At 73.9% G+C, this 57,127-nt stretch carries 41 protein-coding genes and 6 pseudogenes (1 of these 47 only partly in view); 33 read left to right on the top strand and 14 right to left on the bottom strand.

The annotated features are described in order from the left end of the window. The first annotated feature begins 160 nt into the window (after positions 1-160). Together ACOBQU_RS38180 and ACOBQU_RS38175 are read left to right on the top strand one after the other, a co-directional pair. Complete coding sequence (locus tag ACOBQU_RS38180) at positions 161-1,168, top strand: metallophosphoesterase family protein (RefSeq protein ID WP_423633940.1); 1,008 nt, start codon at positions 161-163, stop codon at positions 1,166-1,168. A gap of 245 nt (positions 1,169-1,413) precedes the next feature. Further along, positions 1,414-3,762 (top strand): Orn/Lys/Arg decarboxylase N-terminal domain-containing protein, encoded by a 2,349-nt coding sequence (locus ACOBQU_RS38175; protein ID WP_423633938.1) that lies wholly within the window; start codon positions 1,414-1,416, stop codon positions 3,760-3,762. Positions 3,763-3,789: 27 nt separating this feature from the next. Here the strand turns inward: ACOBQU_RS38175 and ACOBQU_RS38170 are convergent, their stop codons facing one another. From ACOBQU_RS38170 to ACOBQU_RS38160, 3 genes are all read right to left on the bottom strand, one after another. Next, the gene (locus tag ACOBQU_RS38170; RefSeq protein WP_423633936.1) at positions 3,790-5,322 is read right to left on the bottom strand and encodes an alpha/beta fold hydrolase; all 1,533 of its coding nucleotides are present in this window, start codon (positions 5,320-5,322) and stop codon (positions 3,790-3,792) included. A 224-nt stretch (positions 5,323-5,546) separates the two neighbouring features. Beyond that, entirely contained in the window at positions 5,547-5,879 is a 333-nt protein-coding gene (locus tag ACOBQU_RS38165) for a hypothetical protein (RefSeq protein WP_423633934.1), read from the bottom strand. A 98-nt stretch (positions 5,880-5,977) separates the two neighbouring features. Further along, the gene (locus ACOBQU_RS38160; protein ID WP_423633932.1) at positions 5,978-6,361 is read right to left on the bottom strand and encodes a winged helix-turn-helix transcriptional regulator; all 384 of its coding nucleotides are present in this window, start codon (positions 6,359-6,361) and stop codon (positions 5,978-5,980) included. 94 nt (positions 6,362-6,455) lie between these two features. Between ACOBQU_RS38160 and ACOBQU_RS38155 the strand changes: the two genes are divergently transcribed. Further along, a complete protein-coding gene (locus ACOBQU_RS38155) occupies positions 6,456-7,382 on the top strand; it encodes an NADP-dependent oxidoreductase (protein WP_423633930.1) in 927 nt (308 codons plus the stop codon). A 91-nt stretch (positions 7,383-7,473) separates the two neighbouring features. Here ACOBQU_RS38155 and ACOBQU_RS38150 read toward each other — a convergent pair whose 3' ends face one another. Next, a complete protein-coding gene (locus ACOBQU_RS38150) occupies positions 7,474-8,373 on the bottom strand; it encodes an MBL fold metallo-hydrolase (RefSeq protein ID WP_423633929.1) in 900 nt (299 codons plus the stop codon). Between the two features lie 303 nt (positions 8,374-8,676). On the opposite strand from ACOBQU_RS38150, the gene ACOBQU_RS38145 reads away from it, so the two are divergent. The 3 genes and pseudogenes from ACOBQU_RS38145 to ACOBQU_RS38135 all read left to right on the top strand — a co-directional run bounded on the left by ACOBQU_RS38145 (position 8,677) and on the right by ACOBQU_RS38135 (position 10,952). After that, positions 8,677-8,886, top strand: coding sequence for a hypothetical protein (locus ACOBQU_RS38145; protein WP_423633927.1), 210 nt, complete (start codon positions 8,677-8,679; stop codon positions 8,884-8,886). Then, positions 8,873-10,263, top strand: a pseudogene (locus ACOBQU_RS38140) (amidase). The gene ACOBQU_RS38145 and the pseudogene ACOBQU_RS38140 overlap by 14 nt, the downstream one beginning before the upstream one ends. Positions 10,264-10,376: 113 nt before the next feature. After that, the gene (locus ACOBQU_RS38135) at positions 10,377-10,952 is read left to right on the top strand and encodes a TetR/AcrR family transcriptional regulator (protein WP_423633926.1); all 576 of its coding nucleotides are present in this window, start codon (positions 10,377-10,379) and stop codon (positions 10,950-10,952) included. A gap of 21 nt (positions 10,953-10,973) precedes the next feature. Here the strand turns inward: ACOBQU_RS38135 and ACOBQU_RS38130 are convergent, their stop codons facing one another. Continuing rightward, on the bottom strand, positions 10,974-12,152 hold the full coding sequence (locus ACOBQU_RS38130) for an acyl-CoA dehydrogenase family protein (RefSeq protein WP_423633924.1): 1,179 nt from the start codon (positions 12,150-12,152) through the stop codon (positions 10,974-10,976). 168 nt (positions 12,153-12,320) lie between these two features. Between ACOBQU_RS38130 and ACOBQU_RS38125 the strand changes: the two genes are divergently transcribed. The 5 genes from ACOBQU_RS38125 (at position 12,321) to ACOBQU_RS38105 (ending at position 17,547) form a co-directional block, all read left to right on the top strand. After that, positions 12,321-12,740 (top strand): hypothetical protein, encoded by a 420-nt coding sequence (locus ACOBQU_RS38125; protein ID WP_423633922.1) that lies wholly within the window; start codon positions 12,321-12,323, stop codon positions 12,738-12,740. Between the two features lie 219 nt (positions 12,741-12,959). Beyond that, the gene (locus ACOBQU_RS38120; RefSeq protein WP_423633920.1) at positions 12,960-14,132 is read left to right on the top strand and encodes an MFS transporter; all 1,173 of its coding nucleotides are present in this window, start codon (positions 12,960-12,962) and stop codon (positions 14,130-14,132) included. 181 nt (positions 14,133-14,313) lie between these two features. Continuing rightward, entirely contained in the window at positions 14,314-15,567 is a 1,254-nt protein-coding gene (locus ACOBQU_RS38115) for an MFS transporter (protein WP_423633918.1), read from the top strand. Positions 15,568-15,764: 197 nt separating this feature from the next. Further along, complete coding sequence (locus ACOBQU_RS38110) at positions 15,765-16,589, top strand: aldo/keto reductase (RefSeq protein ID WP_423633916.1); 825 nt, start codon at positions 15,765-15,767, stop codon at positions 16,587-16,589. Positions 16,590-16,752: 163 nt separating this feature from the next. Then, positions 16,753-17,547: an SDR family NAD(P)-dependent oxidoreductase gene (locus ACOBQU_RS38105; protein ID WP_423633915.1), complete on the top strand. Its 795-nt coding sequence runs from the start codon at positions 16,753-16,755 to the stop codon at positions 17,545-17,547. Here the strand turns inward: ACOBQU_RS38105 and ACOBQU_RS38100 are convergent. Further along, positions 17,523-19,049 (bottom strand): annotated as a pseudogene (locus ACOBQU_RS38100) (amidase). The gene ACOBQU_RS38105 and the pseudogene ACOBQU_RS38100 overlap by 25 nt on opposite strands. A gap of 138 nt (positions 19,050-19,187) precedes the next feature. Between ACOBQU_RS38100 and ACOBQU_RS38095 the strand changes: the two are divergent. After that, a complete protein-coding gene (locus ACOBQU_RS38095) occupies positions 19,188-19,793 on the top strand; it encodes a TetR/AcrR family transcriptional regulator (RefSeq protein ID WP_423633913.1) in 606 nt (201 codons plus the stop codon). Positions 19,794-19,884: 91 nt separating this feature from the next. Here the strand turns inward: ACOBQU_RS38095 and ACOBQU_RS38090 are convergent. Then, positions 19,885-20,819: pseudogene (locus tag ACOBQU_RS38090) on the bottom strand (NADP-dependent oxidoreductase). Between the two features lie 168 nt (positions 20,820-20,987). On the opposite strand from ACOBQU_RS38090, the gene ACOBQU_RS38085 reads away from it, so the two are divergent. Both ACOBQU_RS38085 and ACOBQU_RS38080 read left to right on the top strand, forming a co-directional pair. Further along, on the top strand, positions 20,988-21,374 hold the full coding sequence (locus ACOBQU_RS38085) for a winged helix-turn-helix transcriptional regulator (protein ID WP_423633911.1): 387 nt from the start codon (positions 20,988-20,990) through the stop codon (positions 21,372-21,374). A gap of 75 nt (positions 21,375-21,449) precedes the next feature. Then, positions 21,450-22,262, top strand: a complete 813-nt coding sequence (locus ACOBQU_RS38080; protein ID WP_423633909.1) for an alpha/beta fold hydrolase — start codon at positions 21,450-21,452, stop codon at positions 22,260-22,262. A gap of 63 nt (positions 22,263-22,325) precedes the next feature. On the opposite strand, the gene ACOBQU_RS38075 is transcribed toward ACOBQU_RS38080, so the two are convergent. Beyond that, complete coding sequence (locus tag ACOBQU_RS38075) at positions 22,326-25,265, bottom strand: NACHT domain-containing protein (RefSeq protein WP_423633907.1); 2,940 nt, start codon at positions 25,263-25,265, stop codon at positions 22,326-22,328. 94 nt (positions 25,266-25,359) lie between these two features. After that, complete coding sequence (locus tag ACOBQU_RS38070) at positions 25,360-26,436, bottom strand: ArsR/SmtB family transcription factor (protein ID WP_423633905.1); 1,077 nt, start codon at positions 26,434-26,436, stop codon at positions 25,360-25,362. Between the two features lie 310 nt (positions 26,437-26,746). On the opposite strand from ACOBQU_RS38070, the gene ACOBQU_RS38065 reads away from it, so the two are divergent. The 4 genes from ACOBQU_RS38065 (at position 26,747) to ACOBQU_RS38050 (ending at position 29,197) form a co-directional block, all read left to right on the top strand. Beyond that, positions 26,747-27,082, top strand: a complete 336-nt coding sequence (locus ACOBQU_RS38065) for a hypothetical protein (RefSeq protein WP_423633903.1) — start codon at positions 26,747-26,749, stop codon at positions 27,080-27,082. 170 nt (positions 27,083-27,252) lie between these two features. Beyond that, positions 27,253-27,561 (top strand): hypothetical protein, encoded by a 309-nt coding sequence (locus ACOBQU_RS38060; protein WP_423633901.1) that lies wholly within the window; start codon positions 27,253-27,255, stop codon positions 27,559-27,561. Positions 27,562-27,728: 167 nt separating this feature from the next. Beyond that, entirely contained in the window at positions 27,729-28,529 is an 801-nt protein-coding gene (locus ACOBQU_RS38055) for a hypothetical protein (RefSeq protein ID WP_423633900.1), read from the top strand. Next, entirely contained in the window at positions 28,415-29,197 is a 783-nt protein-coding gene (locus ACOBQU_RS38050) for an FG-GAP repeat protein (RefSeq protein ID WP_423633898.1), read from the top strand. Before ACOBQU_RS38055 ends, ACOBQU_RS38050 begins: the two co-directional genes overlap by 115 nt. A 39-nt stretch (positions 29,198-29,236) precedes the next feature. Here the strand turns inward: ACOBQU_RS38050 and ACOBQU_RS38045 are convergent, their stop codons facing one another. After that, complete coding sequence (locus tag ACOBQU_RS38045) at positions 29,237-30,202, bottom strand: alpha/beta hydrolase (protein WP_423633896.1); 966 nt, start codon at positions 30,200-30,202, stop codon at positions 29,237-29,239. 189 nt (positions 30,203-30,391) lie between these two features. Here ACOBQU_RS38045 and ACOBQU_RS38040 point away from each other — a divergent pair, with 189 nt between their 5' ends. After that, on the top strand, positions 30,392-31,045 hold the full coding sequence (locus ACOBQU_RS38040) for a TetR/AcrR family transcriptional regulator (RefSeq protein ID WP_423633894.1): 654 nt from the start codon (positions 30,392-30,394) through the stop codon (positions 31,043-31,045). Positions 31,046-31,102: 57 nt separating this feature from the next. On the opposite strand, the gene ACOBQU_RS38035 is transcribed toward ACOBQU_RS38040, so the two are convergent. The 3 genes and pseudogenes from ACOBQU_RS38035 to ACOBQU_RS38025 all read right to left on the bottom strand — a co-directional run bounded on the left by ACOBQU_RS38035 (position 31,103) and on the right by ACOBQU_RS38025 (position 35,171). Beyond that, positions 31,103-32,200 carry a class II histone deacetylase gene (locus tag ACOBQU_RS38035; protein ID WP_423633892.1) on the bottom strand — a complete coding sequence of 366 codons (1,098 nt, stop codon included), beginning with the start codon at positions 32,198-32,200 and terminating at the stop codon, positions 31,103-31,105. A gap of 51 nt (positions 32,201-32,251) precedes the next feature. Beyond that, entirely contained in the window at positions 32,252-33,688 is a 1,437-nt protein-coding gene (locus ACOBQU_RS38030) for a carboxylesterase/lipase family protein (RefSeq protein ID WP_423633890.1), read from the bottom strand. Further along, positions 33,685-35,171, bottom strand: a pseudogene (locus tag ACOBQU_RS38025) (long-chain-fatty-acid--CoA ligase). The gene ACOBQU_RS38030 and the pseudogene ACOBQU_RS38025 overlap by 4 nt, the downstream one beginning before the upstream one ends. A 151-nt stretch (positions 35,172-35,322) precedes the next feature. On the opposite strand from ACOBQU_RS38025, the gene ACOBQU_RS38020 reads away from it, so the two are divergent. Further along, positions 35,323-36,501, top strand: coding sequence for a PucR family transcriptional regulator (locus tag ACOBQU_RS38020; RefSeq protein WP_423633888.1), 1,179 nt, complete (start codon positions 35,323-35,325; stop codon positions 36,499-36,501). Positions 36,502-36,666: 165 nt separating this feature from the next. On the opposite strand, the gene ACOBQU_RS38015 is transcribed toward ACOBQU_RS38020, so the two are convergent. Continuing rightward, positions 36,667-37,326, bottom strand: a complete 660-nt coding sequence (locus ACOBQU_RS38015) for a TetR/AcrR family transcriptional regulator (protein WP_423633886.1) — start codon at positions 37,324-37,326, stop codon at positions 36,667-36,669. Between the two features lie 102 nt (positions 37,327-37,428). Here ACOBQU_RS38015 and ACOBQU_RS38010 point away from each other — a divergent pair, with 102 nt between their 5' ends. The 13 genes and pseudogenes from ACOBQU_RS38010 to ACOBQU_RS37950 all read left to right on the top strand — a co-directional run. Continuing rightward, entirely contained in the window at positions 37,429-38,985 is a 1,557-nt protein-coding gene (locus ACOBQU_RS38010) for a carboxylesterase family protein (protein WP_423633884.1), read from the top strand. A 171-nt stretch (positions 38,986-39,156) separates the two neighbouring features. After that, a complete protein-coding gene (locus ACOBQU_RS38005) occupies positions 39,157-40,425 on the top strand; it encodes an FAD-dependent oxidoreductase (RefSeq protein ID WP_423633882.1) in 1,269 nt (422 codons plus the stop codon). Continuing rightward, positions 40,422-41,228 (top strand): alpha/beta fold hydrolase, encoded by an 807-nt coding sequence (locus ACOBQU_RS38000; protein WP_423633881.1) that lies wholly within the window; start codon positions 40,422-40,424, stop codon positions 41,226-41,228. Before ACOBQU_RS38005 ends, ACOBQU_RS38000 begins: the two co-directional genes overlap by 4 nt. Before the next feature lie 1,077 nt (positions 41,229-42,305). Beyond that, positions 42,306-43,724, top strand: coding sequence for a sugar transferase (locus ACOBQU_RS37995; protein ID WP_423633879.1), 1,419 nt, complete (start codon positions 42,306-42,308; stop codon positions 43,722-43,724). Positions 43,725-43,802: 78 nt separating this feature from the next. Next, positions 43,803-45,119: a nucleotide sugar dehydrogenase gene (locus ACOBQU_RS37990; RefSeq protein WP_423633877.1), complete on the top strand. Its 1,317-nt coding sequence runs from the start codon at positions 43,803-43,805 to the stop codon at positions 45,117-45,119. Continuing rightward, positions 45,076-46,415 (top strand): annotated as a pseudogene (locus ACOBQU_RS37985) (glycosyltransferase family 4 protein). Before ACOBQU_RS37990 ends, ACOBQU_RS37985 begins: the two are co-directional and overlap by 44 nt. Continuing rightward, a complete protein-coding gene (locus ACOBQU_RS37980) occupies positions 46,412-47,779 on the top strand; it encodes a Wzz/FepE/Etk N-terminal domain-containing protein (protein ID WP_423633875.1) in 1,368 nt (455 codons plus the stop codon). The pseudogene ACOBQU_RS37985 and the gene ACOBQU_RS37980 overlap by 4 nt, the downstream one beginning before the upstream one ends. Beyond that, entirely contained in the window at positions 47,776-49,341 is a 1,566-nt protein-coding gene (locus ACOBQU_RS37975; protein ID WP_423633873.1) for a Wzz/FepE/Etk N-terminal domain-containing protein, read from the top strand. The genes ACOBQU_RS37980 and ACOBQU_RS37975 overlap by 4 nt, the downstream gene beginning before the upstream one ends. 3 nt (positions 49,342-49,344) lie before the next feature. Further along, positions 49,345-51,273: an asparagine synthase (glutamine-hydrolyzing) gene (gene asnB, locus ACOBQU_RS37970; protein ID WP_423633871.1), complete on the top strand. Its 1,929-nt coding sequence runs from the start codon at positions 49,345-49,347 to the stop codon at positions 51,271-51,273. Between the two features lie 92 nt (positions 51,274-51,365). Continuing rightward, positions 51,366-53,537, top strand: coding sequence for a bi-domain-containing oxidoreductase (locus ACOBQU_RS37965; RefSeq protein WP_423633869.1), 2,172 nt, complete (start codon positions 51,366-51,368; stop codon positions 53,535-53,537). A gap of 47 nt (positions 53,538-53,584) precedes the next feature. Further along, a complete protein-coding gene (locus ACOBQU_RS37960; RefSeq protein WP_423634987.1) occupies positions 53,585-55,537 on the top strand; it encodes an alginate lyase family protein in 1,953 nt (650 codons plus the stop codon). 7 nt (positions 55,538-55,544) lie between these two features. Further along, positions 55,545-57,076: pseudogene (locus ACOBQU_RS37955) on the top strand (right-handed parallel beta-helix repeat-containing protein). Position 57,077: 1 nt separating this feature from the next. Further along, positions 57,078-57,127, top strand: the 5' end (the start) of a protein-coding gene (locus tag ACOBQU_RS37950) for an O-antigen ligase domain-containing protein (protein ID WP_423633867.1). Its footprint extends 1,264 nt past the window's final position; 50 of the gene's 1,314 nt are visible here — the first part of the coding sequence; it begins with the start codon at positions 57,078-57,080; the stop codon falls past the right edge of the window.

Raw genomic sequence — 57,127 nt, 5'->3', positions numbered from 1 at the left:
CATCGGCTGGTTTCGCACCGTCGGTGGCCGATATGGCTCGCCAGATGTTCATGCCCGATACATGTACGTGCCCACCACATGTGACAGGAAGGGCACCGGTAGCCGTGAGGTTCACCGACGACACACCCCGCACATCCGCACCTTCACCGTGGAGCCACACATGGACCGCAGAACCCTCCTCGCCGCGAGCGGCGGCGCCCTGGCCAGTACCGCCGTCGCGACGCAGGCCCACGCCGCCCCCAGCGACCGGTGGCACGGCCGGGACGTCGTACGGTTCAACGTCATCAGCGACATCCAGGGCGACCTGCGGGACTTCGGCCGGGCCCTGGACGACATGGCGGCCGTCAACCCGCGCAGCGCGGGCCTCGCCGTGGCGGGAGACATCACGCCGCGCGGCTACGACTTCGAGTACGCGCAGGTCAGCACCGAACTCCGGCGGCACTCCCACCCGCGCGACGTGGCCTGGGCGATCGGCAACCACGAGTTCTACGTACCGAAGTGGCGCGACCCCGACACGCTGGCGCAGGACACCTGGCCCAACGGCACCACCGAGGACTCGCTCTTCCGCAGCTTCTACCGGTTCGCCGGGCGCAACGCCGTGCACGCGGAGACGTCCTTCGGCGGCGTCCCGGTGCTCTGCCTGGGCACCGAGCGGTACATGCACTTCCACGACCCGAAGCTGTGGGACGAGGTGTGGCTGAGCGACGCGCAGTTCGCGTGGCTGGAGGACCGGCTGTGGCACTGGTCGCGCCGCGGCAAGCCCGTCATGGTCATCACCCACCACCCCCTGCCGAACACCGTCTCCGGCACCCGCAACAAGCTGTACTCCAGCGACTACCTCCAGGCTGACCGCCTCCTTAGCCTGCTCGGCCGCCACCCCGACGTGTTCCTCTTCTCCGGGCACACCCACTGGGACCTCGACCTGTCCGACTGGATCGTCCGCCGGGTCGTGCCCGGCACCGCCAACCTCAACGGGTTCACCGTGGTGAACACCGGAGCCATCCAGACCGGGTTCCGCGACGACGGCAAGGGCGGCGAGACCACCGTCGAAGGCACCTTCAACCAGGGCCTCCAGGTCGAGGTGCACCGCGACTCCGTCGTCATCAAGGCCCGCGACTTCGCCCGCCGCACCTGGCTGAAGCAGATCACGGTGCCGCTGAGCCGCTGAGGCCCGGGGCCCGGGGGTGCGGGTGTGGGCCCCGTCGCCGTGCGGCGGAGCGAATGAACGAGGGCGGCCTGAAGGCGGACCCCGCACGGCGACGCTCCGGTGATTCACCCGCAAGGAGTACTGCCCACAGCGCGGCGCCAGGGAGAAATGGCATATGACCCAGCCCTGGTGCTGGCGGTGCCTGCTCCCACACGCCCGCTGCTCCGCGCCGACACGGGCACGCTCCACGAGGCGGAGGAGCCACCATGACGAACGGCACCGTGCTGCTGGCGCTGCGCGACAACCCCCTGGCCAGCGGCGTGAGCGCCGAGCAGATGCGCCGGATCGGCAAGGAGCTGGAGGGCCGCGGTCTGGAGCTGCGCTGGGCCGGTGACAGCCGGGACGCCACGGCGACGCTCCAGATCGAGGCCGGTCTCGCCGCGGCGGTCGTGGCGTGGGGCCTGCCGCGTCCGCCCGGACGCGGCGGCGGCGCCCGCGAGCCGGTGGACGGCGTGGACCTGCCCACCGGCGGGGCCGAGGTGCTGGACCGCATCCGGCGCCGCTTCAAGGACCTGCCGGTGTTCCTGCTCATGGCGGACGGCTCCGACCACGACCTGGAGCACCTGCCGCTGTGGGTCGCCGAGGCCGTCGTCGGGTACATCTGGCCGCTGGAGGACACCGCCGCGTTCATCGCCGGACGGGTGGCGACCGCTGCCGCCGCCTACCGGTGCGACGTCCTGCCGCCGTTCTTCAGCGCCCTCACGCGGTTCGACGACGCCCACGAGTACTCCTGGCACACCCCCGCGCACTCCGGCGGCGTCGCCTTCCTGAAGTCGGCCGCCGGACGCGCCTTCTTCGACTACTACGGGGAGCGGCTGTTCCGCACCGACCTGTCCATCTCCGTCGGGGAGCTGGGGTCGCTGTACGAGCACTCCGGCCCGATCGGCGAGGCCGAGCGCAACGCGGCCCGGGTGTTCGGCGCGGAGCGCACCTACTTCGTGCTGCACGGCGACTCCACGTGCAACCGCATGGTCGGCCACTACAGCGTCACCACCGACGAGATCGCCCTCGTCGACCGCAACTGCCACAAGTCCGTCCTGCACGGCCTGGTCCTGTCCGGGGCCCGTCCGGTCTACCTCGTGCCGACCCGCAACGGGTACGGGCTCGCCGGACCCCTGCCCCCGGCCACCATCGACGCGGCGGCCGTCGCGGCCCGGATCGCCGCCAACCTGCTGGCCGACGCCGCCGCCTCACCGCAGCCGCAGTACGCCGTCATCACCAACTCCACCTATGACGGCCTGTGCTACGACACCCTCGCCGCGGCGCGGGCCCTCGCCCCGAGTACGCCGCGCCTGCACTTCGACGAGGCGTGGATCGCCTACGCCCGGTTCCACCCGCTGTACCGGGGCCGGTACGGCATGGCCGTGGGCCCGGACACCTTCCCGGAGCCGGACCGGCCGACGGTGTTCGCCACCCACTCCACGCACAAGCTGCTCGCCGCCCTCTCGCAGTGCGCCATGGTGCACGTGCGCCCCGCGTCCCGGGCGCCCGTGGAACACGACCGCTTCAACGAGGCGTTCATGATGCACGGCACCACCTCGGCGTTCTACCCCGGAATCGCCTCCCTCGACGTGGCGACCGCCATGATGGACGGCCCCCAGGGGCGCTGGCTGATCGACGAGGCCATCACCGAGGCCGTCCGGTTCCGGCAGGCCGTCGTCCGCACGGGCCGCCGGATCGCCACCGCCGGAGACCGGCCCGGATGGTTCTTCGGCGTCTGGCAGCCCGAGACGGTCACCGACCCGGCCACCGGAAAGGCCATGGCCTTTGCCGACGCGCCGCTCTCCCTGCTCGCCTCCGAGCCGTCGTGCTGGCAGCTCGAACCAGGCGCCGCCTGGCACGGCTTCGACGGCCTGACCGACGGCTACAGCCTCCTCGACCCGATCAAGGTCACCCTCACCTGCCCCGGCGTCACCGCCACCGGCGGGGCACAGCCGTGGGGAATCCCGGCGCGGATCCTGACCGAGTACCTGGCCGGACGCGGCATCGTCGTGGAGAAGACCGACAGCTACAGCACGCTCGTCCTGTTCTCCATGGGCATCACCAAGGGCAAGTGGGGCACCCTCATGGACGGCCTGATCGACTTCAAGGCCCTCTACGACGAGGACGCGCCCCTGCACCGGGTGCTGCCCGCCCTCACCCAGCGCCACCCCCGCACGTACGGGGACATGGGCCTGCGTGAGCTGTGCGCGCGGATGCACCAGCACCTCACGGATGGCGCGTTCGTCCAGTCCCTCGACGAGGCCTTCCGGCACCCGCCGACCCCGGTCCACCCGCCCCGGCACTGCTACCAGCGGCTCGTCCGCGAGGGCACCGAACGCGTCCGTCTCGCGGACGCCGACGGCCGGATCGCCGCCGCCATGGTCACCGTCACCCCGCCCGGCATCCCCGTCCTCATGCCCGGCGAGTCCCTCGGAGCGCCCGAAGGCCCCCTGCTGCGGTACCTCACCTCGCTCGAAGCCTTCGACCGCGCCTTCCCCGGCTTCGGCAGCGAGGCCCACGGCGTCACCGTGGACCCCGACACCGGCGACTACCTCATCGAGTGCCTCCGTTGACGTACGGGGATCTGGCGTACGGGGATGTCAGTCGGCCGCGCTGCGGCAGGTGCCCTCGGCCTTGCGCCCCGTGCGGAAGAACGTGACGGCCTTCTCGGCGCAGGGCGATGAGGGCAACGAGGCGTGTCCGTCGTCCAGCACGGTGAGCAGAGCACCCCCGGTGGCAACCTTGGCCTGTTCAGCCCATGCGTACGGGGTGACCCCTTCATAGAGGTGGCCCGACAGCTGGAGCGCGCTGTCGCCCCGCGAGGGTGTGACGGCTGGCGAGTCGAGCGGCCAGTCGGCACACCAGACGCTGAACTGTGTGCCACCGGTCAGGGGGTCGGCCCGACGGCGGGCCTCACGGGCCGCCCACAGCGCCTCGAAGTCGCGGCTCGACGCGTCGGCGTTGCAGAACACGGCGTTGTACTGGAGGTAGTTGGGGCCGCTGCGGGGGCCGCCCAGCCCGAACACGGGACGTCTCCGAGCTGTTGGCGCCTCGGCGGTGGGTTCGGTCGGCGGGGCGCCGCCCTTGAGGACCGCGACCAGGCTCCTGGCCGCGTCGCTCCATTCGTCCCGGGGGCGGGCCACCTGTCCGGCCACCCAGTTTCCGTCCAAGCGGGTGTCACCGCTGACGCGCGGCTCCTTGTCCAGGTCGTTGCGCAACGTGCCGAGACGCCGCCGGACACCGGTCTCGTCGGCGCCCAGACGGTACGTGGCGTCGTGCCGCGCCAGCCAGGCCACGAACGACGCGACGGCCTCTTCGCCGACCGCCTCCGTGGCGCCGTCCATGGTGGGCCAGTGGCGGGTCGGCGGCATCACCGAGTCCAGCCACATGCGTTCCGTGCGGGCGTCGAACAGGGAGCGGTAGGCCATCCCGACGGCGGTGCCGAAGGAGGCCCCGTAGAAGTTCACCTTCCTCGATCCGAGGGCGGACCGGAGCCGGTCGATGTCGCGGGCGACGTTCTCCGGGGTGAGCTGCCGCACGAAGTCCGGGTCGGCGGCCGCGCAGCGGGTGTTGAACTCCGCCTGGGATGCGAAGGCGGCCTTCAGGACGTCCTTCTCCGGCGTGGTCGGCGCTGGTTCGGGCAGCTGCGGGGAGTCGCAGGAGACGTGGTCGCTGTATCCGGTGCCGCGCAGATCCAGCCCGACGAAGTCGTGTCGGGTGTTGAGCGAGCCGAGTCCGCGTCGCGTCGCCGACGCCGGGTCGCTGATGTTGGAGAACGACGGTCCGCCGAGAACGAACGCGAGGGGCGTGGCACGTGCCGTGGGGTCAGAGGCCCGGACGCGGCTCACCGCGAGTGTGATCTTCCGTCCCTCGGGCTTGCCGTAGTCCAGCGGCACCGTCAGCTCGGCGCACTCGGTGCGGGTGTCGTCCTTGATCGGCCACTCCTTCGCGGCGCTCGCGCAGAGGTGCCAGTCGAGCTTCGCTCCGGCGGGCTGTCGGTCTGCCCGCGCGGCGGACAGGCCCGTACTCGCCTGGAGTCCGGCCATGACCACGGCGGAGACGGCCATGGCGCGGCGACGCGGGAGTCTCCTCCGGCCCGGTCGCTCGCTGCGGTCACGGGTGATCGTTGACATGGGAAGGCGCCTCCGTGCGGGGAAGGTCGGGCATTCACGGCGGGTGCGGACCCGCTCAGCGTCTTCCGGCTGTGTACCTGCCGCTTGTGGGGATGGCGGCGGCTTCCCATCTGTTCTGTATCACTCCTGTCTCCGCCCGCCCCCGTGCGTCCGGGCACGGCCACGGTCGTGGAAGCGGGGCCCTTCAGGAGGGGTCCTGGAGGTCGGGCGGGAAGCCGAGCTGCTCAGGACAGGATGGACGGGCACTCGATGACCTCGATCGAGTTCCCCGGCATCAGAGCGATATGAGGGTGGCCGCTGAAGAGGCGTGCCGCGTCGTCGTGTGTCTCGGCCTTCACGATCGCGTACGCGGTCTTCGAGTCGGTGAAGTCCTCGACGCCCCCGGCCGTCACCCGCTTCTTGCGGAAGAGCGGCGCACCGGGATCGACCAGGGCGTGCTCGTTCCTCTGGGCCCACGCGGCCCACGCGTTCATGAACTCGCGCTGCTGCTGTTCGGTGAGCCGCACCTTGTCAGCGGCGTCGGCCACGCCGTGGAGGACGGCCAGGAAGGGACCCATGGCCCGAGCCTAGTCCACGGCGAGGAGACGGGTTCCAGACCCGTTCCAGACCCGCGGGACCCCCGCACGGGGCGTGTCCTCGGTGTCCTGGCCGGGTCTCAGCCGCCGTGCGCGGCCCGCCCGGCACCGGTGGCGTCGAGGGCGTCGAGCACGGCCTCGCCGTGCGCCCGCGCCCACTCGGTCAGGACGCGGATCGGCTCGGTCAACGTGGCGCCGAGCGGGGTGAGTTCGTACTCGACGCGGGGTGGTGCCTCGGCGTGGGCCTGGCGGTGGACGAGTCCGTGCGCCATGAGGCGTCGGAGCGTCTGGGTGAGCACCTTGCGGGAGATCCCGCCGATTAGCTCGACCAACTGGCCGTGGCGCACCGGGCCTTGGCTGAGGCCGGCGAGCACGACCACCGTCCACTTGTCGGCGATCAGCTCGACCGCGAGGCGCGCCGGGCAGTCGGCGAGGAAGGGGGCGCCGGGACCACTACCGCTCATGGCGCCCAAGGTACCCGCGGCTTAGGTACCCGCCGGTTCCTGTCGGGTTCCTAGCCTCGGAGCTCCTGTCCCTTCCACCCGTGCCAGGAGAGTCATGCGAGTCATCACCCAGCAGACGGTCGGCGGTCCCGAGGTGCTCACCGTCGTGGACGCGCCCGAGCCCAGGCCCCTCCCGACGGAGGTCCTCGTCCGCGTCAGGGCGATCGGGCTCAACCCGCTGGAGGCGCGCCTGCGCGCGGGTGAGTTCCCGCTGCTCGGACAGCCGCCGTTCGTCCTCGGGTGGGACATCAGCGGCGTGGTGGAGGAGGCCCGGACGTGGCGGTTCCGGCCCGGTGACGAGGTGTTCGGGATGCCGCTGTTCCCGCGGGCGGCGAGCGCGTACGCCGAGGTCGTGTCGGCCCCGGCGCTGCACCTGGCGCGCAAGCCAGCGGCGCTCTCGCACGTCGAGGCGGCGGCGCTGCCGGTCGTCGGGCTGACGGCGTGGCAGGGCCTCGTCGCCCTGGCGGGCGTCGGCGAGGGCGACCGCGTCCTGGTCCACGGCGGCGGTGGCGGGGTCGGCCATGTCGCGGTCCAGATCGCGAAGGCGCTCGGCGCGCACGTGATCGCGACGGCCAGCGGGAGCAAGCGGGAGTTCGTGCGGGGGTTCGGCGCCGACGAGGTGATCGACCACACGGCGGTCGACTTCACCGACGCGGTCCGCGACATCGACGTCGTACTCGACACGATCGGCGGCGACACCGCCGGGCGCTCGCTCGACGTGCTCCGCCCGGGCGGTCACCTGGTGACGGCCGTGGCTGAGGAGGACGCGGGGCTCGCCGCCCGGTACGAGGCGGCGGGCCTGCGCTTCAGCGGCATCGCGGTCGACCCGGATCCGGTCGCCCTGCGGGGGCTCGTCGGGCTCGTCGAGCGGGGCGCGCTCCGGGTTCACGTGCGGGAGACGTTCCCGTTCGAGCGGGTCGCCGACGCGCACCGGCTGCTCGACGCCGGGCACCTTCAGGGCAAGCTCGTCCTCACGGTCTGATGCCGCCGTGGGGCCCCGCGTGAACGAGGCCCCACGACGCGGCGGCCGGGAGCGCGGCCGGGGTCCGCGAAGCGGACCGGCACGCCGCCGGTCAGGCCGCGGGGACGGGCAGCAGCCGGTACGCGGCGCCGTGGGTGGTGACCCGGCCCGCGGTGGGCGGGGCGAAGTGGGTGCCGAGGAGCAGGGTTCCGGTGTCGGCGAGGGAGGCGAGCAGCGCGCGGCGGGTGGCCTCGGAGCGCCCGGGGTCGATGTCGACGCAGGCGCCGATGGCGGGGTGGGCGAGTTGGACGGGGTGGTGGACGCAGTCGCCGGTGATCAGCGCCGTCTCGCCCCGGCTGGTCAGTTCGACGGCGACATGGCCGGGGGTGTGGCCGGGGGTGGGGAGCAGGCGCAGGCCGGGGGCGATCCGGGCGCCTTCGGCCGGGACGTCGACCAGGTCGAGGAGACCGGCCCGCTCCACGGGTGTCACCGAGTCGCGGAACATCTGGCGGCGCGCCTCCTCCATGGCGTACCCGGCCCAGAAGTCCCATTCGGCGCGGGCGGTGAGGTAGCGGGCGGCGGGGAAGGTGGGCACCCATACGCCGTTCGCCTGGCGGGTGTTCCAGCCGACGTGGTCGGCGTGCAGGTGGGTGAGGATGACCAGGTCGACGGAGTCCGGCGGGAACCCGGCCGCGGTGAGGCGGTCCAGGTAGTCGGTGTTCAGGTCGTGCCAGGCGGGGTTGGCCCGTTCCTTGCCGTTGCCGATGCCGGTGTCGACGAGCACGCGCAGCCCATCCACGACGAACGCGAAGCTGTGGCTGTCGATATGGAGGACGCCGTCGCGGTCGGCGAAGTCGGGGCGCAGCCAGTCGTGGCCCGCGACCACGTCGGGGGTGGCGTCGGGCAGCAGCCACGGCCCGGTCGCGGGCGGCAGCGGGGTCTCGTCGACGCGGTGGACGGTGACGTCGCCCACGGTCCAGGAGGGAGTGGCGGCGGCGGAGGGGGTCTGCATGGTCTGGTGGTTCCTTCGCTCTTCGGCGGGGTGGTGGGTCGCGGCTGTCTGAGCCGTGCGGGCCGCTGAGGGTCGGGGCCGCGGCGGGCGGGACGGCCAGGCGTCCGCCGTTCCGGAGGGGGCGGTGCGCGGGGGTGCCGGGCATGGCGCCGGGCGCGAGACTCCTCCCGTAAAAGCAATCTGTTTGCGTTAAGCGACGATAGAACCTACAGTCGCCCTAACGCAAACCATTAGCTTTTACGGGGGTGGGGCCTCGCCACCCAAGCGCCAGCCCCAGCCCCACCCCGACCAGGAGAGGGATCCATGCCTTCCGCCGACCTCACGCCGTCCGAGGCCGCCCGCTGGGCCGCCCGGGCCGGGCTCGTACTGCCCGAGGACCGCCACGCCGCGGTCGCGGCCACCGCCAACCACATCCACTCCGTCGTCGCGGTCCTGCGCGAGCTGGACTTCGGCGACACCCCGCCCGGCAGCGCCTACCGCGCGCGAGAGGAGCGGCCCGATGCGACCGCATGAGCTGACCCTCGCCGCCGCGGCGGCCGAGATCCGCGAACGACGCCTGTCCCCGTCGAGTTGGTCGACTCCGTCCTCGCACGCCTCGACCGGGTGGAGCCGCACGTCGCGGCCTACGTCACCGTCGCCGCCGAGCAGGCCCGCGACGCGGCGCGCGAGGCCGAGCGGGAGATCGCCCGCGGCGGGTACCGGGGGCCACTGCACGGCGTCCCGACCGGCCTCAAGGACCTGATCGACGTCGCCGGAACGCCCACCACGGCCAGCTCCCGGGTCCGGGCCGACCACCGCGCGGCCGCCGACAGCACGGTCGCCGCCCGGCTGCGGGCCGCCGGGGCCGTGCTGGTCGGCAAGACCCACACCCACGAGTTCGCCTACGGCCTCACCACCCCGCAGACCGGCAACGCCTGGGACCGCGACCGGGTCGCCGGAGGCTCCAGCGGCGGGTCCGCCGTCGCGGTGGCCGCGGGGGCGGCGACCTTCGCCCTCGGCACCGACACCGGCGGGTCGATCCGGGTGCCCGCCGCGCTGAACGGCGTGGTCGGCCTCAAGCCCACCTACGGCCTGGTGCCGCGCCACGGCGTCATCTCGCTGTCCTGGTCCCTGGACCACGTCGGGCCGATCACCCGCACCGTCGAGGACGCGGCCCTGGTCCTCGCCGCCCTCGCCGGGCACGACCCGCGCGACCCCGCCTCGCTGGACGCCCCCGCCCCCGACCCCCGGCCAGAGCGGGACCCGGACCTGACGGGCGTGCGCGTCGGCGTGCCGAGCGCCTACTACTTCGACCACGTCGACCCGGAGGTGGCCGCCGCCGTCCACCGCGCCGTCGCCCAGCTGGAGGCGCTCGGCGCCCGGCTCGTCGAGGTCGACATCCCGATGACCCGCTACATCCAGGCCACCCAGTGGGGCCTGATGGTGCCGGAGGCCACCGCCTACCACGAGCGCACCCTGCGCGCCGCGCCCGAGCTGTACCAGGCCGACGTACGGATCCTCCTGGAGGCCGGTGAGCTGATGCCCGCGGGCGACTACCTGCGGGCCCAGCGCGCCCGCACGCTGATGCGGGGCGCGTGGGCCCGCCTCCTGGAGCAGGTCGACGTGATCGCCGCCCCGACGGTCCCGATGGCCGCGGTCCGGGCGGGCCAGGAGACCGTCACCTGGTCCGACGGCACGGTCGAGGGCGTCTCCGACGCCTACGTACGCCTCTCCTCGCCGGCCAACATCACAGGGGTGCCCGCCCTGTCCGTCCCCGTCGGGCACGACACGGCGGGCCTGCCCCTCGGTATGCAGCTGCTCGGCCGACCCTTCGGCGAGCGGACACTGCTGCGGGTGGGCCACGCCTACGAACGGACGCAGCCCGCCCGCGCGCTCGCACCGGTCGGCTGAGCGTGGCCTGCGGGGGGCGCGGCGAAGGCGCTGCGTTCCGGCGGCCACCACGTGCCGTAGCACCCCTCCCCTCGCGCCCGCTTAACGCAACGACTGTGCTTTAAAGTGGTGCCATGAGTCGCAAGCAGATGGTGCGCCCCGGCGGTCGCAGCGCCCGGGTCCAGGCCGCGGTGCACTCCGCCGTGCGGGAGCTCCTGGCGGAGGTGGGGCGCGACGCGCTGACCGTGCCGCTGGTCGCCCAGCGCGCCGCCGTCACCCCGTCGACGATCTACCGGCGCTGGGGCGATCTGCAGGAACTACTGTCGGACGTCGCGGTGGAACGGCTGCGCCCCGACGGCGCGCCGGAGGACCACGGCGACCTGCGGACCGACCTCACCGCCTGGGCCGAGCAGTTCCTCGACGAGATGGCGTCCCCCTCGGGCCGCGCCTACATCCGCGACACCCTGCTCGGCGACCCGGACGGCGGCAACGCCGGGCAGTGCTCGGCCTACGCGGCCGAGCAGATCGACGCCATCCTCGCCCGCGCGGCCGAGCGCGACGAGGACACTCCCGGGACCGAGACGGTCATGGACCACGTCGTCGCCCCCATGATGTACCGCGTCCTCTTCCGCCCGACCGGCCTCGACGCCGCGTACGCCCGCCGCCTGGTGTCCGGGCTGCTCGGCGCAGGCGAAGAGGACGGCCGGTAGCGCCGCGCGGCCCGCGGGCGGTCAGACCAGGTCGAGGAAGAACCACCGGGCGTCCGGCCGGGCGCCGCTCAGCCACTTGCCGCAGTTCTGGAGCACGAGCGGGCTCGACGTGATGTGCTGCGTGCCCGTCCCGAGGTCACGCAGGAACCGGTCGACGGGGCCGCGGCGGATCGCCGCCGAACCGGCCCACCGGTGCACGGTGCGGCCCACCTCGTACGCGGTCGAGGTCGTGTGGTTCAGGACGAGACGGATCAGCGTCTCCTGCTCCGTGCTCGGCGGCTCGCCCTGGTCCAGGGTCTGCTCGACGTCCCGCCAGACCTCGTTCACCCAGGCGCGGGCCGCCCGGAGCCCGGCCTCCGCCGTCGCGTACTCGGCGTGGAACTGGGAGGTGTCGACGGCGGCGCCCCGCGCACCCGTCCGCGCCGCGGCGACCCGCTTCAGCTCGTCCAGGAGCCGTCGGCCGACGCCGAGGGCCCAGCCGGTGTGTCCGATCGCCGCCATGTTGACCAGGCCGACGCGGTAGACGGCGCCGCCGTTGACGGGGGTGTCCGTGGTCGCGACGTAGGTGTACGCGTGCGGCACGTACACGTCGGCGCAGTGGTAGTCGACGCTGTGGGTCGCCCGCAGGCCGAGCACGTCCCAGTTGCCGTCCAGGGTCACCCGCGGCTTCGGCATCGCGAGGACCCGCAGCTCGCCGGCGCCCTCGACCTGGATCGCGCTGTGAATGTGGGTGGCGTGCGCCATGCCGGAGGCGAACTGCCACTGCCCGCTGACGCGGTAGCCGCCGTCCACGGGGACGGCCCGGCCCGGGCGTGTGCCGTGCCCGGCGAGCAGCGCGTGCTTCCCGTTCGGCACGTCGGGGAACAGGTCGGCCGCCGCGTCCTCGGCGAGGTACGCCGCCGTGGTCCCCGTCACCATCTGCAACGCGAACATGGTCCACCCCGCCGCGGCGTCGTGGTAGCTGAGCCGCTCCGCCGTCTCGATCAGCTGCCGCGGCGCGAACTCGTATCCGCCCAGGCTCAGCGGGAGTTCGGCCCGTACGATCCCGGTGTCGAGCAGGGCCCGCGCCGTGTCCTCCGGAAGCCGCCCCAACTCCTCGGCGGCGTCGGCCCGTTCGTCGACCATCCCGCCGAGCGCGTCGATCCGCTCCAGCACGCCCGCCAGTTCCGCGCTGACATGCAGCTGCCCCTCGCCTGCCATGGAATCCCCCTCCCTGCGGCCCGTTCCCCGATCGTCTCACGCACCCGCCCGGGGGTCCGGCCCGAAGGCCCCAACCAGGTTGCCCTGTACGGCCGTTGAGGTCGCCGTGGCTCTTGCTCCGGAGGCCGAGTCGTGCATGACTGGCAGCCCGGACCAAGGGGGGAGCACATGGGTCACTGGGTGGTGATCGCGCAGTACACCAGCGACGTGTACCGGACCGACTTCATCCGCCGGGGGCTGGAGACGAAGGCCGAGGCGCTGACGGCACTCCGCGCGGCCCTGTCCACGTACGTACCGAGCAAGAACATCATCGAGAAGCGGCGTCATGTGTACCGCTTCGCCGACCAGGAGACGTACCTGGTGGTGATCAAGGGCAAGCTGACGCAGTGGGAGTGCACGCTGCGCGTCGCGCGCATGGTCGTGGACTCGACCGACCCGATCGTGGCCGAGCGGGCACAGAGGGACGACGGCGCGGCAGAGGTGCCCGACGGGCCGAAGGACACGATGCCGCCGGGCCCCGACGGGCCTCGGGATCAGATCCCGCCGGGCGTCGCCGGGCCGCGGGACCGGATGCCGCCCGGCTTCTGAGCGGCTGGGTGAACGCCGTTCGGGGTGGGGCGTCGACGAGCGGGCGCGCGGCCTCGGCGGGACCGCCCATCCCGGCAACGGAGAGGCCCGGCACCGCGGTTAGGGTGCGTGGGTATGCCATCGTCCTTCCCCGCGGGCCCCGCGGGCCCCGCGCCCGGGGAGCCGCGTCCGGGCCCGGTGGTCCGCCGTCACCGCCGGGCCCTGCGACTCTGCTTCGCGATGCCCGGGGTGTCGCTCGCCACGTGGGTGACCCGCACGCCTGACGTACGGGACCGGCTCGGGGCCTCCACCGCGGAGATGGGGCTTGTGCTGTTCGGCATGTCGATCGGCTCGATGCTCGGCATCCTGGTGGCCGGTGCCCTGGTGGCGCGGTTCGCCACACGCCCGGTGATCCTGACGGGCATGGGTCTGGTGCTGGGCGGAGTGGGGACGGCCGCGCTGGGCGCGGCCGTCGCCTCGGCACCGGTGGTGGCTGCCGGGCTGATGTTCATCGGCGCGGGCATGGGCCTGTCCGAGGTCGCCAGCAACGTCGACGGGTCCGTGGTGGAGCGGGAGTTCGGCCGACCGGTGCTTCCGGCCCTGCACGGCTGCTACAGCCTCGGCACCGTGGTCGGCGCGGGCCTCGGAGTGCTCGGCGCCGCCGTCGGCCTGCCCGCGCCCTGGCACCTGGCCGCGGTGCTGCTGCTGGCCGCCGGGCTGTTCGCCTGCGCGGTGCCGGGCCTCCGCCCCGGCCTGGGGCGCCCGGAGCCGGACGCCGCGGACCCGCCTGGGGGCAGCGGCTCCCGGGAGCGCCGCCTGCTGCTGGACGTGCGGCTGCTGATGATCGGCGGCGTGGTGTTCGGCATGACGCTCGCCGAGGGTTCCGCCACGGACTGGCTGCCGCTGCTGATGGTCGACGGCCACGGCGCGTCGGCCGGTCTCGGGTCGGCGGTCTACGCGGCGTTCGCCGCGGCCATGGCGGTCGGCCGCTTCGCTGGCGGGCCCGTGGTCACCCGCTTCGGCCGCCCCGCGGTGCTCGGGTCCGGGGCGCTGCTGACCGCCGTCGGCATCGCCCTGGTGTCGCTCGTGGACGCCCCCGTGGCCGCGGCCTGCGCCGTGCCGCTCTGGGGGCTCGGCACGTCACTCGGGTTCCCGCTGGCGCTCTCCGCGGCGGGCGAGTCCGGCCCGGACACCACCGCCCGGATCGCGCTCACCTCCCGGATCGGGTACGTGGCGCTGCTGGCCGGACCGCCGCTGCTGGGCCTCCTCGGTGAGCACCGGGGCCTGCGGGCCGCGATGCTGCCCGTCCTGCTCCTGATGCTCCTCGCGGCCGCGCTGTCGCCCGCCACGGCCCGCGGCGCCCTCACCTCCGGCGCCGAGCGACCCCCGGCCCGCCCCGCCGACGGGCGGTAGACCCGGTCACGACCGCAGGCGCACATCGTTCACTATGCCCGCGCTTGCACTTATCCCGCGTGTGCAACTATTGTGGACGCTCGTAAGGCGCGTACGAAACTTCCCTTGCGCGAGGGCTCACCCGGGGCCCGTCCGGGACCCGCCCCGCCCCTCCCCCTTGCACCGTCAAAGGACCCTTGTCATGCCGCTCGCACTGCTGGCCCTGGCCATAGGCGCCTTCGGAATCGGCACCACGGAGTTCGTGATCATGGGACTGCTGCCCCAGGTCGGCGCGGACTTCGGGGTGTCGGTTCCGACGGCCGGTCTCCTGGTCACCGGCTACGCCCTCGGCGTCATGATCGGTGCGCCGATCATGACCGTCCTGGGCACCAGGATCTCCCGGAAGAACATGCTCATGCTGCTCATGGGCCTGTTCATCCTCGGCAACCTCATCTCCGCCTTCGCACCGGTCTTCGCCGTGATGCTGATCGGCCGGGTGGTGGCCTCGCTGGCCCATGGCGCCTTCTTCGGCATCGGGTCGGTCGTCGCCGCCGAGCTGGTGGCGCCGGAGAAGAAGGCCGGGGCCATCTCCATGATGTTCACCGGCCTGACCGTGGCCAACGTCGTCGGCGTACCTCTGGGCACGTTCGTGGGCCAGAGCGCGGGCTGGCGGGTGACCTTCGTGATCGTCGCCGCGCTCGGCGTGCTCGGCCTGGCGGGCGTCGCCAAGCTGGTCCCCGACCTGCCCAAGCCGGAAGGCGTGCGGCTGCGGCACGAGGTCGCCGCCTTCAGGAACGTCCAGGTCGTCCTGGCCATGGCGATGACGGTGCTGGGCTTCGGCGGCGTGTTCGCCGCGATCACCTACATCGCGCCCATGATGACCGACGTCGGCGGCTTCGCCGAGTCCTCGGTCACCTGGCTGATGGTGGTCTTCGGGCTCGGCATGGTGGCGGGCAACCTGCTCGGCGGCCGGTACGCCGACCGCTCGCTCATGCCCATGCTCTACACGGCCCTGGGCGGCCTGGCGCTCGTCCTGCTGCTCTTCACCTTCCTGGCGTCCGTCAAGGCCGCGGCCGTCGTGGCCGTCTTCCTGATCGGCGCGCTGGGCTTCGCCACCGTCCCGCCGCTGCAGAAGCGGGTCCTGGACCACGCCCACGGCGCCCCCACCCTGGCCTCGGCGGCCAACATCGGCGCCTTCAACCTCGGCAACGCGCTGGCCGCCTGGCTCGGCGGCACGGTGATCTCCGCGGGGTTCGGCTACACCGCGCCCAACGCCGTCGGCGCCGCCCTGGCCGCCGCCGCGCTGGTCCTCGCCGTGATCTCCCACCGCCTGGAGCTGCGCCCCTCCCAGGGCCCGGCTTCCGCCACCGGCCACGAAGCCGCCGGTCACAGCACCGAAGCCGCCACCCCCGCCTCCGCGGACCTCGCCTCCCCCGTGAGCGCCGCCCGCCGCTGACCACCCGTCGTACGGAGTCGTACGAGTCGTACCAGTGGTACGGAGTCGTACAGAGCCGCACGAAATCGTACGAAGGCGTACGAAGTCTTACAAACCAGCACGGAATCGTACGAACCAGCACGGACCAGCACGGCCCCGTGCGACCCCATGCGACCCCGTGCGGAAAAGCACCAACAGCACTACTGAAAGGCCCCCTCATGACTGCCATCCCGAACGTGACGCTCAACAACGGTGTGGTCATGCCGCAGCTCGGCTTCGGCGTCTTCCAGGTCCCCGACGAGGAGACCACCGCCGCCGTCGCCAGCGCCCTCGAGGCCGGTTACCGCAGCATCGACACCGCCGCGATCTACGGCAACGAGCGCGGCGTCGGCAAGGCCCTCGCCGCCTCCGGCCTGCCCCGCGAGGACCTCTTCATCACGACGAAGCTGTGGAACGACGACCAGGGCAAGGACAAGGCCCTGGCCGCGTTCGACGCCTCCCTGGACAAGCTCGGCCTCGACTACGTCGACCTCTACCTGATCCACTGGCCCGCCCCGGCCCGCGATCTGTACGTCGAGACCTACGGTGTCCTGGAGAAGATCCTGGCGAGCGGGCGCGCCCGCGCCGTCGGCGTCTCCAACTTCCGGGTCCCCGACCTGCGGCGGCTCCAGCAGCACACCGGCGTCACCCCGGCCGTCAACCAGATCGAGCTGCACCCGGCGCTCCAGCAGCACGAGCTGCGCGCCTTCCACGCCGAGCACGGCATCGCCACCGAGGCATGGAGCCCGCTGGCGCAGGGCGCGGTCCTCCAGGACGGTCCGATCGTGGAGATCGCCGGATCCCACGGCGTGTCCCCGGCGCAGGTGGTGGTGCGCTGGCACCTGCAGAGCGGCACCATCGTGATCCCCAAGTCCGTCACCCCCGAGCGCATCCGTCAGAACCTCGACGTCTTCGGCTTCGAGCTCAGCGACACCGAGATGACCGCCGTCGCGGGCCTGGACCGCGGGCTGCGCACCGGCCCGAACCCCGACACCCTCAACTGACCACCGTCCCGAACGCCCCGGGCACCCGCCCCGCCCCACGTGTCGGGGACCGGGCGCTCGGGGCACCCGCCGTACACCGGGTAGCGGCGTACGCCCTGCGGTACCGGCCCCCGTCGGTGTCGATGGAGGGACAGCCGCACACCCTCGACGAGGAGGAACCATCGTGCAGATCGACCTTTCCGGCCGCACCGCCCTGGTCACCGGCTCCACCCAGGGCATCGGACACGCCATCGCCGTCGGCCTGGCCCGCGCCGGGGCCCGGGTGGCCGTCAACGGACGGGGCGCGGAGCGCGTCGCGCGGGCCCTGGACCGGGTGCGTGCCGAGTCCGGCGGCGAGGACGTGGTCGCCGCCGTGGGCGACCTGGCGACCGAGGAGGGCGCCACGGCCGTGCTGGAGGCCGTCCCCGAGGTCGACATCCTGGTCAACAACCTGGGCGTCTTCGGCTCCGCCGCCCCGCTGGAGATCGACGACGCCGAGTGGCGCCGCTACTTCGAGGTGAACGTCCTGTCCGCCGTCCGGCTCATCCGCGCGTACCTGCCCGGCATGAAGGAGCGGGGCTGGGGCCGCGTCCTGAACCTCGCCAGCGACTCGGCCGTGGTGATCCCCGCCGAGATGATCCACTACGGCATGACCAAGACGTCGCTGCTCGCCGTCAGCCGCGGCTTCGCCAAGGAGGCGGCCGGGACGGGCGTGACCGTCAACTCCGTCATCGCCGGTCCGACGCACACCGGGGGCGTCGAAGACTTCGTGCGGGAGCTGGTCGGCCACGAGCTGCCGTGGGACGAGGCGCAGCGCGAGTTCATGGTCAAGCACCGTCCGCAGTCCCTGATCCAGCGCCTCATCGAGCCCGAGGAGATCGCCCACATGGTGGTCTACCTGGCCTCGCCCCACGCGTCCGCGACCACCGGCGGCGCCCTGCGCGTCGACGGCGGCTACGTGGACTCGATCCTGCCCTGAGCCGACCGGCCGCCGCCGGTTCGGCTCCCCCTCCCGTGGCCGGGGCGTTCTTCCCCGCACCGAGGACGCCCCGCCCACACCGCGGGAGTCCGCCCCGACCACGGGCTGGCCTGTTCGAGTTGCCCGGCGAGGCGGAAGAGCAGGTCCTCACGGGCGTGGTCGGCGGCGAAGTGCATGCCCACGGGGAGGCCCGTCTCGGGGTCGGCCGTCACCGGCACCGACATCGCGGGGGTGCCCGCCACGTTGAAGGCCGCCGTGAACGGCGAGTGGTCGAACAGGCGGGCCAGCCACCCGAGGCCGTCCAGTGCCTCCGCGCCGTCCCCGTGCGTGCCCAGCGGCACGGGCAGCTCCGGCAGGGTCGGGGTGAGCAGCAGGTCGTGGGTGGTGAAGTGCCGTGCCAGGCTGCGCGCGACGCGGTTGCGGACGGTGAGGGCGGTGACGAAGTCCGGGCCGCTGACCCGCTGCCCGTAGCGGTGGGCGGCCAGGGTGACGGGTTCGAGGGTGGTGGCGTCGAGCGGGCGGTCCAGGGCCGTGGCCAGGTGGTGGAGCGAGGCCGAGAGGTTCGCCGTCCACAGGCGGGCGTTGGCCAGGACGAAGTCGTCCCAGTCGGCCCCGAGGTCGACCGCGGTCTCCTCCACGCGGTGGCCGAGGGAGGCGAGCAGCTCTGTGGTGCGGGCCAGGGCGGCGGCCACGGGCGCGGTGGTGCGCCGTCCGCCCCAGGCGTGGGTGAGGACGCCGATGCGCAGCACGCCCGGAGAGCGGGTGACTTCCTGGAGGTACGGGCGACAGGGCTCCGGAGCGGTGTAGGGGTCGCCCGGCTCCGGGCCGCGGATCTAGTCCAGCAGGGCCGCGCTGTCCCGCACGGTGCGGCTCACACAGCCCTGTACGGCGAGACCGTTGAAGACCTCGTCGGCGTCGGGGCCCATCGAGACGCGGCCGCGCGTGGGCTTCAGGCCGAAGAGGCCGTTGCAGGCGGCCGGGATCCGCAGGGAGCCCGCCGCATCGGTGGCGTGCGCGACGGGGACGACCCCGGCGGCGACGGCGGCTCCCGCGCCGCCGCTGGACCCGCCCGCGCTGCGCTCCGGGTCCCAGGGGTTGCGGGTCGCCCCGTACAGCGCGGGTTCCGTCGTGGTGCTGTACGCCAGTTCCGGTGTCGCGGTGCGGCCGAAGGTGCGCAGGCCCGCGCGGCGGAAGCGCCGCATCAGGAACGAGTCGGCGCGGGCCGTGTGACCGGCGGCCAGGCGGCTGCCCAGTTCGGTGCGCCTGCCCGCCATGGAGACGCCTATGTCCTTGATCAGGAAGGGGACTTCGGCCAGGGGGCCGTTTCGGGGGTGGGGCTCGTCGTCGGTCGGCCAGGTCTCCACGATCGCGTTGACGCGCGGGTTCACCGCGCGGGCGGCCTCGCGCGCGGCGGCCTCAAGGTCGGCGGGGCGCACCTCGCCGCTGGCGACCAGCCGCGCGAGTCCGACCGCGTCGAAGCTGACGTATTCGGTGACGTTCACTGTCGCTCCCGGAAGAGAGACGATACCCCTGGGTACCTTGTGATACCGAGCGGTATCGTCTGGGACTGGCTGGTACCGTAGCAGGGGCTTGAGGGAGCCCCGAGCGGGGTCCGGCCGAGCGGACGTCACGGAGCAGTCATGGGATCGAGTGTCAGCAGACCCGGCAGGGTGGCCACGCTGCCGCCGCGCGAGCGCATCCTCGACGCGGCCGAGGAGCTCTTCCAGAGCGAGGGCATCCAGGCGGTCGGCGTCCAGGCCATCGCCGAGCGCGCCCGGACCACGAAGATGGCGATCTACCGGCACTTCACCACCAAGGACGCGCTGGTCGCGGAGTGGCTGCGGATCCTGGCCGCCGACTACCAGGCCGCGTTCGACCGGGCCGAGGCCGCCCATCCCGACCGGCCCCGGCAGCAGATCCTCGCCCTGGCCCGCTTCATCGCCGACGGGCTGCCGAGGATCTCGCACCGGGGCTGCCCGTTCATCAACTCCCTGGCCGAGCTGCCCGACCGCTCCCACCCCGCCCGGCAGGTGATCGAGGAGCACAAGGCCCTCCAGACCCGCAGGCTCACCGCCCTGTGCGTCCGGGCCGGGCTGCCCGATCCCGACCAGGCCGCCGCCGCGATCACCTTCGTACTCGAAGGCGCGCAGGTCAGCACGCAGAACGGGAGCATCGACGGGGCGGGGGAACGGCTGCTGCGGATCGTCGAGGGAATCGTCGGCGAGCGCCGCGCCGCCGCTGGCTGAGCCCCTCTCCCAGTCGGACCGGTGCCGCCGCGTCAACTGGTTCCGCCGTGTCACGGCAGGACGAGGCGGCCGTCGAGGGGCCAGGCCGCTGTCAAGGGGTCAGGACGATACGGCCGCGCAGGCCGCCCTCGGCCAGGCGCCGATGGGCGCCCGCCGCCTCGCCCAGTGGCAGGACACCGGCGACGCGCGGGGTGAGCCTGCCGGCGTCGGCGAGGGCGGCGAGTTCGGCCAGGGCGGTGGCGTCGGCGGCGATCCACTGCTCGGTCACCGTGATGCCGCGCAGCGGGGTCGGTGCCGCGCCGCCGACGACGGAGACGAAGGCGCCCCGGTTGCGGACGGCTCCCAGCGCGGTCATGCCGAGCACGGCCGCGTCCAGCGCGCCGTCGACGCCGCCGGGCACCACCTCGCGTACGGCTTCGGCGAGTTCACGGGTGCGGGGACGAACCAGCGCGCCCCCACCGCGCGGACGAACTCCTCGTCCGCCGCCCCGGCCGACGCCACCACGTCCAGCCCGCGCTGCGCGGCGAGTTCGACCGCGAAGCCGCCCACGGCCCCGGCCGCCCCGGTCACCAGCAGCGTCGCCCCCGGCTCCAGCGCGAGCAGGTCCAGGGCCTGGAGGGCGGTGAGCCCGTTCAGCGGCAGCGTGGCGGCCTCGGCGGCCGACAGCCGCGACGGCGCCCGCACCACCGCGGTGGCGTCCAGCACGACGTACTCGGCGTAGGTGCCCAGCGAGAGGTCCAGCCGGTCCCGCACCCCGATCACCCGGTCGCCCGGGGCGAAACCGGTGACGCCCGGGCCGACCTCCGCCACCCGCCCCGCCACGTCCCAGCCGATGCCGGTGGTCTCCCTCGGCGGCAGCAGGCCCGCCGCGGCCAGGGCGCCGGAACGCGTCGCCGCGTCCACGGGGTTGACCGTGGCCGCCTCCACCCGCACCCGCACCTGACCGGCGCCGGGTGCGGGCACCGGGACCTCCACCAGCTCCAGCGCCTCCGGCCCGCCCGCTTCCCGTACCACGACCGCACGCATGCGCCGCTCTCCCTTCGCTCGGTTCCGTCAGCCCCCTCCTTCCGCCCAGCGTCCGTTCCGTGTCCATCGGAGGGTTGGGGGTTCTGCTCACTGCGGCGACTCTATGGAGAGTTACTCTCCATCAGGAAGAACGCACTTCAAGGTGCCCACCGAACTCCGGGGAGAGCCATGCCCACGCGCGCCGCGGAAGCCGCCGCCTACGACGCCTACCTCGCCCAGTGCCCCGCCCGGCACCTGCTGGACCGCATCAGCAACAAGTGGGTCAGCCTGATCGTCACCGCCCTCGCCGACGGGCCCCAGCGCTACTCCGACCTGGCCCGCAAGCTGGCCAGCGTCAGCCAGAAGATGCTCACCCAGAGCCTGCGCAACCTCGAACGGGACGGCCTGCTCACCCGCACCGTCACCCCGTCCGTGCCCGTCCGCGTCGACTACGCGCTCACCCCGCTCGGGCAGAGCCTGGTCCCGCTGATGCGGGCCATCAAGGCGTGGGCGGAGGAGCACATGGACGAGGTCCTGGCGGCCCGGGAGGGATACGACGCCGCCCAGGAGGGGTAGCCGCCGCCGGTGCCTGCCGCGGTCTTCGCACGCGGGCCGGTGCGGGGGACGATGGGGTGGGAGGTGGTTCCTGTCGTGGGTGAGTACGTGGCGGCCAACGGAACGACGATCTGGGTCGAGAGCCGCGGTCAGGGGCCCGACGTCCTGCTGATCGCCGGTCTGGGGGATCCCGCGGAGGCCTGGGAGCACCAGCTCGACGGGCTGGGCGACCGCTACCGGGTCATCGCCTTCGACAACCGTGGCGCGGGACGGACGCCGCTGCCCGAGGAGCCCCTGTCCGTGGCCATGATGGCCGACGACGCCGCGCAGCTGCTGCGGGCGCTGCGCGTGGACCGCGCGCACGTCGTCGGCTACTCGGGGGGCAGCGCCATCGCCCAGGAGCTGGCGCTGCGCCACCCGGCGGCCGTCCGCAGCCTCGTCCTCGTCAGCACCTGGGCGCGCTCCGACGCCTACCTCACCGCCATGACCCGCTCCTGGCACTGGCTGGTGACGCACGCACCCGACGAACGCGCCATGCTGGAAGCGTTCTTCCTGTGGATCTACACGCCGCGCGCCCACGCCGACGGCACCGTGTCGCGCCTCATCGACGAAGCCCTCGCCTTCCCCCACCCGCAGTCCCCGCGGGCCTTCCAGCGCCAACTGGAGCCCTTCACCCGGCACGACACGCTCGACCGGCTGCCCGGCGTCACCGCCCCCACGCTCGTCCTCGCCGGGGAGCGCGACATCGCGACACCACCGCGGTTCGGACAGGAGGTGGCCGACGCCGTCCCCGGCGCCCGCTTCGAAGTCCTGCCACTGGAGGCCCACCAGCCCTTCCAGGAGTCCCCGGACCTGTTCAACGCGCGCCTCCACGCCTTCTGGCGCTCCCTCGCGCCTGACGGCGGCTGACGCGGTCGCGCGGGGGCCAAGGGGCCGCGGGGCGGCTGCCCTGAGTCGTCATGCCGTGGGCCGTCATGCCGTGGGCGCGGTGGCCCGGGGCACCTCCCGTGACTCCTCGGCGGCCGAGGCGAGCCGCTGCTGCATGCGCAGGTGGCGGAACTCGTAGTGGGCGCCGGACTGCCGCAGCACTCCCCTGCGGTGCGCCTCGTCGAGGAACCCCATGACGCGCCAGGGCAGCCGCCCCGTCAGGGCCAACCAGGCGCGGGCGACCGCCAGTTGCCCCCAGGCGGTGAGCGCGAGTGCGGCGGTGCCCATCGGCACCCACATCTGCGACGCGACGTGGTCGAGCCCGCCCCGCGCGGCGAACGCCCGCGCCAGGAGGACGCACACCCCGCCGGTCATGACGGCCACGACTCCGGACCGGGACAGCGACGCCATGCGGTCCGTGCGCAGAGTGACGCGCGGACTGGCCGCCCGGATCAGGTCGGAGGGGGTGCTGAGCGCGCGGTAGAGGCCCGAAGCGGGGCCGCCGATCAGCGCGATCAGGACCCCGCCCATGGCGCCGGGGAGCAGGAACCGGTCGAACGGGTGCCGGGCGGCGCTCTGAGCGAGCCAGGCCCGGGACTGCTCGGGCAGCTCCGGCAGCATGTTCACCGCGTTGGCCGCGGCATGGCCGTCGACGAGGAGGCGCAGGTCGCCCTGGGCGACGCGGAAGGTCACCCGGGTGGCGAACGGCGCGCACGCGAGGTCGCAGCTCGGCGGACGGCTGCCGTGCGGGTAGGCGGTGGGCCTGGCGCCCCCGTGCGGGTAGACCAGGACGCCGACGACCTCCGTCGCGGACTCGGCGGTGCGCACGCCGTCGGGTGTCTCCCGGTGCGACCACGTACCGAGCCGCCTGCCGTCCAGGTCGGGCGCCCGTGAGGTCTCCACCGCGGAGAACGCGCAGCCGACGGCGCCCACCGTGGCGCCCGCCGCCACTCCGACGAGCAGGCACACGGCCCAGCCGTGCAGCAGCCCCGTCACGAAGCGCCGGGCGATCCGGCCCTCACCGGCGGGGGACACCGCCGTCCGCGCGCCCTTCCGCCCCGCTGCCGCCCACAGGCACAGGGCCGCGGCGAAGCACAGGGCACCGGCCACCGTCGGCCACGTACCGAGGTCGTGCCCGAACAGCCACGGCTGGACGATCACCAGCCCCGCCAGGGCGAGGACACCGCTGCCCGCCTGGGCCGCGAGCCGACCGGCGGGGCTGCCCGCCCAGGGCAGCCCGAGCGGCACCGCGTGGCGGGCGAGTCCCGCGACCCCGAAGTAGAGGGCGATCAGCACGCCGAAGACCGCGCCGCCGAACAGCTCGGCCGCCCAGCCGTCGGTGACCGTGCCGAACTGCAGCCCGAACTGCACCGACCCTCCGGTGAGCGCGTAACCGACGCTGGCCACGGCGCCCGTGGCCATGCAGACCGCGAGCTGCCGGGGCAGTGCCGTGCGGCCCTCTCGCCGTGCCGCCGACGCGGGAAGGAGCAGGGCGAGGCCACCGGCGAAGCCGATCAGGTTGCCGACCAGGTTGGCCGCCAGTGACGGCCTGTCGTCGGAGACGAAGACGTCGCCGCCGACGCTGGAGAGCAGGATCGGGAGGGCCAGGGCGAACGTGAGGGCCTGCGCGAGCAGGGCGGGCGCCGCCAGCCGCAGCGCCCGCGGCACGCAGAGGTACAGCTCCCACCAGGCGAGCCGCTTGGTCCCCCGCCGCTCCAACTCGCGGGCGAGCCAGGCCAGCCAGCGCCTGGCGTCCGCGGCGCGCCACCTCGGGTCGCTGCCCGTGTCGCCGAACGCGGCGGGTACGAACGCGTCCAGGAGGTGCGCCTCGATCCCGGCCGTCGTCTCGAAACGGGGGTCACCGAGGAGTTCGCGGGGGTCGCGGGACACGTCGCCGTACACCGTGCGGGCCAGGGCCACCATGAGCGGGTTGGTGAGGGTCTCCCGGAGCGCGTCGCCCGCCGGGGTGCGCGAGCCCTCCCGCAGGGAGTCGAGCACCGGCGTCCACACCGTCGTACGGCGGCCATCGGGGCCGCGCACCGGACGCGCGGTGCGCTCCAGGTAGGAGGCCGCCTCGGCGAACTCCAGCGGCAGCAGTTCGAGGACCTCCGCGCCGGTGAGCACGTCGCTGGTCTCGACCGTGGTGCGCCAGGCCTCGGTCCGCGAGGTGACGAGGACCGGCATGCCGTCGTCCAGCTCGGCGTTGAGGCGGCGCATCGCGGCGCCGTACAGCGCCGGGGGCAGTTCGTCGAAGCCGTCCAGGACGGGCGCGATCAGCCCGGCGTCGAGGAGCGCCCGGGCCAGTACGGTGCCGTCGGTGGTGGCCGCCAGCGGGCGGTACTCCGCCACGAGCCGTTCGACGAGCCAGGCGCGCAGCGTGGTGGTGCCCGGGTCCCAGGCCGCCAGCGGGAAGATCACGGGCACCGCCGTGCCGGGGGCGCGCCTGCCCAGCAGGTCGAGCGTGCAGCACACGGCGAGCACGCTCTTGCCCGAACCGGGGCTGCCCAGCACGACCACGCGCCTGGACGGCACCTCTTCGAAGGCCGTGGCGATCGACGCGAGGCAGTCGTCTCCGGGCCGGGGCCGCGGCACCGGGTGCCCGCGCCGGATGTTCCGCGCGTCGTCCGCGAGCAGCCTGTCGGCCCACGTCCAGCGGACGTTCAGCGGCCTCGGGTCCTGCAGCCGCCGCAGCCGCGCCTCCTGCGCCCACTGGGCCCGCACCGCGTCGGCGAGCGCGTCGGCGGTCCGGCGCAGCACGGCGCCGGGTTCCGGGGGCGGGTCCGTGCGCCGCAGGACGTCCACGAGCAGGGCCGCGACGGACACCAGGACGCCGACCACGGACACGACGAACGCGGGCCCGTCGTACTGCGCTTGCGCGCCGGGCGCGCCGCCGACCCGGCGCAGCGTGACGGCAAGCACGACCAGCGCGGCACAGCCGACGCCGACCCACAGCCCGCGTCGTGTCCGGACGTCCCGCCCACGCATCCCGTTCCCTCCGTACCTCTCGCCCCGTATGGAACTGAGAGTTTCGAGGAAGAAACGCGCGGTGACGGGTCAGTCTCCTGCCGCAGCGGGGCGCTTAGGGGTGCGCGGAGGGCGTGCGCTCCGTGGGTGCTCCGGGCGGCCGTCCGGGGTTTCCGGTGCCGGTGGGCGGTACGCCCGTGTTGAGGAGGGCGCGGCCGAGGTGGGTCAGGGCGTGGCGTACGCCGGAGCCCTCCCGGTGGGTGGTGAGCAGCCCGGCGGCGCGCAGGGCCGAGGTGTGGTGGCTTGCGGTGGCGGCGGAGGTGCCGGTGCGGCGGGCCAGTTCGGCCGTGCCTGCCGGTCGCTGTGCCGCCGCGAGGACGCGGGCCCGGGTGGCGCCGAGGAGGGCGGTGAGCCCGTCGGCGGCCGTGTCCGTTCCGCTGGTCACCACGGAGGCGTAGTCGAGGAAGGAGGGCGCGAGCGGGTAGCGCAGGACGAAGGGGCGTTCGGGCTCGGCGTTGTCGACGAGCACCAGGGGTCTGGGACAGAAGAAGGTCGGCACCAACAGCAGCCCGCGACCGCGCAGTTCGAGGTCGGTGTCCACGTCGCAGGGCACGCTCAGGGTGCCCCGGTCCCAGGTGATCTCGGCGTGCAGGGTGCCGAGGAGCCCTTCGACACCCGTGTCGATGGCGGTCAGGGCCCGCTGGGCGCGGTCGTTGTGGGCGGCCGCCAGGAGCTGCGGCCAGTAGGGTGCCACGGCCAGGGCGTGGTAGGCGCCGAGGCGTTCGCGCACGAGCGCCGCCCATGTGCGGTCCCCGTGGTGCAGCGCGTGGACCCAGCGCGGCGCGTCGGGCCGCAGCAGCCGGGTGGCCGCCCAGTCGGCGGCCCACTGACGGCTCGGCAGGGACCAGGTGTGGTCGAGGCTGTCGGCGAGGTGGGGGGTGGTGGCGTGGGTGAACACCTCGGGCAGGTACTCGCCGATGCCCGCGGGGGCCAGGTCGAACAGGAGCCTCATCTCGGGCCGCAGCGCGCGGCGGGTGCGCTCGCGCCAGCCGGACAGGGCCTCGGTCGCCGCGTGGTCGGGGCGTCCGGCCTGGACCAGGGGCAGGCTCAGGACCGTCTCGGCGAGGGGGTCGGGTGCGTCCGCGACGCGTACGCGGGTCAGGTCCTCGGCGGAGAGGTGGAGGCGTAGCACGTCGTGTCTCCAGGCGCTCGGCGGGAGGGGGTGTGCGCCCGGCAGCGGCGCGGACGGGCCGTCGTCGGCCGGGCCGCACGCTCACGCTAGCCCGGGGTGGTGCCCACCGGTGAGGCCGCCGGGGCTCCTGTGGCTGAAGTGCGCCGCCTGGAGCTGCGGAATGTCCGATTTCGATGTGCATCAAAGGGCTTTGTGTGACGGGTGGGGTGGCGAGGAGACTGGCATGTGCACGGAGACCCGTCGCACCAGCCGGGGCAGACGGCCATGGCTGCCGTCGCGACAGCCGCTCAACAGCTACTGAGGAGTTCCTGTGGCCCGTTCGTCCGCGTTGCCGCTGCGATGCGCCGCCGTGGCGCTCGCCGCTTCGGCCTGCCTCGTCGCAGGCGTCACGTCCGCTCAGGCGGCCCCGGCCGGAGGCGGCTCGGCCTCGGCTCGGGAGGGGGCGCTGACCGAGGTCCGGACGTTCACCGGCAGTGCGAGCGGCGGATCGCCGTCCCAGGCGGTGGACGGCGCGGTCCGCGCGGCCTATGCCGTCGCCCAGTCGTCGGGCTGGCAGGCGAGCCAGTGCCACGTCCGCGCCACCGACGTGAAGTCGGTGGGCGGTGGCGTGTACGCCGCGGTCGCCAGTCTGTTCTGCCAGCGCTGACGCACACCCTGTCCGCCGGACGGCGTGCCCGCCCGACGGCGGTCCGTCCGATGGCGGTCAGACCGATGACGGTCCAGCCGACGACGGCCCGTTCGCTGACGGCCCGTCCGATGGCGGTCCAACCAACGGCGGTCCGTCCACTGGCGGTCCGCCCCATGAAGATCCACCTTATGGAAGGGAACACCACCATGGCCTCGATGCTCGCCCGAAGCGGTGCCGCTCTCGTCCTCGCCGGTCTCGCCGCGCTCACGCCGAGCGTCGCGCACGCCGACGTCAGCGCGCAGGAGACGCAGACGTTCACCGGTACCGCGTACGAGAACAGCCCCAAGGAAGCCAAGCGGGAAGCCGAGAACTCGGCCCGCCGCTCCGCGCTCATCAGCGGATACCTCAACGAGCAGTGCGTGCTGCTCTTCGCCGACTCCTACCGGCTCGCGCCCGGCTACTACGGGGCCAACGCCGCCATCAGATGCACCCGTTGAGCTAGCGGCGGGCGCCGCCCCGACCGTGGTGCACCGGACGGTCGGGGCGACGCCCGCCCACCCGGCGTGAACCCGCCCCCAACCGGTGGTGAACTCCGTACAACCAGCCCTGCCCTTCGGCGGTCACATGAGGCGAGCCGCAGTCCGTCGACCGAGTGGGAGCCTCCATGCCGCACAACCGCCGCATCCTGACGTACGCCGTCGCTGTCGCCGCCGCGGTCACCGCCGGAGTCGTGGTCCCCTCCGGCGCCGCCGCTGCCGCGCCCCGTCCCGCCACGAGCGACTTCAACGGCGACGGCTACGCGGACCTCGCCGTCGGCGTCCCGGACGGGACCGTGGGCGGCCGGGCCAAGGCCGGTTATGTGAACGTCGTCTGGGGCGGCCCGAGGGGTGTCGGCGCGCACGGCGGCATCCGTGTCACCCAGGCCACGCCCGAGGTTCCCGGCTCCCCCGAGGCGGGCGACCGCTTCGGCGCGTCCGTGGCGCTGACGGACCTGAACGGCGACGGCATCGCGGAACTGCTCGTCGGCGTCCCCGGCGAGGACGTCACCGACCGCGGCGCGGACGCGGGCATGGTCATCGCCGTGGGCGGCTCCAGGAACGGGCCGGGACCGGCGTCCTCGGTGCTGACCGGGCCGTCGCCGTCGGCCGCGTACGGCATGTCGGTCGCGGCGGCGAAGATGACCGGTGACAGCGACAAGGCGATCGTGATCGGCGGCCGGGACAAGGTCGTCGCGCGGGTCATCGTGGGCGAGGACAGCATGGTCACCACCGTCGTGGCCGCCCCCATGGGCGGGCGCGCCCCGTCCTCGCCACCGGCGACTTCGACAGCGACGGCCGGGCGGACCTGGCCGTGGCCTACTGGACCGCGGGCCGCCCCTCCACCCAGTCCCATGTGCGCCTGTGGAAGTGGGACGCCGAGCGGTCCGAGACGGCCAACTTCTGGAACACCGACAACGCCGGTGTGAGCGCCCTGGCAGCCGGGGACTTCGACGGCGACGGGCACGACGACCTGGCGCTCGGCGAGTGCCGTGAGATCGCCGACGAGAACATCGACGACCCGTGCGGCCCCGAGCCGCTCGCCAAGGGCGGCGGCGTCCACGTCCACTACGGCAGCCCCACGGGCGGCTCCTTCGGCACCCGCGCCCAGACCCTCCACCAGGACACGGCGGGCGTGCCGGGCGTGGCGGAGGACGGGGACCGCTTCGGCGCCGCCCTGGCCGTCGCCGACGTCGACCGGGACGGCCGCGACGACCTCATCGCGGGCGCGCCCGGCGAGGCCATCGGCAGCGGGGCCGGGGCGGGTGCCGCGTGGCTGCTGCGCGGCGGGGCCAAGGGGCTGCTCGACGCGGAGGGCACTGCCTCGTCCGTCGCCTGGAACCAGGACACGGCGGGCGTCCCGGGGGTGGCCGAAGCGGGCGACGCGTTCGGCGCGGCGGTCGCCACGGGTGACTACGACGGCGACCGCGTGCCGGACGTCACGGTCGGATCGCCCGGCGAGAACGCCTCCCTGGGCGCGGTGTGGCTGCTGCCCAAGGGCTCGGCCAACGGCTCGGCGGCCTTCTCGCCCCGCACCCTCGGCCTCCCCGACCTCACCACGGCGCACAAGTACGGGAAGCCGCTGGCCAGCCGCTGAGCGCGGTCGGGAAGCGCTGCCGGGGAAGCGCGGCCGCCCTCATGCGGTGAGGGCGGCCCGGAGGAAGCCGAGGATCTCCGTCCGCGCGGCCTCCGCCTGCCGCTCCACGCCCGGCAGGGTGAGGAACGCGTGCCGCGCACCGGGATACTCGGTCAGTCGGGTCGGTGTTCCGGCCGCCCGCAGCCGCTCGGCGTAACGGCGGCCGTGGTCGGCCACCGCGTCCCGGGTCGGCACCACCACGAGTGCCGGGGCCAGGCCGCTCAGGTCGTCGGCGTACAGCGGTGAGACCGCGCGGGCGTCGGCTCCCGCTGGCATGCCGAGCCGTTGGAGCAGGCGCAGCAGGGGCGCGGCACGGGTGGGGCTGTACGCGTACGCGGTCATCGACGGGTGGTCGAACATCGTCCCGGTCACGTCGACGACGGGGTTGACGAGCACCTGCGCCGCCAGCTCAAGTCCGGTCTCCTTGGCCCGGATCGCGCTGAGGGCGCTGATCAGCGCGCCACAGCTCTCGCCGAACACGGCCGTGCGCGCCGGGTCGACACCCCACTGCGCGGCATGGCGCACCACGTGCCGGAGGGCGTCCCAGCCGTCGTCGGCGGCGTCCGACAGCGGGGTGCGGTGGTCGACGAGGCGGTGGTCGACCGAGACGACGACGGCGGGCAGCCGGGCGGCCAGGTGGCTGGTGGCCCAGTCGCACTGCGCCGCCGTGCCGACGACCCCGCCTCCATGGACGTGGAGGATCAGGGGCAGCGCGGTCGGGGCGGCACCGTCGCCGCCGTCGCGTGCGGGGGCCGGGCGGTACACGCGGACCGGGAGCTCGCGGCCCGGCAGGGCCACGCTCTGCCAGCCGATCGTCGCGCCGGGGTCCGGCTCGCCCAGGAGGGTCCGCGCGGCGGCGGAGGCCCGGAAGCGGTTCTCGGCATCGCGGTAGGCGCACAGCCCTTCGGGGGTGATCGCCTGCCAGTCCGGCTCCGGAGGCCGCGCCATGGCCGTGGTCCCGTTCATGTCCTCGTACGTCCTTCCTCATGGGGGCGAACTCGATGGGGGGCGAACTCGATAAGGGGGGCGAACTACTCGACGTGGGGGGGCGAACTCGACCTGCTCGACGCGGGGCGCATTCGACGCACTGATTATGCACGCACTGCGTGCAACGGCAAGTGCATGAGTTATGCTGAGCCCGACGAAAGGGGCGAGATGGCAGGCAGAAGGCGCTGGTCGACCGAGGAGATCCTGGACGCGGCGGCGGAGCTGCTGCGCGCGGGCGACGCCGACGCGTTCAGCGTGCGCAAGCTCGCCGCGGCGCTTGGCACCGACTCCTCCAGCCTCTACCGGCATTTCCGCAACAAGACCGAGCTGGTGCGCGCGGTCGCCGACCGGGTCCTGCTGTCCGCCATGGAGGGCTACCGCCCCGAGGGCGACTGGAAGCAGCGCATCACCACCGTGGCGCTGCGCCTGCGCGACGCCTTCGGGCAGCAGCCCCAACTCGCCGCGGTCTGGGGGCGGTACGCCTCCGGCGGCGCCGGTTCCCGGCTGGTGATGGAGGAGGTCCTCCAGGCCCTGCGGTCGTCGGGGCTGCCCGACGACCAGGTCCCGGTGCGGTACCACCGGATGGTGGTCCTGCTCGCCGCGCTGATCGCCTCCGACGGCGGGGTCAGCTCCATCAGCGCCCAGGAGTTCGAGCAGGGCCTGGAGCAGTTCCGGGTCGCCGTGCTGGGCGCCGACCCCGAGCGGTTCCCCGCCCTGTCCCACTTCGCGCGCGAGATCCGCCCCCTAGGGGCGGACCGTGCGGCCGCGTTCGAGGAGATCCTCGCCGCGCACCTCGCCGACGTCGAGGCGGCGATCCCCTGACGGGCCCCTGCGGGTCTCCCCCGCACGGGCTCAACCGCGGCGGTCGGCGGACCGCCGTCAGCAGATGTCGTCCACCAGCTTCGCCGCCGCCTTGATCACCGTCTCCTGGTGCGGCTGGAGTTCCTGCTGGCCCAGTGCGTCAAAGCTGAAGGGGTCCGTCCACGGCGCAGTCACACCCGCCAGCACCTCGATGACCGCGAGGACGCAGAACGGCACGTAGGCCGCCGCGTACCCGCCTTCGTGCGCGTAGACGATCCGGCCGCCGCACAGGTCGCCCGCCGCGTCCGCCAGCAGCGCGGCGATCTCCCGGTACCCGGCGGGAGTGAGCATCAGCCGGGCCAGCGGGTCCAGGGCGCTGGCGTCGAAGCCCGCCGCGACCAGGATCAGGTCGGGCCGGTAGCGGCGCAGCGCGGGGAGGACGACGCGGTGCATCGCCTCCCGGTAGCCGCCCTTGCCGGTGCCGGGCGGCAGGGGCAGGTTCAGGGTGTAGCCGAAGCCCGCTCCGGCGCCGCGCTCGGTGAGGAAGCCCGAGTTCCGTGGGAACACCTGGTCCTGGTGCAGCGATATCTTCAGCACCGAGGGGTCCTCCCAGAACACCGCCTGGGTGCGGTTGCCGTGGTGTGCGTCGATGTCCACGACGGCGATCCGCCCCACGTCGCTCGACTGCCGCACGGCCCGGATCGCCAGGGCCAGGTTGGCAAGGACGCAGAAGCCCATCCCGGCGTCCGGCACCGCGTGGTGGCCCGGCGGGCGCACCAGGGCGTAGGCGTTGTCGACCTCCCCCGCGACGACCGCCTCCACGGCGCGGATCGTGCCGCCCGCCGCCAGCCGCGCGATGTCCAGGAACCCCACGCCCACGGGCGTGCCGCCGCCGACGTTCCCGCCGGTGTCGTCGAGGGCGGTCAGCCGCCGCAGGTAGCCGGGGGTGTGCACCCGCAGGACCTCCTCGTCGGTGGCCCTGCGCGGGGCGAGCCGGGTCAGGCGGTCGATCACACCGCTGGCCACCACCAGTTCGTGCGCCCTGCGCTTGGTGTCGCCGTGCTCGTAGTGCCGCATCGGCTGGATCCCCCGCCGGGGGTCGGCGGGCACCAGGGCCGCCTGCGTTCCCGTGTCGTGCCACCCGTACAGCTCGTGGTACACGTAACCCGTCGCCATACCCCGATGGTGGCCCCACACCCCTGAGCACAACCAGGGCCAGACGAGCCGTCAGGCGTGACTGTCCCAAAGCCGCCGCTCGGCCTCACGCGGGGCGTGCACCAGACGCCCGCCGGTGGCGTCGTACGTCATGACCGGGCGGGCGGCGCTCCAGGCCTCCCAGCCCGGGCTCCCGGTCTTGGCGAATTCCACCCAGGCGGCGTGCACGGCGTCGGCGAGGGCCTGCGGGGCGTCCGGGCCGGTGAGCGCGCGCACGTCGGCAGAGCGCAGGGTGTCGAAGACGAAGCCGAGTTCGAGCGCGTGGCAGGCGCCCAGGCCCTGCACGGGGGTCGGCCAGGCGAACTCGTACAGGAAGGTGCGGCCCGGGCGGCGCGCGTCGGCCAGCCGGTTCTGCGGGACGCGCAGCAGCAGGTCCGTGGCGAGGGCGCCGAGGATCTCGCCGGGGGTCGCACCCGGGCGGTGACGGCGGTAGGTGCGGGCAGCGGACCGCGGGACGCGCTTCTTGAGCATCGCCAGGCGCAGGGCGAGCGGGCTGACGCGCTCGGTCAGTCCGCCGGGCACGAACCACAGCCGGTACTCCTCGGTGGTCGTGCCCATCAGCAGGTCCACGTCCGCCGACGCGCCGTCGGCCAGGGCGGCGGCGGGGTGTTCGGGCAGCACGTCCCCGTCGACGGCCAAGTGGAAGCCGGGGCCGCCGGTGATCGGGTTCCCGCCGTCGAGCACCTGCCGCTGGGCGTCCAGCAGCCGCGGGACCGGCACCGTCCGCAGCGCCGCGGCGGTGGCCGGGACGCCCAGGCGGTCCGCGATCGCCCGAGTGGCGCGCCCCGCCCGGTCCGGCGGCATCGCCGTGGGCGCCCCGCTCTGCAGCACCGCCCGTCGGCACAGCCCGGCCGCGCGCGGCGCCGTCAGCAGGGCCGCGACGCTGACGGCACCGGCCGACTCGCCGAAGACGGTGACGCTGCCCGGGTCCCCGCCGAAGGCGTGGATGTTGTCGCGCACCCACTCAAGGGCCGCGATCTGATCCCGCAGCCCCAGGTTGGCCGGGGCGTCGGGCAGCACGGCGAAGCCCTCCACGCCGAGGCGGTAGTTGACGGACACCAGGACCACGCCGTCGCGGGCGAAGGCGGTGCCGTCGTACACCGGGGCGCGGTTCGAGCCGTGGCAGAAGGAACCGCCGTGGATCCACACCATGACCGGGTACGGTCCGCCCGCCGGATCCGGGGTCCACACGTTCAGGTTGAGGCAGTCGTCGCCGGGGGCGTCCGGGTCGGGCAGCAGTTCGCTCAGCGGCGGCCGGTAGGGGTGCTTGGGCGCGGTGGGGCCGAAGGCCGTGGCGTCACGGACCCCCTCCCAGGGCTCGGGGGGCCGCGGGACGTCGAAGCGGCGCGGGCCGAAGGGGGCGGCGGCGTAGGGGATGCCGCGGAAGACCGTGGCGTGTTCCTCCCGCACCCCCCGGACCCTGCCCTGAGCGGTGACGACCACCGTCACGCCCAGGACTCCCGCAGCGCCCGCTTGAGGACCTTGCCGCTGGGGCCCAGCGGCAGATCGGGCAGGACGCGGACGATCCGGGGGTACTTGTGCCGCCCCAGGTGCTCCCGGCCCCAGGCCACCAGGTCCTCCTCGGTGGTGTCGGCGGCGCCCTCGCGCAGCACCACCGCGGCGCACACCTCCTCGCCGCGGGCCGCGTCGGGCAGCCCGATGACGGCGACCGTGGCGATGGCGGGGTGGCGGGCGAGGACCTCCTCGACCTCACGCGGATAGACGTTGTAGCCGCCGCGGATGATGAGGTCCTTCTTGCGGTCGACGATGCTCAGGAAGCCGTCCTCGTCGCGCACGCCGAGGTCGCCGGTGCGGAACCAGCCGTCGACCAGGACGGCGGCGGTCGCCTCGGGGTCGTCGAGGTACCCGGCGAAGACGTTGTGCCCGCGGATCACCACCTCGCCGACCTCGCCGTCCGGCAGCAGCTCGATGCGCCGCTCCTGCTCGGGGTCGGCGACCGCGGCCTCGACACCCCACACGGGGTGGCCGACCGTGCCGGGGCGGCGGCCCGTGCTGTGCTGGTTGAACGTGGCCACCGGGGAGGTCTCGGTCAGTCCGTAGCCCTCCAGGACCACGGTGTCGTACGCCGCTTCGAAGCGTTCGAGGAGGGCGACGGGCAGCGCCGCGCCGCCGGAGACGGCCACCCGCAGCGCCGCCGGGCGGCGGTCGTCGGCCGCGGCGGCCTCCGTGAGGGCGTGGTACATGGTCGGCACGCCCATGAACACGGTGACCTGCTCGCGGACCATGGCGTCCAGGGCCGCGGGGCCGGAGAAGCGCGGCAGCAGCACGAGGGTGGCCCCCGCCCGCAGGGTGGCGTTCATCGCGCAGCTCTGCCCATAGGTGTGGAACAGCGGCAGACAGCCGAGCACGGTGTCCTCGGGCGTCAGGGAGAGCAGGTCACCCGCGCAGACGGTGGCGTTCATGACCAGGTTGAGGTGGGTAAGCAGGGCGCCCTTCGGCCGCCCCGTGGTGCCGCTGGTGTAGAGGACGGCGGCGGTGTCCGTCGCGGTGCGCTCGACCGCGTACGGAAGGGGTTCCCGGTCCGTGCCGACCTCGACGACCGGGATGCCGGTCGCGTGCGCCGCCTCTTCGGCGACGGGCCGCAGCGCTCCCCGCTGACGAGCGCCTTGGCGCCGCTGTGCCGCAGCACGTACGCCACTTCGTCGGCCACGAGCAGCGCGTGCACCGGCACCACGCTCGCGCCCACGGCGAGCACCCCGTAGTAGGCGCGGGGGAATTCCGCCGTGTTCGGCAGCAGCAGCGCGACCCGGTCGCCGGGCCCGATCCCGCGCTCGCGCAAGGAGGCGGCGAAGCGCAGGGCGTCCTGCCACAGCTCGGCGTAGGTGAGGCGCAGCTCCCCCTCGATGACCGCGGTGCGGTCGGGGTGGCGGCGGGCCGAGTCGGCAAGCAGGGTGGCGACGCTGAGCTGCACGACGTCTCCTTCGTACGGGGGTGGCGGTACGGTCAGAATCCGTCACCGGCCGACCGGGCCGCCATGTGCGGACGCACAACGCTCGCGCCGTCGACCTGGGCAGTGGCACCGCGCCTTTCGCGCGGACGGTGCAGAAGCCTAATCTTCCGTCATGAACGAAGCGGAGCGGGCACTGCGCCGGGAGCTGGCGACGGCCCTGCTCGTGGACATCGACCGGCTCACCGACGACCTGGTGGCCGACATCCGCGTGCACAGCCCGCTGTACGCCTCCAGCGGCCCGGTCGCCCCCGGCGACCTGTGGAGCGCCTGCCGCCGCAATGTGGAACTCGCCCTCAACGACCTCGGCGAACTGCCCTCCAGCGGACGCCACATCGACGACGCCGCCACCGAGACCGGGCGGCTGCGCGCCGAGCAGGGCGTGCCGCTGGCCACCGTGCTGCGGGCGTTCCGCCGCGGCGGCCGGGTGATCTGGCAGGCGGTGGCGGACCGGATGCGTGACCGGCCGCCCGCGCAGCAGCGGATGCTCGGGGACATCGCGGGCGCCGTGTGGGAGACCGTCGACCGGTTCTCGTCCGTGATGGCCGACTCCTACCGGCTCACCACCGTGGAGCTGCACCACCGCGAGGACTCCCGGCGCGGCGCCCTCTTCGAGGCGCTGCTGGACGGGCGGGGCGGTGACCCGGCCGTGGCCGGTGCGGCGGCCGCCGCTCTCGGGGTGCCCCTGCGCGACCGGTACGCCGTGGTGGTCATCGCCCAGGACCCGGCGTCGCCCGCCGATCCGGGGCCGGTGCTCGAGGCGGCCGGGCTGTGGTCGTTCTGGCGGCCGCGTGCCGAGGTCCTCGCCGGGCTCGTGCGCCTCGGCTCCGCGGAGCCCGCGGAGCTGGCGGAGGTGCTGCGCGGAGTGGTGCGCTGCACGTCGGGCATCTCGCCGACCTTCGAGGAACTGCCGCTGGCCGACCAGGCGCTGCGGCTCGCCGGGCGCGCCCTCGCGACGCTTCCCGCGGGCAGCGGCGCGGTCGCGGCGCTCGACGACCGGCTGGTCCACGCGCTGCTCGGCGTCGACCCGGAGCTGGCGGAGCGCACGGTACGGCGCTATCTCGGCGGGGTCCTGCGCTGCGGATCCGAGCGGCAGGTGCTCCTTGACACGCTGCGCGTCTGGCTCGACGAGGGCTGCTCGGCCCACCGCACCGCCGGGCGGCTCTACTGCCACCGCAACACGGTGCGCGGCCGCATCGGGCGGATCAGCGAACTCACCGGCTGGTCCGCGGAGTCCGGGGAGGCCCGGCTGGGGTGGGCGCTGGCGCTGCGGGCGCTGGAGGGGGCGCGGTAGCGGCGGGGCGCCGGGGCGGGCGCTGAGGGTGGTGCGTTGAGGGCGGCGCGCTGACGGCGGCGCGCTGACGGCGAGGCGGCTGGCGCCGGGCCGGGGAGCGCCCGCAGACCGGGAGGGTCGCCGACCGGAAGCGCCCCCGACCCGGGTGCCGCCCTCCGCCGGGCCTCACTCGCGCGGCCTGAGCCCGTTCACCACCAGGTCCACCGCCGCGACGACCCTCGTGTCGGGCACGCGGGAGCCGATGTGGGCGACGTGGATGTTCAGCAGCCCGCCGAGGGTGAACAGGACCAGCTCCGAGTCGGTGTCCGGGGTGACCTCGCCGCGCTCCTTGCCGCGCTCCAGGACGACGGTCGCCTGCCCCATCCGCCGGGTCCAGAACTCCCGCCGCGCGTCGGCGACTTCGGGATCCGTGTCGGAGACCACCGTGCCACGGACGAACGCGGCCCCGGCCGGGGTCGACACGAAGTGGTTCAGGCTGGTGAAGAAGTCGATCAGGTCCTGGCGCACGGAGCCGGTGTCGGGCACCGGCACGGACTGCGCGGTGTGCGTGAGCAGGGCGTCGACGAGGAGGCGCGGGCGGGTCTTCCAGCGGCGGTAGATCGAGGTCTCATGGACTCCCGCCGCCTGCGCGATGTCGGCGATCCGGGTGCCGTCGATGCCCTCGGACTCGATCCGGGCGATGGTCGCGTCGAGCACGGCCGCCCGCAGCCGCTCCCCGCGGACGCCTCGGGCGGGACGGGCGGGCTCCGCACCCGTCCCGCCCGGCGCCGAAGGCTCCCGGGGGTCGGGCGACGAGGAGGGTGAGGCACCGGCTGGAGTCGTCATGGTCCGAGTATCGCAGATAACGCAAGTCCACTTGCGTTCGGCGGACACCGAGGGCTACGGTCCCCGTATCGCAAGTCGACTTGCGTTGGGAAGGGGGAAGTCATGACCGTAGTGACCGCCCCGGCCGGTGCGTGGCGGGGCGCGCGGCACGGGCGTACGTACGTCTTCCACGGCATCCGGTACGCCGAGGCCGACCGGTTCGAGCCGCCCCGTCGGCCCGCACCGCACCAGGGCGTCCTCGACGCCGTCAGCCCTGGGCCCGCCGCGCCGCAGACGCCGTCCCGCCTGGAGGGGGTGATGGGCGCCCCAGCGCCCGTCCCGCAGTCCGAGGACTGCCTGCGGCTCACCGTCACCACACCGCGGCCCGGCCCGGCGCGCCCGCGCCCCGTCCTGGTGTGGCTGCACGGCGGCGCGTACCTCTCCGGGAGCGGCGAGTGGAACCTCTACGACGCCGAGCGGCTGAGCGCCGAGGGGGACCTCGTCGTCGTGTCCGTCGGCTACCGGCTCGGCGCGCTCGGCTATCTGCGCGCCCCCGGCGTCTGCGACGGCAACCTCGGGCTCAGGGACCAGATCGCCGGGCTTGAGTGGGTACGGGACAACATCGCGGCGTTCGGCGGGGACCCGGAGCGCGTCACCGTCGCCGGGCAGTCCGCCGGTGCCCACTCGATCGCCGCGCTCCTCGGCATCCCGGGCGCGGGCCAGGGCGTCGAGCGCGTGATCCTCCAGAGCGCGCCCCTCGGCCTGGACTTCGCGCCGCCGGGCGCCGCAGAACGGGTCGGCGCGCTGTTCCTGCGCGAGCTGGCCGCGGAGCTGGGCCCGGACCGCCGCCCGCTGGCCCCGGGAACGCACCGGGGCCGCCGCCAGCCGACCGCGAGGACGAGCCGGGGGCCCGACCGGGGCCTGCCCTCAACCCCCGCCCCGGACGAGGACGCGCCCGCGGGGCCGCACGTCGACGCGCGCGGCGCGCCGCTCCCCGCGGTCCTCGCCGCGCAGGCCCGCACGGCCCGGCGCCTCGCGGGCCGCCTGGGCCTGAACTCGGCGCCGCCGTTCCTGCCGGTCGCCGGGGTGGGCCCGCTGCCGCCCCGGATCGCCTGGCACGAGAACCTGATCCGCCGCGCCCGGACCGGACGCCTCGACGTCCTCATCGGCACCACCCGCGACGAGGCCCGGGCCTTCTACGGGCGCCACCACCCCGTCCTCTCCCGCGTGCGCCGTCTGCCCGCGGCCGGGGACGCGCTGGCCGACCGCTTCGAACGGGCCGTGCAGCAGCGGGTGTTCGACGCGCCGACCTGGCGCCTGGCCGACCTGCTCGCCGCCTCCGGCGCCCGCACCTACCGCTACCTCCTGGACCCGCTCGCGCCCGGCGCGCCCTTCGGGGCCTGCCACTGCCTCGAACTGCCGCTGCTGTTCGGCGCGCCGGAGGACTGGGCCACCGCGCCGATGCTCGCGGGCACCGACCCGGCGCTGATCGAAGCGGCGGGCGCCCGGATGCGGGCACGTTGGAGCCGCTTCGTCCACACCGGCAGCCCCGGTCCGGACCCGGGCCCGGCCTCGGCGCCGGATCCGACCGCTGACGCGGACCTGGACGCGTACGCGGGCGAAGGCGGCCACGAAGCGCGGCACGAGCCCGGCTCCCGCACCCCGATCCGCCTCCCCTGACTCCGCCCCGATCCGCCTCCCCTGACTCCGCCTCGCCCGCCTCCCCTGACTCCACTCGGCCCGTCCCCCCTCCCCTGATTCCGCCCCCTCCCTGCTCCCGCTGATCCCACCCCCTCCCTGCTCCCGCACCCACCCCTCTGCCACGGCTCGCGCGGCAACGAAAGGTCCGATATGCACTCATCCCCGCGCGCCGAGGTCATCGGCGCGGGCATCGGCGGCCTCACGGCCGCGGCCGCGCTCGCCCGCTGCGGCTGGAGCGTCCGGCTGCACGAGCGGCAGTCCGAGATCCGCGCCGCGGGCGCGGGCATCTACGTCTGGGACAACGGGCTGTACGCGCTCGACGCGGTCGGCGCCTTCGAGGAGGCCACGCAGGACGCGCACATCGGGCCCGCCGTCGAGGCCCGCTCCCGGCAGGGCCGGACGCTCTACCGGATCGCCATCAACGGCCCCGACCAGCCGCGCTGCTACACCCTGCTGCGCGACCGCCTGATGCGGGCGCTCGTCGCGGCGGCCCGGGCTGCGGGCGTCGAGATCGTCACCTCCTCCCAGGCGACGCGGGCCCACGCCGACGGCCGGGTCGAGTTCGAGGGCGCGCCGGACGCCCGGGCCGACCTGGTCGTCGCCGCCGACGGCGTCCACTCCCGGCTGCGCGACCGGCTCGGTCTCGCCCGGCGCCGCACCCGCATGCGGCAGGGCGCGGCCCGCCTGATGGTGCCCGCGTCGGCCGACTACCTCCCGGCCGCCGACGCCCCACTGCACCTGGAGCACTTCCAGGGGCGCCGCCGCCTGCTCTACACGCCCTGCACCGCCGACGCGGTCTACCTCGCGCTGGTCTCCGACGCCAGCGACCCCGCCGTGCGCGGCGCGCGGATCGACGCCGCGTCCTGGACGCGCAGCTTCCCCACCCTGGGGGCGCTCATCGACCAGGCCGCCCAGGTGGAGACCCGCTGGGACACCTTCGAACTGATCCAGCTGCGCTCCTGGTCGCACGGGCGCGTGGCGTTCCTCGGGGACTGCGCGCACGCCCAGCCCCCGTACCTGGGCCAGGGCGGCGGGACGGCGATGAACAACGCCGTCGCCCTGGCGGCGTCGGTGTCCCGCCCAGGGGCGGGCGGCACGGCACGCGAGCACGTCCCCGCCTCGCTCGCGGTGTGGGAGCGGGAGCAGCGCCCCGGCACCGAACGCACGCAGCGGACCTCGTACCGCATGCGCCTGCTCAACCAGATCCCGGACGCCGCGCGCGACGCGCTGCTGACGGCCGTCAGCCGCTCGCCCCGGGTCGCGCGCTCCCAGCTCGCCGCCACCCGGCTCCGCCCGGCCACCCCCCTCCCCCTCATGAACCCCCCAGCGAACCCCCCGGCGATCCCCCGGGCGAACCTCCCGGCCGACAGCGACGGCGACGGGTACGACCGCACCAAGGACAAGGAGCAGGAACGATGATGAACACGATGACGCTCAACGGCGTGGAGATCGGGTTCGACGACCAGGGCTACGCGTTCGACGGGCCGACGCTCGTCCTGCTGCCCGGCTGGGCGCACGATCTGCGCGCCTTCGACCGGCTGCTGCCGTACCTGCGGACCGAGCACCGGGTGGTCCGCGTATGCTGGCGCGGCCACGGCCCCGACCGCACGCCGCTCGCGGCGGACTGGGGCGTCGAGGAGCAGGTGGACGACACGATCGCGCTGCTCGACGCGCTGGAGGTCGAGTCGTTCGTGCCGGTCTCGCACGCGCACGGCGGCTGGGTGTCGATGGGCATGGCCGAGCGCCTCGGCGCGGCCCGGGTGCCCCGGCTGCTGCTCCTCGACCTGATCATGACGCCGCCCCCCGCGGAGTTCACGGCGGCCGTCCGCGCCCTGCAGAGCCGGGACACCTGGCGCCAGGCGCGCGAGGACCTGCTGCGCAGCTGGCTGGACAGCAGCGACAACGAACCCGTGCGGCAGCACACGCTGTTCGAGGCCGGTGGCCACGGCTTCGACATGTGGGCCCGCTCCGGGCGCGAGGTCGAACGCGCCTACGCCACCTGGGGCTCCCCGATGGACCGCCTCGCCGCGCTCACCGAACCGCGTCCGGTCCGGCACGTCTTCTCGCACCCCAAGGCACCGGAGTACGACGAGATCCACGCCCGTTTCCAGGAGCGCAACCCCTGGTTCAGCTACCGCCGTCTGAACGGCGAGACGCATTTCCCCGGCATCGAACTCCCGGAGGAGGTCGCCGCGGAAATCCGTACGCTGCTGTCCCTTTGACACCTCGTCACCCACCCGCGCAGCGGAATCCCCAAGCGGCGCCCGGGCGCGCGGCTCGCTCCCTTGTGGCGAGCCGTGCGCCCGGGGCCCATGGAATTCGGGGCCAGCGGCATGCCGTGAGTCAACCGCCGTGAAGAAACCGGCCACTTGGGGTGGCTGGGGATTTTCCCTTAACTCATTTCATGGGCCCCGCATCGCTTCTCGTTCAGCCCTCGCGCTCCGCGCACCGGCCCTTCCCCTGGGCGCCACCCCTCGTCTCCCTCGGCCCCTCCCCCTTCAGCGGCGCCGGGTCCGGCAGCACCGCGCGGGTTCGAGCCAAGATCCTTCTGCGCCAGGAGAGTTGACCGGTTCGGCGCGACGCGCGTGCGGGCCTGGCAGACGGGGAAGTCCTTCGTCGTGGCGCCCCGCCGAGGGGCGTCCGAGGGGGCCGAAACGCGCCCGGATACGTGTGCGAGAGCCCGCTGAGGGAAAGGTTCCGGTGGCCGGGCGAAATGCCGTCCCCGCAGGTCAGACGGTATGAGTCGACCACCGGGGGACCCGTGGCGGGTTACCGGCCGGTGGATCAAGTCTCAAAGCTTGACCACAAGTTGCACACACCCCCTCTACATCCGGGCCGCGATGGTCTAAATTGACCGTGCTTCAGATGCTCGGCCGCGAGACGATCAATGATGATCTAGTCGTAATGATCTATGGGGCCGGTGCCGTGGACCGCCTGTGGCGCGTTCCGGTACCAGGCGTGGGGGTGATCAGTTCTTGGGGCCCGGGGGGCTTGGGTGCGGGGAGCGCCCGGTGTTTCTCATGGGTTTCCGTATGCCTGGAAAATCTGGCCGGACACGCGAGTCCGCTGCCGCCAGGGTGGGTTGTTGTTCACATAGCGCTGGAAAGCCGCAATGTCATGTGCGGGGGGCACCGGCCTCCCGAGGGGAGGAATGGCGCGGCGCGGGAGGCGGGGGCCTCCCGGGGGAGAGAACAGTGTGAGGCGAGCACGTCGTGTTCACTGGCGACCTGGGGGGGTTCTGTGCAGCAGGGGAATTAGTCGACCCGTTCGCATCGGCACGCGGGCGTCTGACGAGCGGAGTGATCAGCCAGCCCGCGAGCGACTGGGAGCAGCGCTACCGCCGTACCGTGATCGTCAGCGACACGGTGGCCACCGCCTTCGTGGTGGCGTCGATCGGCCTCTTCTTCGGGGCCCGGGACGCGGCCAACTGGCATGAGAAGTGGGGGATCCTCGCCTTCGGCACCGAGTTGCTGGTGCTCAGCGCGCTCGGGGTGAGCAAGGCGTGGGCCCCGGCCGTGCTCGGCCAGGGCGCCGAGGAGTTCCGTCGGCTCGGCCGCTCGCTGTTCGCGGCGACCGTCGTGCTCGCGCTCGGCGGGATCGCCCTGACCTCGCGCAACATCAAGCTCTGGATCTTCGTCGCGATCCCGGCGATCGCGGTCGTCGCCATGACCGCGCGGTATCTGCTGCGGCTGTGGCTGCACAAGCAGCGCAAGGACGGGCGCTGCCTGCGACCGGTGCTCGCCGCCGGGAGCGTGGCCACCGTACGCGACCTGATCACCCGCACCCGCAAGTTCCCGCACCTCGGCTGGCGCGTGGAGGCGGTGTGCACCACGGACGGCCTGGCGCCCGGTGACGGCCTGCTGGACGGCGTTCCGGTGGTCGGCCGCCTGTCGGACGTCGCCGACCATGTGCGCCGCGACGGCTACCGCGTCGTCGCGCTCACCCCGGACCCGCACTGGTCGCCGGACCGGCTCCAGCGGCTCGCCTGGAACCTGGAGGGCAGCGACGCCGAGATGGTCGTGGCCCCGGTGCTCATGGAGGTGGCGGGGCCGCGGCTGCACGTCGACGCGGTGCTCGGGATCCCGCTGCTGCGGGTCAGCATGCCGACCTTCACCGGAGGCCGAAGAGCCGTCAAGGAGGTCGTCGACCGGGTCGGCGCGGCGATCCTGCTGGTGCTGTTCGCGCCGCTGATGCTGCTGGTCGGACTGCTGGTCCTCGCGGACAGCCGGGGCGGGGCCTTCTACCGGCAGCGCCGGGTCGGCAAGGACGGCCGGGAGTTCACCATCCTGAAGTTCCGCACCATGGTGGTCGGCGCCGACCGGGCGCGCGCCGAGCTGGCCGAACTCAACGAAGGCGCGGGCCTGTTGTTCAAGATGCGCCGGGACCCGCGGGTGACCCGGGTGGGGGCGGTGCTGCGCCGCTACTCGCTCGACGAGCTGCCGCAGCTGTTCAACGTGCTCACCGGATCGATGTCGCTGGTCGGGCCCCGGCCCCCGCTGCCGGAGGAGTCCGCCGCGTACGGCCCGGACATCCGGCGGCGGCTGCTCGTCAAGCCCGGACTCACCGGCCTGTGGCAGATCAGCGGGCGCAGCGACCTGCCGTGGGAGGAGGCGGTCCGCCTGGACCTGCGGTACGTCGAGGACTGGTCGCTGGCCCTGGACACGGTGATCTTGTGGAAGACGCTGCGCGCGGTGCTCTACGGGCAGGGGGCCTACTGACATGCGCCAAGGGGGGCGTCGCCCGTACGACGCGCGGACCGCAGGCCACGAGGGCCTGCCTGGGGGGAGAGACGGATCATGAGAGTCAGCATTTTCGGCCTGGGCTACGTGGGCTGCGTGTCAGCCGCGTGCCTGGCCAGCATGGGGCACCAGGTCATCGGGGTGGACGTGAACCCGGTGAAGGTCGACCTCGTCAACGACGGCAAGGCCCCGGTGGTCGAGGAGCGGATCGGTGAGCTGATCGCCGAGGTCGTCGGGAGCGGGGCCTTACGCGCCACGTCCGACGTCCGCGAGGCGGTCACCGGCAGCGAGGTGTCCCTCGTCTGCGTCGGCACGCCGTCGGAGCCCAACGGCAGCCTGTGCACCACGTACCTGGAGCGGGTCACCGAGCAGATCGGCGCCGTCCTCGCCGAGGGCGGCGAGCGGCACACCGTCGTCTTCCGCAGCACCATGCTGCCGGGCACCTGCCTGAACCTGCTGGTGCCGATCCTGGAGAAGTTCGTCGGCGGCACGGCCGGGGTGGACTTCGGGGTCGCGGTCAACCCGGAGTTCCTGCGCGAGGGCACCAGCGTGCGGGACTTCTTCGACCCGCCGAAGACCGTCGTCGGCGAACTCGACCCGGCGAGCGGCGACGCCGTCCTCGCGCTGTACGAGGGCCTGCCCGGCGAGGTGTTCCGGGTGCCGGTCCCCACGGCCGAGGCGATCAAGTACGCGGACAACGCGTTCCACGGCCTGAAGATCGGCTTCGCGAACGAGCTGGGCGCGGTGTGCCAGGCGCTCGGCGTGGACTCGCACCAGGTGATGGACGTGTTCCTCGCCGACCGCAAGCTGAACATCAGCCCCGCCTACCTGCGGCCCGGCTTCGCCTTCGGCGGCTCCTGCCTGCCCAAGGACCTGCGCAGCCTGGTCCACGCGGCGCAGCGGGCCGATGTGTCGGTGCCCATCCTGTCCCATGTGCTGCCCTCCAACTCCGCGCACCTGCAGCGCGCGGTGGAGCTGGTGGAGCGCACCGGGAAGCGCCGCGCCGGGCTCTTCGGCCTGTCCTTCAAGCCCGGCACCGACGACCTGCGCGAGAGCCCGCTCGTCGAACTGGCGGAGCGGCTGTTCGGCAAGGGCTACGACCTCAAGATCTACGACGCCAACGTCAGCCTGTCCCGGCTGCTCGGCGCGAACCGCGAGTACATCGAGACCCGCCTGCCCCACCTCGCCCAGCTGCTCGCGGACTCCGTCGACGAGGTCCTCGAGCACGCCGAGGTGTGCCTGGTCGGCACCAGGGACCCCGCCGTCCTCTCGGCGCTGCCCCATGGCGACGGCCCCGTGATCGTCGATCTCGTCCGCCTTCCCGACGCCGATGAGCGCCGGACCGAACCGGGGTACGTGGGACTTGCCTGGTAACACGACGTTTGGTGACACGACCAGGGGCGCGGGGCCGACCCGGCGCGCGCTGATCCTGGTGGAGAACCTGTCGGTGCCCTTCGACCGACGGGTGTGGCAGGAGTGCACGACCCTGCGCGACGCGGGCTGGGAGGTGCACGTCATCTGCCCCCGCGGGGAGAAGCGGGACACCGAGCCGCGCGCCCTGATCGACGGGGTGCGGATCCACCGCTACCCGCTGCGCGCGGCCACCGGCGGCCCCGCCGGGTACCTGCGCGAGTACGGATCGGCGCTGTGGCACACCATGCGGCTGGCCCGCAGGGTGGGGCCCGTCGACGTGGTGCACGCCTGCAACCCGCCCGACCTGCTGTTCCTGCCCGCGCTGTGGCTCAAGCGGCGCGGCGCGCGGTTCGTCTTCGACCAGCACGACCTGGTGCCCGAGCTGTACCTCTCCCGGTTCGGCCGCGGCGAGGACCTGCTGTACCGAGGGGTGTGCGCCCTGGAACGGATGACGTACCGGGCCGCGGACATCGTGCTCGCCACCAACGAGAGCTACCGGGACGTCGCCGTGCGCCGCGGCGGACGGCGCCCCGAGGACGTGTTCGTGGTGCGCAGCGCCCCGCAGGTCGAGCGGTTCCAACCGGTGCCGCCCGAACCGGAGTTGAAGCGCGGCAAACCTTATCTGCTGTGCTACCTCGGCGTCATGGGTCCGCAGGACGGCGTCGACTACGCGCTGCGGGCCCTGGCGGCGCTGCGCGACGAGGTCGGGCGCGACGACTGGCACGCGGTGTTCGTCGGCTCCGGAGACGCCTTCGACGCGATGGTGGAGCTGTCGCGGCGGCTCGGGCTCTCCGAGCGGGTGCAGTTCACCGGGCGCATACCGGACGCCGACCTGGTGCGCTACCTGTCCACCGCGGACGTGTGCCTCTCCCCGACCCCCGCAACCCGCTGAACGACGTGTCGACCATGAACAAGGTCCTGGAGTACATGGCCATGGGCCGACCGATCGTGTCGTTCGACCTGAAGGAGGCGCGCGTCTCCGCCTCGGACGCCGCCGTGTACGCGCCCGCCAACGACGAGGCGGCGTTCGCCAAGCTCATCGGCGAACTCCTGGACGATCCGGGCAAGCGGGCCCGGATGGGCGAGATCGGCCAGGAGCGGATCACCGGGCCGCTGTCCTGGCGGAACTCGCAGGCGTCCCTGCTCGCCGCCTACGCGGCGGCCTGCGGTGACCGCCCACCCGTGGCGAGCGGCAGACCGGCCCGGATCACGAAAGCGAGCGGCCCCGCCCGCGCAGGGAAGAGGCCTCGGAGTTGAACGACGACACCATCCGGCTCGTCACCATCGGCCGGATTCTCCACCGGCGGTGGCGCCTGCTCACCATCGCCGCCCTGGTCGGCGCACTCGTCGGCTACGGCGCCTCGCTGGTGTTCCCGCCGCGGTACACGGCGTCGGCGTCGGTGCTGCTCCCCGGGCAGTGGGAGGAGCGCGAACTGCTGACGCAGGCGGAGATCGCGACCAGCTCCAACGTCGTCGACCGGGCCGCCGCCGCGCTCGGCTGGCGGGGCGTCGGCGGCGGCGAGCTGCGCGACCGCGTGAGCGCCAAGGCCGCCGACGGCAACATCCTCAAGATCTCCGGCACGGCTGAGACGCCGGAGCGCGCCCAGCAGCTCTCCGACCGGGTGGCCAGGGAGTTCGTCACCTTCTCCGCGCGGATCACGGGCAACGGCAGCGACTCCGAAGCGGCGACCGGGCCCGAGGCGCTGCGAGAGAAGGTGGCGGAGACCAACCGCCGCATCACCGAGCTGGCCAACGCGGCCGATCCAGGGCAGACCGTGGAGAGCGTGCAGGCCCGTACCGAACTGGAGAAACTGCGCACCGCGCTCCAAGACGCCATGAAGAAACTGGACGAGGCCGACCCGACGGCCACCAAGGCGGGCATGGTCGTGATGGGCCCCGCGCCCAAGCCGACCAGCGAGGCACCGCCCACGAGGACCCAGCTGATCGGCGGCGGGGCGCTGCTGTTCCTCCTGGTCGCGGTCATCGGCCACCTCACCGCCGCGCGGATGAACCGCCGTCTGCGCGCCGAGCCGGAGCTGGCGGCCGCGCTCGGCTCGACGTTCCTCGGCACCGTCGACGTGCCCGGCGACCGGCGCCCGCCCCGGCCACGGGGCCGGGACGCGCGGGCCTGGCTGCGCTGGTTCCTCGGCGTCGACACCCGCTGGGACCTGCCGACGCCGCGCGTGTCCGGCGACGAGGCCAGCAGGCGGGTCCGCTACCGGCGGGTGTGCGCCCGCCTGCGGGACCGGCTCCCGGCGCCCCGGCGGCTGCTGGTCGTCGTACCCGAGGGCGACGCGGTCGCCCGCCGGGCCGCCGAGCAGCTCGCCGCCGAGGCCCAGGGCGATCCCGTGCTGCGGGTGGTGGACGTGTCGGTGACCCGGCCGATGGTGCCCGACCGCGACACCGAGTCCGGTGCCCTGGTCGTGCTCAGCGCGGGCCACTGGACCGCCGCGGACCTCGGCGGCGTCGCGGAGGCGTGCGCGGACGGCAGGCACGAGGTCGTCGGCGTCGTCGTCGCCGGGCCGGTCCGGTCCGGTCCGGAGCCGTCCGCGGGCCGCCCCGCGAAGAGCGCCGCCCTGACGTTCGCGGCGCGCGGCAACGCGACGGGGGGTTCGGCGTGACGGCCCACCCGGCACACCCGGCGCACACGTCCGCGCAGTCGCCGCAGTCGGCGGAGCCGCCCGAGGCCGCTCCCCTGATCGACCTGCGGACCCTGGTGGTCGCGGTGCGCAGGCGCCGCCGCCTCTGGTGCTCCCTCGCGGTCCTCGGGTTCCTCGCGGGCGCGGCCCTCGCGGTCCTGCGGCCACCGCCGCCGACCGCGGTGACCAAGGTCCTCGTCGCGCACCAGGAGGACCAGCCGAACGACACGGGAACGCTGATCCGCACCGACGTCGAGCTGCTCGGCACCACGCGGATCGCCGGACAGGCCCTCAAGGCCCTCAAGTCCCCGCTGAAGCCCGAGGACTTCATGCGGGACTACCGCGGCACCGGACTGACCAACAACCTGCTCCAGATCGAGGTGACCGGCGCCAGCGACAAGGAGGCCGTGGCCCGCGCCAAGGCGCTGGCCGACGCGTTCGTCGCCGACCACGTGCGGCGCATCCGGGACGCGGCGAAGGCCGAGTCCAAGGCGCTGCTCAAGCAGCGCGACCGCATGCGCGAGGAGCTGGCCCGGGTCAACGAGGCGATCGGGGGCCGGTCGCCGGGCGGCGACCCCAAGGAGTCGGCGAGCATCGAGTCGCTGTTCGCCCGCCGGGCCGAACTCAACTCGCGGATCGCCGACTTCGACCAGCGCGCCGCGGAGGCGCGCACCGGTACGCCCCGGCTCATCTCCGGCACCCAGATCGTGGACGACCCGCGCGCGGTGTGGCACTCGCTGCCCAAGTCCGCCGCCACCAACGCCGCGATCGGCCTGGTCCTCGGGCTCGTGGTCGGGCTCGCGGTGGCCGCGGTCGGCACGGTGGTGGCGGACCGCCCCGTGCTGCGCCGGGAGATCGCGCTGAACCTCGGCGCCTCGGTCATCGCGGAGCTGCCCCGCGTGCCGCGCCGCCCGGTCGTGCCGTGGCAGCGGCGCCGGACGCGGGTGGCCCGTGAACGGCTCACCCAGACCCTGGCGCGCGCCGTGCGGGGCGCCCCGGACGGGGTGTCGCTGCTGGAGCTGGGCTGTGCGCACAGCACGTGCGCGCTCGCCCTGGACGTCGCGCGGGCCCTTGCGGCGGAGGGGCCCGTGGTCGTCGTCGACGGCCTGCCCGGTCCGCAGCTCGCCCACCGCCGCGAGCGGCCGGGGGACCCGGCCGTGGTCAGCGGCGAGCAGCTCGCGGGCACACCCCACCAGGGGCGTCGGCTCGGCGTCGGCTCGGTCGCGCCCGGCACGACGTGGACCGACCTCAGCTACCTCGGCGGCCAGACCGTGCTCGTCGTGCGGGCCGGGCACGGCAGCGCGGCATGGCTGCACACGGTGGCGCGGCAGCTCGCGGACCTGCGCATCGCCGTGATCGGCGTGGTGCTGATCGACCCCGATCCGCGTGACCGGACCGACGGCACCCTGTGGGACGGGCCGCACACCGCGCTGCGCGGCCCTTATGAGCGTCCGGCCCGGCAGAACGGGGCGGGCCCGATGCGGACGGAGCGGCCGTCGAGAGTGGCCGCCCGGGTCCCGGACAGCGACCAGGAGGCGCGGTAGCACATGTGTGGCATCGTCGGCACCTACCGATGGCCGGACGGCAAGGCCGTCACCGACCGGCTCACCGACATCCTCGCCCACCGCGGCCCGGACGGCGCGGGCCGCTACAGCCACCCCGCCGGTGACGGTGACGTGCAGTTGGGGCACCGCCGCCTGGCGATCATCGACCTGTCCGAGACGGGCGCCCAGCCGATGGTCTCGGGCGGGCTCGCGCTGACGTACAACGGCGAGCTGTACAACGCGCCCGAGCTGCGGGCCGAGCTGACCGCGGCCGGGGTGCGCTTCCGCGGCACCTCCGACACCGAGGTGCTCCTCGAGGCCTGGCGGCGCTGGGGCACCGACTGCCTGCCCAGGCTGCGCGGCATGTTCGCGTTCGGCGTCTTCGACGAGCGCACCGGTGAGCTGGTGCTCGCCCGCGACCAGCTCGGCGTCAAGCCGCTGTTCCTGCTGCGGCGCGGTGCGGGCCTGGTGTTCGCCTCCGAGCTGAAGGCGCTCGCCGCGGTGACCGGCGCTCCCCTTGAGGTGGACCACGCGGCGCTGGTGGCCTCGCTGCTCTACTACTGGGTGCCGGACTCGCGCTGCGCGTTCCGCGACGCGGAGAAGCTGCCGCCGGGCAGCTGGATGCGGTTCCGTCCCGACGGGCGCGTGGAGCGCGGCCGGTACTGGAGCCTGAGGGACGTCGCCGCCGAGGGCCGCGACCGTGCCCGTGGCGGTGAGCTGCCGGACCTGGCCGCCGTCGTCGAGGAGTCGACCCGGCGGCACCTGCTGTCCGACGTGCCCGTGGCGACCTTCCTCTCCGGCGGGCTCGACTCCAGCTACCTCACCGCGCTCGCCGCCCGGCACCGGCCCGGGATCTCCGCCTACACGATCGGGTTCCGGCCCGAGGACGCCAAGTTCGAGGCGATGCCGGACGACCTGCGCTACGCCCGGCAGGTGGCCGAGCGGTTCGGCGTGGATCTGCACGAGATCGAGATCGCCCCGAACGTGCTCGACCTGCTGCCGCGGATGACGTACCACCTGGACGAGCCGATCGGCGACCCCGCGGCCATCAACACGTTCCTGATCTGCTCGGCCGCCCGGGACGCCGGGGTCAAGGTGCTGCTCTCGGGGATGGGCGCCGACGAGCTGTTCGCCGGGTACCGCAAGCACCTGGCCAACGTGCTGGCGCTGCGCTACCAGCGCGTCCCGCGGCCCCTGCGGCGCGGGGTGTTCCGGGCGGTGGACCGGCTGCCGGTCGCCACCTCCAAGCGGGGCCTGCGGTCGGTGCGCTTCGCCAAGCGGTTCCTGTCCTTCGCGGAACTGCCGGAGGAGACCGCGTTCCGGCGCAGCTACACCATGTACGACCAGGAGGAACTGCTCGCGCTTGTCGATCCGGACCTGGCCGGGACGGTCGAGGACGTGCTGACCGAGCACGCGGACGTCTACGAGGACAACGACCTCGACGACTTCGTCAACCGCATGTGCCTGGGCGACGCCCGGATGTTCCTGCCGGGCCTCAACCTCACGTACACGGACCGCTCCAGCATGGCCGCCTCGACCGAGGTGCGGGTGCCGTACGTGGACGTCGAGGTGGTGAAGGCGGCGTTCGCCGTGCCGGGCGACCGCAAGATCGTCGGACGGCAGGGCAAGGCCGTGCTGAAGGAGGCGGCGACCTCGGTCCTGCCCCGGGAGATCGTCTACCGGCCCAAGGGTCTGTTCAGCGCCCCGCTGCGGGCCTGGATGAGCCGGGATCTCGCGCCGCTGGTGCGGGAGGTCGTCAACGACGGCCTGCTGGTGCGCTCCGGGTTCCTGCGCCGCGAGGCGCTGGCGCGGCTCGTGGCCGAGGACGCCGCCGGGCAGCGGGACTTCTCCAAGCACCTGTGGCACGTACTGACCCTTGAGTACTGGTATCGCGGCGCGACGTCCGGCTCCGGCCAGAGCCGGGCGGCCTGACGGCGTACGTGGACGGCGTACGCGGGTGGCGTACGTGGATGGCGTGGATCGACCGCGCGGGGACTGACCGCGGGGAAACAAGAGGAGCTCGGGTGAAACAGGTTGTGCAGAACTACAAGAGCGGCGAGCTGGCGCTGCTCGACGTGCCGGTGCCGGGCTGCAAGCCGGGCGGCGTCCTGGTCCGCAGCGCCTACTCGCTGATCTCGACCGGAACCGAGCTCATGAAGGTGTCCGAGGCGGGCATGTCGATGCTGGGCAAGGCCCGCTCCCGCCCGGACCAGGTGGCCAAGGTCGTGCAGAGCGTCGCCACGAACGGGGTGCCCGCCACCTACCGCAAGGTGATGGGCAAGCTGGACTCCTACACGCCGCTCGGCTACTCGCTGTGCGGGGTGGTCGAGCAGGTCGGCGCGGGCATCGACGACGTGGCGGTCGGTGACCTCGTGGCGTGCGCGGGCAACGAGCACGCGCTGCACGCCGAGCTGAACTGGGTGCCGAAGAACCTGTACGCGCGGGTGCCGGACGGTCTGGCGCCGGAGCACGCGGCGTTCGGCACCGTCGGGTCGATCGCCCTGCAGGGCGTCCGGCGCGGCGAGCCGCAGCTCGGTGACGTGGCGCTGGTCATCGGCCTCGGCCTGATCGGGCAGCTCGTGGTGCAACTCCTCGCCGCGTCGGGGGTGCGGGTCGTCGGCGTCGACCCCGATCCGGTCCGCTGCGACCTGGCCGAGCGCCTGGGCGCGGCGGCCTGCGGGGATCCCGCGGCCGCGGCCGTGGAGGCCGCCGTCGCCGAACTGACCGACGGGCACGGCGTGGACCAGGTGTACCTGGCCGCCGGAGGCGGCAGCAACCAGCCCGTGGAGCTGGCCGCCCGGCTCAGCCGGGACCGCGGCCGGGTCGTCGACATCGGCAAGTGCCGCCTGGACCTGCCGTGGAACGCGTACTACGAGAAGGAGCTGGACGTCCGCTTCTCCCGCTCCTACGGCCCCGGGCGCTACGACCCGGAGTACGAACTCCAGGGGCGCGACTACCCGATCGGCTATGTGCGCTGGACCGAGCGCCGCAACCTGGCGTGCTTCCTGGACCTCGCCGCCCGCGGCCGCGTCGACGTGGAGCCGCTGATCTCCCACATCGCCGACTTCGACGACGCCGTGGAGACGTACCAGAGCCTCAAGGACGGCGGTCTGAAGGCCGTGGCGGTGCTGTTCCGCTACCCGGAAGGAGCACCGGAAGCGGTGGCTCCGGCGGTGGCCGTGCCCACGGTGAACGTCAAGCGGAGCCCGGGGCGGGTCGCGAAGACGCCGGTGCGCCTGGCGTTCGTCGGCGCCGGGAACTACGCGACGTCCATGCTGCTGCCGCACCTGGCGGAGCGCGACGGCGTCGAGCTGTCGACCGTGGTGACCACGACGGCGCTGTCCGGTGCCAACGCGCAGCGGAAGTTCGGCTTCGCCCGGGCGACCACCGACCTCGACGCCGTGCTCGGCGACGACTCCGTCGACGCGGTGTTCGTCGTCACCCGGCACAGCTCGCACGCCGAACTCACCCGCAAGGCACTCCTCGCGGGCAAGACGGTCTTCGTGGAGAAGCCCCTCGCGCTCAGCGAGGACGAGCTGGCCGGGGTGCTCGCGGCGGTGGAGGAGTCCGGCAACGACCGGCTCCAGGTGGGCTTCAACCGCCGGTTCGCGCCGCTGCTCCAGGAGGCCAAGCAGCGCTTCGGCGCCCGCGGCGGCCCGGCGAGCCTGCGCTACCTGGTCAACGCGGGCCGCCTGGAGCACGGCAGCTGGTACCTCCAGCAGGGCACCGAGGGCTCGCGGTTCGCCGGGGAGGGCGGGCACTTCATCGACACGGCGAGCTGGCTGCTCGACGCCGATCCCGTCTCGGTGTACGCGGTGGCCACCTCCGGCGGCGAGGACCTCCAGGTGGTGCTGCGCTACCCGGACGGGTCCACCGCCACCCTCAGCTATGTCACCACCGGCCCGGCCAGCCTGCCCAAGGAGACCCTGGACCTGGTCGCGGACGGCCGCGCGCTGCGGCTGGACGACTTCGTGCGCGCCTCGGTGTACGCCCGCAAGCGCTGGGTCAGCTCGCGGCTGCCCAAGGCCCGGGACAAGGGCCAGAACGCCGAGCTGGCCGCGTTCGTCAAGGCCGTGCGGACCGGCGGGCCGATGCCGGTGCCGCTGCGGTCGCTCGTCGCCACCACGGCGGCCACCCTCGCCGTGCCCGTCGCCCTGGCCGGTGGCGCGCCCGTGACGCTGGCGGAGGCGCCGTGACGGTCAGTTCGGGGACCGCGGGCTGGTACCTGCGGCGGCTCTCCCGCATGGGGCCGCGGGAGGTCGGCGGCCGGGTGGGCGACGCGGTGCGCAGGCGGCGGTGGCGGTCGGCGCGGCCGCGGTGCCCGCGGGTGAGCGGCGCCCGGTTCACCGCGGTGCTGCCCGCGGGGGCGATCGCCGCGGTGCCGCCGGACGCCGCGAAGCGGCTGGTGGCCCAGGCGGACCTGCTGCTCGCCGGGCACGCCGTGTACTTCGGGGTGGCCCGCGACGACCTGGTCGACCCCGACTGGTGGCACGACCCGAAGACCGGGCGCCGCGCTCCGTGGGGCTACGCCTTCGACGTGCCGTACCGCAGCGAGGACGCGGTCGGCGACATCAAGCAGATCTGGGAGCCGTCCCGGCACCAGTACCTGACCCAGCTGGCCGCGGCCTACGCGCTCACCGGGGACGAGCGGTACGCCGAGCGTGTCGCCGCGCACCTGCGGTCGTGGTGGAAGGCCAACCCGCCGCTGCGCGGAGTGCACTGGATCAGCGGCATCGAGCTGGGCATCCGGCTGCTGTCGTGGGTGTGGATCCGCCGACTCCTCGACGGCTGGCCCGGGGCGGCCGGGCTCTTCGAGGACAACCCGGTGGCGCTGCGCCAGATCTGGCACCACCAGCGCTGGCTCGCGGGCTTCCCCAGCCGGGGCTCGTCGGCGAACAACCACGTCATCGCCGAGGCCGCCGGGCAGCTCGCCGCGTCCTGCGCCTTCGACTGGTTCCCCACGTCGGCGCGCTGGCGGGACCAGGCGCTGCGGTCGCTCGACCGGAACCTGCGCGGCAACACCTTCCTGTCGGGGCTCAACCGCGAGCTGGCCACCGAGTACCACGGCCTCGTCCTGGAGCTGGGCCTGGCCGCGCTGGCGGAGGCGGACGCCGCGGGCGTGCCGGTACCGGCGACCGTGCGGGTGGTGCTGCTGCGGATGACCGACGCGCTCGCGGCCGTCGTGGACGACCGGCTGCGGCCGCCGCGCCAGGGGGACGCGGACGACGGGCACGGCCTGGTCGTCGACGGCGCGGGCACCGACCGCTGGGGCTCGCTCCTTGCCACCGGGGAGGCCGTGTTCGGCGCCCTGCCCTGGTGGCCGACGGTGACCGGCACCGATGTGCGCACCCCGCTGCTGACCGCCCTTGTCCGTCCGTACGCCGAGACGGCCGCACCGGCCGTGCGCCGCCCGTCGAGCCGCCCGGGGCACTTCGCCGACGCGGGCCTGACGATCCTGCGCGGGCCGGGAGGGATCTGGTGCCGCTGCGACGGCGGCCCGCACGGCTTCCTGTCGATCGCCGCGCACGCCCACGCGGACGCGCTGTCCGTGGAGGTGCGGCACGACGGGGTGGACGTGCTCGCCGACCCGGGGACGTTCTGCTACCACGGGCAGCCCGAGTGGCGGCGGTACTTCCGCTCGACGCTCGGCCACAACACCCTGGAGCTGGACGGCGAGGACCAGTCAGTCTCCGGCGGCCCGTTCCTGTGGACCCGGCACGCCCGCACCCGCGTCCTGGTCGCGGAGCCCGCCGAGGAAGGGGTGTCCCGCTGGTGCGCCGAACACGACGGCTACCGGCCGTCGACGCACCGCCGCCGGGTGGAACTGGACCCCGCCACCAAGGAGTTGACGGTGGTGGACGAGGTGCGCGGCGAGGGCGGCCCGCGCCGGGCCGTGCGCCTGGCCTTCCACCTCGGCCCCGCGGTCACCGCCGAGCTGGTGGGGAACCGGGCCGTGCTCAGCTGGCTGGGGGACGGCGAGGACCGCTCCGCGGTGCTCGACCTGCCCGGTCAGCTCGACTGGCGGGCGCACCGCGGCGAGAGCGGCGCCTCCCCGGGCCCGGCGAGCGGGGGGAACCCCGTCCTGGGCTGGTACTCCCCCGGCTTCGGCCGCAAGGAGGCGGCGACCACGCTGGTCGGCACCGGATTCGCCGAGGGCACGCGGGAGTTCACCACCGTGCTCAGGTTCCGCGGCTAGGGGGCGCGTGGTGGTCAACAGGTGGCACCGGGCGTTACCGGTGGCGGCGCTGGCGCTGGCCGTGGCCGCGGCGAGCGGCTGCACGGGCACGCCGGACGCCCCGGCGGAGCCGACCGGTGCCACGGTCGGGGCGCGCTCCACGGCCGTGGCCCGGGTGTGCGCCAAGCCCCCGGCCGGGCCGTCGAAGGCCCCGGCGGGCGCGGTGACGGTCGACCCCGCAGTGGTCGACGACCTGGCCGCGAAGACCAAGAGCAGCCCCCCGGGCACCACGTTCTGGCTGCGCCCGGGCACGCACCGCCTTGAGCCCGACCGCTACGCCCAGGTCGTCGCCAAGAAGGGCAACCGCTACCTGGGCGCGCCGGGCGCGGTCCTGGACGGGGGAAGGTCAACCAGTACGCGTTCGGCGGCGACGCCCGCGACGTCACCCTCCGCCATCTGACCGTGCAGCGCTTCGTGGCGCCGAACAACGAGGGCGTCGTCAACCACGACATGGCCGACGGCTGGGTGATCGAGCACAGCAGGATCCAGCACAACTCCGGCGCCGGGCTGATGGCCGGGGCCCGCCAGCGGGTCCGCGGCAACTGCCTGCGCGGCAACGGGCAGTACGGGATGAACGCGTACAAGTCCGGTGACACCATCCGGGGCCTGGTCGTCGAGGGCAACGAGGTCGTGGGCAACAACACCGACGACTGGGAGCGGCGCAAGCCGGGCTGCGGCTGCACCGGAGGCATCAAGTTCTGGGCCGTCAACGGCGCCGACGTCCGCGGCAACTGGGTGCACGACAACCGCGGCACGGGTCTGTGGGCGGACAACAACAACAACGACTTCCGCATCGAGAACAACCTCCTGGAGCGCAACGACGGTGCCGCGCTGATGTACGAGACCAGCTACAACGCGGTCATCCGCCACAACACGATCCGGCGGAACAACTGGGTCGAGGGCCGCAGGAACGCCGACCGCGGCGACGACTTCCCGTACGCGACGGTGTACGTGTCCGAGTCCGGGGGCGAGCCGCGGATCAGGGCCCGCACCGACAAGATCGAGATCTACCGGAACGTCCTCGAGGACAACTGGTCCGGGATCACGCTGTGGGAGAACTCCGACCGGTTCTGCAACAGCCCGGCCAACACCTCGACGGGCTACTGCACGCTGCTGGTGAAGGACACCAAGCGCTGCGCGCGCCCGGCGATCGCCAAGGAGCCGCTGTACGGCGACTGCCGGTGGAAGACCCAGCGCGTCGACATCCACGCCAACCGCTTCGACCTGGACGCCTCCGTCGTCAAGTGCGCGGTGGAGTGCGGCCGCATGGCGGTCCTCGCCAACTACGGCACCTATCCCGACTGGTCGCCGTACAAGGGCAGGCGGGTCGCCCAGGCGATCACCCACAAGCAGCGCAACCGCTGGCACGACAACGACTACCGCGGACCGTGGAGCTTCGTCGCAACCGACCCGAGCCGCAGGCTCGACCCCGGGCAGTGGCAGAGCACCCCCTACCGGCAGGACGAGGGCAGCACCTTCGCGCCGCGGGCCGGTGATTGAGATGGGTCAGGACCTGATGCGCGGCGCGCTGCCGGGAGCGCCGCACCCGGC

This window comes from Streptomyces sp. G45 (assembly GCF_049542095.1).
Classification (GTDB): domain Bacteria; phylum Actinomycetota; class Actinomycetes; order Streptomycetales; family Streptomycetaceae; genus Streptomyces.
This window is presented reverse-complemented; position numbering and strand designations above follow the sequence as displayed.

What these genes read in the sequence shown, in the direction of transcription:
- ACOBQU_RS38180 (WP_423633940.1), top strand. Translation starts at nt 161, where the DNA reads ATGGACCGCAGAACCCTCCTCGCCGCGAGCGGCGGCGCCCTGGCCAGT.
- ACOBQU_RS38175 (WP_423633938.1), top strand. Translation starts at nt 1,414, where the DNA reads ATGACGAACGGCACCGTGCTGCTGGCGCTGCGCGACAACCCCCTGGCC.
- ACOBQU_RS38170 (WP_423633936.1), bottom strand. Translation starts at nt 5,322, where the DNA reads ATGTCAACGATCACCCGTGACCGCAGCGAGCGACCGGGCCGGAGGAGA.
- ACOBQU_RS38165 (WP_423633934.1), bottom strand. Translation starts at nt 5,879, where the DNA reads ATGGGTCCCTTCCTGGCCGTCCTCCACGGCGTGGCCGACGCCGCTGAC.
- ACOBQU_RS38160 (WP_423633932.1), bottom strand. Translation starts at nt 6,361, where the DNA reads ATGAGCGGTAGTGGTCCCGGCGCCCCCTTCCTCGCCGACTGCCCGGCG.
- ACOBQU_RS38155 (WP_423633930.1), top strand. Translation starts at nt 6,456, where the DNA reads ATGCGAGTCATCACCCAGCAGACGGTCGGCGGTCCCGAGGTGCTCACC.
- ACOBQU_RS38150 (WP_423633929.1), bottom strand. Translation starts at nt 8,373, where the DNA reads ATGCAGACCCCCTCCGCCGCCGCCACTCCCTCCTGGACCGTGGGCGAC.
- ACOBQU_RS38145 (WP_423633927.1), top strand. Translation starts at nt 8,677, where the DNA reads ATGCCTTCCGCCGACCTCACGCCGTCCGAGGCCGCCCGCTGGGCCGCC.
- ACOBQU_RS38135 (WP_423633926.1), top strand. Translation starts at nt 10,377, where the DNA reads ATGAGTCGCAAGCAGATGGTGCGCCCCGGCGGTCGCAGCGCCCGGGTC.
- ACOBQU_RS38130 (WP_423633924.1), bottom strand. Translation starts at nt 12,152, where the DNA reads ATGGCAGGCGAGGGGCAGCTGCATGTCAGCGCGGAACTGGCGGGCGTG.
- ACOBQU_RS38125 (WP_423633922.1), top strand. Translation starts at nt 12,321, where the DNA reads ATGGGTCACTGGGTGGTGATCGCGCAGTACACCAGCGACGTGTACCGG.
- ACOBQU_RS38120 (WP_423633920.1), top strand. Translation starts at nt 12,960, where the DNA reads ATGCCCGGGGTGTCGCTCGCCACGTGGGTGACCCGCACGCCTGACGTA.
- ACOBQU_RS38115 (WP_423633918.1), top strand. Translation starts at nt 14,314, where the DNA reads ATGCCGCTCGCACTGCTGGCCCTGGCCATAGGCGCCTTCGGAATCGGC.
- ACOBQU_RS38110 (WP_423633916.1), top strand. Translation starts at nt 15,765, where the DNA reads ATGACTGCCATCCCGAACGTGACGCTCAACAACGGTGTGGTCATGCCG.
- ACOBQU_RS38095 (WP_423633913.1), top strand. Translation starts at nt 19,188, where the DNA reads ATGGGATCGAGTGTCAGCAGACCCGGCAGGGTGGCCACGCTGCCGCCG.
- ACOBQU_RS38085 (WP_423633911.1), top strand. Translation starts at nt 20,988, where the DNA reads ATGCCCACGCGCGCCGCGGAAGCCGCCGCCTACGACGCCTACCTCGCC.
- ACOBQU_RS38075 (WP_423633907.1), bottom strand. Translation starts at nt 25,265, where the DNA reads ATGCGTGGGCGGGACGTCCGGACACGACGCGGGCTGTGGGTCGGCGTC.
- ACOBQU_RS38060 (WP_423633901.1), top strand. Translation starts at nt 27,253, where the DNA reads ATGGAAGGGAACACCACCATGGCCTCGATGCTCGCCCGAAGCGGTGCC.
- ACOBQU_RS38055 (WP_423633900.1), top strand. Translation starts at nt 27,729, where the DNA reads ATGCCGCACAACCGCCGCATCCTGACGTACGCCGTCGCTGTCGCCGCC.
- ACOBQU_RS38045 (WP_423633896.1), bottom strand. Translation starts at nt 30,202, where the DNA reads ATGAACGGGACCACGGCCATGGCGCGGCCTCCGGAGCCGGACTGGCAG.
- ACOBQU_RS38040 (WP_423633894.1), top strand. Translation starts at nt 30,392, where the DNA reads ATGGCAGGCAGAAGGCGCTGGTCGACCGAGGAGATCCTGGACGCGGCG.
- ACOBQU_RS38035 (WP_423633892.1), bottom strand. Translation starts at nt 32,200, where the DNA reads ATGGCGACGGGTTACGTGTACCACGAGCTGTACGGGTGGCACGACACG.
- ACOBQU_RS38020 (WP_423633888.1), top strand. Translation starts at nt 35,323, where the DNA reads ATGAACGAAGCGGAGCGGGCACTGCGCCGGGAGCTGGCGACGGCCCTG.
- ACOBQU_RS38015 (WP_423633886.1), bottom strand. Translation starts at nt 37,326, where the DNA reads ATGACGACTCCAGCCGGTGCCTCACCCTCCTCGTCGCCCGACCCCCGG.
- ACOBQU_RS38010 (WP_423633884.1), top strand. Translation starts at nt 37,429, where the DNA reads ATGACCGTAGTGACCGCCCCGGCCGGTGCGTGGCGGGGCGCGCGGCAC.
- ACOBQU_RS38005 (WP_423633882.1), top strand. Translation starts at nt 39,157, where the DNA reads ATGCACTCATCCCCGCGCGCCGAGGTCATCGGCGCGGGCATCGGCGGC.
- ACOBQU_RS38000 (WP_423633881.1), top strand. Translation starts at nt 40,422, where the DNA reads ATGATGAACACGATGACGCTCAACGGCGTGGAGATCGGGTTCGACGAC.
- ACOBQU_RS37990 (WP_423633877.1), top strand. Translation starts at nt 43,803, where the DNA reads ATGAGAGTCAGCATTTTCGGCCTGGGCTACGTGGGCTGCGTGTCAGCC.
- asnB (WP_423633871.1), top strand. Translation starts at nt 49,345, where the DNA reads ATGTGTGGCATCGTCGGCACCTACCGATGGCCGGACGGCAAGGCCGTC.
- ACOBQU_RS37960 (WP_423634987.1), top strand. Translation starts at nt 53,585, where the DNA reads ATGGGGCCGCGGGAGGTCGGCGGCCGGGTGGGCGACGCGGTGCGCAGG.